The 51,747-nt window shown below is 72.5% G+C and carries 40 protein-coding genes and 2 pseudogenes (1 of these 42 cut by a window edge); 24 read left to right on the top strand and 18 right to left on the bottom strand.

Annotation, left to right across the window (positions count from 1 at the left end; all coding sequences use genetic code 11):
* The first annotated feature begins 658 nt into the window (after positions 1–658).
* The 7 genes from ACFYNS_RS17720 to ACFYNS_RS17690 all read left to right on the top strand — a co-directional run bounded on the left by ACFYNS_RS17720 (position 659) and on the right by ACFYNS_RS17690 (position 7,020).
* A complete protein-coding gene (locus ACFYNS_RS17720; protein WP_360289265.1) occupies positions 659–2,206 on the top strand; it encodes a sodium:solute symporter in 1,548 nt (515 codons plus the stop codon).
* Entirely contained in the window at positions 2,203–2,781 is a 579-nt protein-coding gene (locus ACFYNS_RS17715; protein ID WP_360289267.1) for a sigma-70 family RNA polymerase sigma factor, read from the top strand. Before ACFYNS_RS17720 ends, ACFYNS_RS17715 begins: the two co-directional genes overlap by 4 nt.
* Positions 2,778–3,101 carry a hypothetical protein gene (locus ACFYNS_RS17710; RefSeq protein ID WP_360289269.1) on the top strand — a complete coding sequence of 108 codons (324 nt, stop codon included), beginning with the start codon at positions 2,778–2,780 and terminating at the stop codon, positions 3,099–3,101. Before ACFYNS_RS17715 ends, ACFYNS_RS17710 begins: the two co-directional genes overlap by 4 nt.
* Before the next feature lie 194 nt (positions 3,102–3,295).
* Positions 3,296–3,535: a DUF3311 domain-containing protein gene (locus tag ACFYNS_RS17705; RefSeq protein WP_388603708.1), complete on the top strand. Its 240-nt coding sequence runs from the start codon at positions 3,296–3,298 to the stop codon at positions 3,533–3,535.
* Positions 3,536–4,085: 550 nt separating this feature from the next.
* Positions 4,086–5,786, top strand: coding sequence for a carbon starvation protein A (locus tag ACFYNS_RS17700; protein WP_360289273.1), 1,701 nt, complete (start codon positions 4,086–4,088; stop codon positions 5,784–5,786).
* Complete coding sequence (locus ACFYNS_RS17695; protein WP_019359067.1) at positions 5,783–6,040, top strand: cory-CC-star protein; 258 nt, start codon at positions 5,783–5,785, stop codon at positions 6,038–6,040. Before ACFYNS_RS17700 ends, ACFYNS_RS17695 begins: the two co-directional genes overlap by 4 nt.
* Positions 6,031–7,020: an ArsA family ATPase gene (locus tag ACFYNS_RS17690; protein ID WP_388603706.1), complete on the top strand. Its 990-nt coding sequence runs from the start codon at positions 6,031–6,033 to the stop codon at positions 7,018–7,020. The genes ACFYNS_RS17695 and ACFYNS_RS17690 overlap by 10 nt, the downstream gene beginning before the upstream one ends.
* 553 nt (positions 7,021–7,573) lie before the next feature.
* On the opposite strand, the gene ACFYNS_RS17685 is transcribed toward ACFYNS_RS17690, so the two are convergent.
* On the bottom strand, positions 7,574–9,235 hold the full coding sequence (locus tag ACFYNS_RS17685) for a tetratricopeptide repeat protein (RefSeq protein ID WP_388603704.1): 1,662 nt from the start codon (positions 9,233–9,235) through the stop codon (positions 7,574–7,576).
* 1,079 nt (positions 9,236–10,314) lie between these two features.
* Here ACFYNS_RS17685 and ACFYNS_RS17680 point away from each other — a divergent pair.
* The 5 genes and pseudogenes from ACFYNS_RS17680 to ACFYNS_RS17660 form a co-directional block, all read left to right on the top strand.
* Positions 10,315–12,330 (top strand): ATP-binding cassette domain-containing protein, encoded by a 2,016-nt coding sequence (locus ACFYNS_RS17680; protein ID WP_388603701.1) that lies wholly within the window; start codon positions 10,315–10,317, stop codon positions 12,328–12,330.
* Entirely contained in the window at positions 12,327–12,815 is a 489-nt protein-coding gene (locus ACFYNS_RS17675; protein ID WP_388603698.1) for an NUDIX domain-containing protein, read from the top strand. Before ACFYNS_RS17680 ends, ACFYNS_RS17675 begins: the two co-directional genes overlap by 4 nt.
* 85 nt (positions 12,816–12,900) lie before the next feature.
* Positions 12,901–14,298: a phosphotransferase gene (locus ACFYNS_RS17670; protein WP_360289282.1), complete on the top strand. Its 1,398-nt coding sequence runs from the start codon at positions 12,901–12,903 to the stop codon at positions 14,296–14,298.
* A 35-nt stretch (positions 14,299–14,333) separates the two neighbouring features.
* Positions 14,334–15,683 (top strand): NUDIX domain-containing protein, encoded by a 1,350-nt coding sequence (locus ACFYNS_RS17665; RefSeq protein ID WP_388603695.1) that lies wholly within the window; start codon positions 14,334–14,336, stop codon positions 15,681–15,683.
* Positions 15,650–16,009: pseudogene (locus tag ACFYNS_RS17660) on the top strand (methyltransferase, FxLD system); the annotation flags it as partial. The gene ACFYNS_RS17665 and the pseudogene ACFYNS_RS17660, both read left to right, overlap by 34 nt.
* A 265-nt stretch (positions 16,010–16,274) precedes the next feature.
* Here ACFYNS_RS17660 and ACFYNS_RS17655 read toward each other — a convergent pair.
* The 6 genes and pseudogenes from ACFYNS_RS17655 to ACFYNS_RS17630 all read right to left on the bottom strand — a co-directional run.
* Positions 16,275–16,487 (bottom strand): annotated as a pseudogene (locus ACFYNS_RS17655) (hypothetical protein); the annotation flags it as partial.
* Between the two features lie 270 nt (positions 16,488–16,757).
* Positions 16,758–17,996, bottom strand: coding sequence for a TIGR02679 family protein (locus tag ACFYNS_RS17650; RefSeq protein WP_360289286.1), 1,239 nt, complete (start codon positions 17,994–17,996; stop codon positions 16,758–16,760).
* Positions 17,993–22,105, bottom strand: a complete 4,113-nt coding sequence (locus ACFYNS_RS17645; RefSeq protein ID WP_360289288.1) for a TIGR02680 family protein — start codon at positions 22,103–22,105, stop codon at positions 17,993–17,995. The genes ACFYNS_RS17650 and ACFYNS_RS17645 overlap by 4 nt, the downstream gene beginning before the upstream one ends.
* Before the next feature lie 16 nt (positions 22,106–22,121).
* The gene (locus ACFYNS_RS17640) at positions 22,122–23,366 is read right to left on the bottom strand and encodes a TIGR02678 family protein (protein WP_388603692.1); all 1,245 of its coding nucleotides are present in this window, start codon (positions 23,364–23,366) and stop codon (positions 22,122–22,124) included.
* Positions 23,363–24,958, bottom strand: coding sequence for a TIGR02677 family protein (locus ACFYNS_RS17635; protein WP_360289292.1), 1,596 nt, complete (start codon positions 24,956–24,958; stop codon positions 23,363–23,365). Before ACFYNS_RS17635 ends, ACFYNS_RS17640 begins: the two co-directional genes overlap by 4 nt.
* 169 nt (positions 24,959–25,127) lie before the next feature.
* Entirely contained in the window at positions 25,128–26,177 is a 1,050-nt protein-coding gene (locus ACFYNS_RS17630; protein ID WP_388603689.1) for a hypothetical protein, read from the bottom strand.
* Between the two features lie 404 nt (positions 26,178–26,581).
* On the opposite strand from ACFYNS_RS17630, the gene ACFYNS_RS17625 reads away from it, so the two are divergent.
* Positions 26,582–26,965, top strand: coding sequence for a hypothetical protein (locus ACFYNS_RS17625; protein WP_388603687.1), 384 nt, complete (start codon positions 26,582–26,584; stop codon positions 26,963–26,965).
* Between the two features lie 267 nt (positions 26,966–27,232).
* Here ACFYNS_RS17625 and ACFYNS_RS17620 read toward each other — a convergent pair whose 3' ends face one another.
* Together ACFYNS_RS17620 and ACFYNS_RS17615 are read right to left on the bottom strand one after the other, a co-directional pair.
* Complete coding sequence (locus tag ACFYNS_RS17620; protein ID WP_360289342.1) at positions 27,233–28,033, bottom strand: alpha/beta hydrolase; 801 nt, start codon at positions 28,031–28,033, stop codon at positions 27,233–27,235.
* Between the two features lie 812 nt (positions 28,034–28,845).
* Complete coding sequence (locus ACFYNS_RS17615) at positions 28,846–30,117, bottom strand: APC family permease (protein ID WP_360289346.1); 1,272 nt, start codon at positions 30,115–30,117, stop codon at positions 28,846–28,848.
* Between the two features lie 105 nt (positions 30,118–30,222).
* On the opposite strand from ACFYNS_RS17615, the gene ACFYNS_RS17610 reads away from it, so the two are divergent.
* Positions 30,223–30,711 carry an Lrp/AsnC family transcriptional regulator gene (locus ACFYNS_RS17610; RefSeq protein WP_388603682.1) on the top strand — a complete coding sequence of 163 codons (489 nt, stop codon included), beginning with the start codon at positions 30,223–30,225 and terminating at the stop codon, positions 30,709–30,711.
* A gap of 58 nt (positions 30,712–30,769) precedes the next feature.
* On the opposite strand, the gene ACFYNS_RS17605 is transcribed toward ACFYNS_RS17610, so the two are convergent.
* The gene (locus ACFYNS_RS17605; protein WP_388603680.1) at positions 30,770–31,414 is read right to left on the bottom strand and encodes a dihydrofolate reductase family protein; all 645 of its coding nucleotides are present in this window, start codon (positions 31,412–31,414) and stop codon (positions 30,770–30,772) included.
* A gap of 92 nt (positions 31,415–31,506) precedes the next feature.
* Between ACFYNS_RS17605 and ACFYNS_RS17600 the strand changes: the two genes are divergently transcribed.
* Positions 31,507–32,013 carry a helix-turn-helix domain-containing protein gene (locus ACFYNS_RS17600; RefSeq protein ID WP_360289349.1) on the top strand — a complete coding sequence of 169 codons (507 nt, stop codon included), beginning with the start codon at positions 31,507–31,509 and terminating at the stop codon, positions 32,011–32,013.
* A 115-nt stretch (positions 32,014–32,128) separates the two neighbouring features.
* Here the strand turns inward: ACFYNS_RS17600 and ACFYNS_RS17595 are convergent, their stop codons facing one another.
* Positions 32,129–32,461, bottom strand: coding sequence for a hypothetical protein (locus tag ACFYNS_RS17595; protein ID WP_360289351.1), 333 nt, complete (start codon positions 32,459–32,461; stop codon positions 32,129–32,131).
* Between the two features lie 380 nt (positions 32,462–32,841).
* Between ACFYNS_RS17595 and ACFYNS_RS17590 the strand changes: the two genes are divergently transcribed.
* Together ACFYNS_RS17590 and ACFYNS_RS17585 are read left to right on the top strand one after the other, a co-directional pair.
* Entirely contained in the window at positions 32,842–33,837 is a 996-nt protein-coding gene (locus ACFYNS_RS17590) for an Acg family FMN-binding oxidoreductase (protein ID WP_360289353.1), read from the top strand.
* A gap of 20 nt (positions 33,838–33,857) precedes the next feature.
* Positions 33,858–34,574, top strand: a complete 717-nt coding sequence (locus tag ACFYNS_RS17585; RefSeq protein WP_360289355.1) for a CBS domain-containing protein — start codon at positions 33,858–33,860, stop codon at positions 34,572–34,574.
* A 266-nt stretch (positions 34,575–34,840) separates the two neighbouring features.
* Here ACFYNS_RS17585 and ACFYNS_RS17580 read toward each other — a convergent pair whose 3' ends face one another.
* From ACFYNS_RS17580 to ACFYNS_RS17570, 3 genes are all read right to left on the bottom strand, one after another.
* Positions 34,841–35,710 carry an FAD:protein FMN transferase gene (locus ACFYNS_RS17580; protein ID WP_360289357.1) on the bottom strand — a complete coding sequence of 290 codons (870 nt, stop codon included), beginning with the start codon at positions 35,708–35,710 and terminating at the stop codon, positions 34,841–34,843.
* Complete coding sequence (locus ACFYNS_RS17575) at positions 35,703–36,113, bottom strand: FMN-binding protein (protein WP_360289359.1); 411 nt, start codon at positions 36,111–36,113, stop codon at positions 35,703–35,705. The genes ACFYNS_RS17580 and ACFYNS_RS17575 overlap by 8 nt, the downstream gene beginning before the upstream one ends.
* A gap of 77 nt (positions 36,114–36,190) precedes the next feature.
* Positions 36,191–37,561: a ferric reductase-like transmembrane domain-containing protein gene (locus tag ACFYNS_RS17570; RefSeq protein WP_388603674.1), complete on the bottom strand. Its 1,371-nt coding sequence runs from the start codon at positions 37,559–37,561 to the stop codon at positions 36,191–36,193.
* Between the two features lie 177 nt (positions 37,562–37,738).
* Between ACFYNS_RS17570 and ACFYNS_RS17565 the strand changes: the two genes are divergently transcribed.
* From ACFYNS_RS17565 to ACFYNS_RS17555, 3 genes are all read left to right on the top strand, one after another.
* Positions 37,739–38,482, top strand: coding sequence for a response regulator transcription factor (locus tag ACFYNS_RS17565; RefSeq protein ID WP_360303634.1), 744 nt, complete (start codon positions 37,739–37,741; stop codon positions 38,480–38,482).
* 1 nt (position 38,483) lies between these two features.
* Positions 38,484–39,941, top strand: a complete 1,458-nt coding sequence (locus ACFYNS_RS17560; RefSeq protein WP_388603671.1) for a sensor histidine kinase — start codon at positions 38,484–38,486, stop codon at positions 39,939–39,941.
* A 207-nt stretch (positions 39,942–40,148) separates the two neighbouring features.
* Complete coding sequence (locus ACFYNS_RS17555; protein WP_388603669.1) at positions 40,149–41,111, top strand: universal stress protein; 963 nt, start codon at positions 40,149–40,151, stop codon at positions 41,109–41,111.
* A 91-nt stretch (positions 41,112–41,202) separates the two neighbouring features.
* Here ACFYNS_RS17555 and ACFYNS_RS17550 read toward each other — a convergent pair whose 3' ends face one another.
* On the bottom strand, positions 41,203–42,090 hold the full coding sequence (locus ACFYNS_RS17550) for a universal stress protein (RefSeq protein WP_388603667.1): 888 nt from the start codon (positions 42,088–42,090) through the stop codon (positions 41,203–41,205).
* 523 nt (positions 42,091–42,613) lie between these two features.
* On the opposite strand from ACFYNS_RS17550, the gene ACFYNS_RS17545 reads away from it, so the two are divergent.
* Both ACFYNS_RS17545 and ACFYNS_RS17540 read left to right on the top strand, forming a co-directional pair.
* Positions 42,614–45,079 carry a phosphoketolase gene (locus ACFYNS_RS17545; protein ID WP_388603665.1) on the top strand — a complete coding sequence of 822 codons (2,466 nt, stop codon included), beginning with the start codon at positions 42,614–42,616 and terminating at the stop codon, positions 45,077–45,079.
* A complete protein-coding gene (locus tag ACFYNS_RS17540) occupies positions 45,076–45,924 on the top strand; it encodes a universal stress protein (protein ID WP_388603663.1) in 849 nt (282 codons plus the stop codon). Before ACFYNS_RS17545 ends, ACFYNS_RS17540 begins: the two co-directional genes overlap by 4 nt.
* A gap of 284 nt (positions 45,925–46,208) precedes the next feature.
* Here ACFYNS_RS17540 and ACFYNS_RS17535 read toward each other — a convergent pair whose 3' ends face one another.
* The 3 genes from ACFYNS_RS17535 to ACFYNS_RS17525 all read right to left on the bottom strand — a co-directional run bounded on the left by ACFYNS_RS17535 (position 46,209) and on the right by ACFYNS_RS17525 (position 49,610).
* Positions 46,209–47,000: a class II aldolase/adducin family protein gene (locus tag ACFYNS_RS17535; RefSeq protein ID WP_388603659.1), complete on the bottom strand. Its 792-nt coding sequence runs from the start codon at positions 46,998–47,000 to the stop codon at positions 46,209–46,211.
* A complete protein-coding gene (locus ACFYNS_RS17530) occupies positions 46,997–48,001 on the bottom strand; it encodes a C-terminal binding protein (RefSeq protein ID WP_360298632.1) in 1,005 nt (334 codons plus the stop codon). The genes ACFYNS_RS17535 and ACFYNS_RS17530 overlap by 4 nt, the downstream gene beginning before the upstream one ends.
* A 109-nt stretch (positions 48,002–48,110) precedes the next feature.
* The gene (locus ACFYNS_RS17525) at positions 48,111–49,610 is read right to left on the bottom strand and encodes a sodium:solute symporter (RefSeq protein ID WP_360298663.1); all 1,500 of its coding nucleotides are present in this window, start codon (positions 49,608–49,610) and stop codon (positions 48,111–48,113) included.
* 268 nt (positions 49,611–49,878) lie between these two features.
* Between ACFYNS_RS17525 and ACFYNS_RS17520 the strand changes: the two genes are divergently transcribed.
* Positions 49,879–51,477 carry a PucR family transcriptional regulator gene (locus ACFYNS_RS17520; protein ID WP_388603657.1) on the top strand — a complete coding sequence of 533 codons (1,599 nt, stop codon included), beginning with the start codon at positions 49,879–49,881 and terminating at the stop codon, positions 51,475–51,477.
* A 93-nt stretch (positions 51,478–51,570) separates the two neighbouring features.
* Positions 51,571–51,747, top strand: partial view of a serine hydrolase domain-containing protein gene (locus ACFYNS_RS17515; protein WP_388603654.1) — the beginning only. The gene runs 711 nt beyond the window's last position; only the first 177 of its 888 coding nucleotides appear in the window; the start codon lies at positions 51,571–51,573; the stop codon falls past the right edge of the window.

Here is a 51,747-nt window from a genome sequence, read left to right as displayed (position 1 = left end):
TCAACTGCCTCGACGGACTCGGCCTCGGTCACGTTCTCACTGGTCATCGATGCATCTTCCTTGATCAGGAGTTACACCGAACGTTTTACAGTCCCGCCCCTTGATCTTCTCGGCGTCCTGCAAGAGGATCGCCGGCCTCCGGGCCTGGCATGACTTCTGCCCCCTGTCGAGGGTGATCTGGGGGGGAGGTGTCACCGGGCCCGAGGGGTGCCGTCGGAGATGCTGACATTGGAGGTCTGACCGCCGCCCGGCCGAGCGCAAGGCCCAGCCGCACCGGTCTACCGCGTGTACCCCGCGAGCGGTACAGGCCTGCCACCGGCGCCGGGCGAGCTGGTACCAAAAAGAATGGTGTGCCGGCCGGCCTCGGCTCCGCGCCGCAGTACCACGGGGTTCCACGGCAAGAGCCACGGCAAGACCCACGGCAAGCCCACCGCAGGCGCGAGAAGCGGCACGGTGACCGCGACGCACCGTAGTCGGTGACGCACGGTTCGTGCTATGGCCTACGATCCTCTCCTGGCCGCTGTAGGCCCGTGCAGGAGCTCTCCACCCGTCGGCAGGGTTGACAGTACATTTCCGGCGGATTTCGGTCCCTGTCCTCCGGTCCGGCGGCCCGTGCAACTCTTGCGCAAGGGAACAGGCACACCAAGGACGGTGACCCATGGCCGGTACAGCCATGACTGCGACGTTTCTCGCGGTGCTCGCCGGGGCGTCGCTGCTCGCGGTCACCGCGCGCCGCCTGCGTCCCAACGACCGGCTTCCGTCCCTGGAGGGCTGGGCGCTGGCCGACCGGAGCCTCGGCCCCATGTGGACCTGGGTGCTGCTCGGCGGCACGATCTTCACGGCGTACACCTTCACCGCCGTACCAGGACTGGCGTACGGCAACGGCGCGCCCGCGTTCTTCGCAGTGCCCTACACCGTACTCGTCTGTCCGCTCGTCTTCGTCCTGCTGGCCCGGCTGTGGACGGTGGCCCGCCGGCACGGCTACATCACCGTCGCCGACTTCGTGCGCGGACGGTACGGATCCGCGCCACTGGCCCTGGCGGTCGCGCTGACCGGGATCCTCGCGACGATGCCGTATCTGGCGCTGCAGCTACTGGGTATCCGCGCGGTGCTGACAGCCGGCGGCATGTACCCGCGGGGCGCGACCGGCGATCTGATGATGGTGGCGCTGTTCGCCGGGCTCGCGGTGGCGACCTACCGGCACGGGCTGCGGGCTCCGACCGTCATCTCTGCGTTGAAAGCAGTCGCCGTTTTCGTCTCACTGACCGCCGTGACCTGGCTGGTCCTGGTGCGGCTCGGTGGTCCGGGTGCGGTCTTCGAGGGAGCCGCCCAGCGGCTGGGCTCTCCCGCGCTGCTCCTCAGCCCTGCTCATCAGCCCGCCTACGCCACCCTCGCCCTGGGCTCTGCGCTCGCCCTGCTGATGTACCCGCACGTGCTCACGGCGGGCTTCGCCTCCGACGGTTCGCGCACCCTGCGCAAGACCGCCGTGGCGCTGCCCGCGTGGACCGGGCTGCTCGCACTCTTCGGGTTCCTGGGGATCGCTGCGCTCGCGGTGGGGGTGCGGGCGCCGGAGGGCGCGGCCGAGGCGGCCGTGCCGATGCTGGTGGACCGGCTGATGCCGGGTCCGCTGGCCGGGCTGGTGTTCGGAGCGATCACCGTGGGGGCGCTTGTCCCCGCCTCGGTGATGTCGATCGCGGCCGCGACCAGCTTCGTCCGCAATGTCTATGTCGAGTACGTCCATCCGACGGCCACGCCCAAGCGTCAGGTGCGCGTCGCCAAGTTGGTGTCGCTCACCGCGAAGGTGGGCGCGGTGGCGTTCGTGTTCGGGCTGCGCGATCAGGACGCCGTCAACCTCCAGTTGCTCGGCGGGGTCTGGATCCTGCAGATCTTCCCGGCTGTGGCCGTGGGGCTGTACACCCGATGGCTGCACCCCCGGGCCCTCCTCGCCGGGTGGGGCGTGGGCATGGTGGCCGGGACGTTCCTCGTGGTGCGGGATGGGTTCTCCCCCATCGTGCCACTCGGCACGGATGCCGGACCGCTGGAGATATACGTCGGACTCCTCGCGCTGCTGCTCAATCTGACTGTCGCAGTGGCCGGGAGCGCCGCTCTCGAACGTCTCCACGTCCCGCGCGGCGCCGACCTCACCGACCTGCCCTCGCGTCTGACCGTCAGGCGGCGCCCCGAGACGGGAGCGAACAACCCATGAGACACAGATCCGGCATCCCTGTGCCCGTGCCGCAGCCCGCAGTTCCAGCCGAGGCACTCGCCCCCACGATCGACGACCCCGCCGACGCGGAGAGGGAGGCCGGCGTGGCTCAGCTGTTCGAACTGCACTACACCCCGATGCTGCGACTCGCCGTGCTGCTGGGAGCCGATGATCCGGAGAACGTGGTGGCCGAGGCCTACTACCAGATCTACCGCAGATGGCGACGGCTGCGGGACACTGCGGCGGCTGAGGCTTATCTGCGCTCCACGGTCTGCAACCTGACGCGGATGCGGATACGCCATCTGCAAACGGCACGCAAGCACGCGGTGAGATCGCCCGACGAGATGGTCGCCTCGGCCGAGAGCACCGCGCTGCTGCGCGACGATCAGCGTGTGCTGATCGATACGCTGCGGCAGCTCCCGACCCGGCAGCGTGAGGCGCTGGTGCTGCGGCACTGGCTCGGGCTGAAGGAAAGTGAGATCGCCGCTGCGATGGGAATTTCCTCCGGATCCGTCAAGACTCATACGTCGCGCGGTATCGCAGCGCTGACCCAGGCGATGGAGGCCCGGAAATGAACGACACCAGTCCCGACCGGACGGAGAGGGAACTGGGCGAGGCCCTGGCCGCGTTCGCGGACGGGGTGCAGGGTGCCCCCGACGCCTACAGCACTGCGCGCGGCGACTGGCTGCGCCGCGAGCGTCGGCGCAGACTCGTCCTCGCGGTGCTCATCGCGGTCGTCTTCACACTTGCCACGCTGATCGGCCTGTGGGTGCTGAACCAGACGCCCTCGGACCGGGGGGTCGTCTTTTCCGGCGCGGGGCCCACCAGCGGGGTTCTCGCGTCACTTCCGCGAACCCTTCCCGACTGCCTCGTGCCCTGCGCCCCGACCGTGTAACCGCTCGACCGGTTCCCGCGGCCGGCGACTCCCCCATGACGGACGCCTACGGCGCCGACCACGAACCGTACGGAACGTGCGGGAATGCCTCGTTCACCGAAGGGGTCGCCAGGGCGGAACCATCGCTTCGATGTCCTGTTTTATTCGCGTAGTCGGCGAAGGAATGGAGCCGCCGTATGCCGGAAAGACCTCACATGAGACCAGCGGTGATCACGCCGGCCCGGGTGGTGATCGCCCTGTGTCTCGTCGCCCCGTTCGTCGCGATGCTGTGGGTCAGCTCCTACGCCAGAGCCGACCCCGCCTTGATGGGCATCCCGTTCTTCTACTGGTACCAGCTGCTGTGGGTGCTGCTTTCCACAGTGCTGACGATGATTGCCTACCAAGTGTGGCGGCGTGACCAGCGGGCACGTCGGAGCGGGGGCGCCGCGAAGTGAAACGGGGGCAGTGGCGTCCGGTGTGTGCGTCGCGCTGCTTGAGACCGGGCCCGTCGAGGAGGTTCTCCGGCCCCGGCACAACCGTCGCCGGCCGGGACGGCCGGGCGCGTCCGTGACGTCACGACCCGCCGACTGAAACTCACGGAAATCTCCTGTCAACCGAATCGGAACCCGCGACAACTCCTGAGCAGACCGCCGGGCGGCCCGCTCGCGGCATCCAAGCAGGAGGTCAGGGGGCACCATTGGCAGACAGCGGGTACGGACTCACGCCGAGCCGGGCATTGACCGACGGCTTCGGACGGGTGCGTGTGGCCGTGACGGGAGAGCTCCGCCACCGCCGCGGCACAGTCGCCGCCCAGGCGCAGCACCCCGTGGCCGGATACACCGCCGAGCCATGCAGAGCGGGCGCAGGTGCCCGATTCCCCGTTCCGGTCGCCGGCCTCCCTCGGTCGAGGAGGGCCACGCTCCACCGTCCACGCTGTGTGCCTGCCAGGTGCACATCCCCTGCAGTGCAACGGCTCAATTTCCCAGAACCCAGAGAGCGTCTCGCATGAACGCACTTCCGCTGCTGTTGATCGGCCTTGCGATATTCGCGGGCGGATATGTCCTCTACTCGAAATTCCTGGGCAACCGGGTCTACAAGCTTGACGCGTCCTTCAAGACGCCCGCGCACGAGCTGCAGGACGGCGTGGACTACGTCCCGACCAACAAGTTCGTGCTGTGGGGTCACCACTTCACCTCGGTCGCGGGGGCAGCGCCGATCGTCGGCCCCGCAGTCGCCGTGATCTGGGGCTGGCTGCCCGCGTTCCTGTGGGTCACCCTCGGCACGGTCTTCTTCGCGGGCATGCACGACCTGGGTGCTCTGTGGGCCTCGGCGCGCAACAAGGGCCGCTCGATGGGCACGCTCTCCGGCCGCTACATCGGCGCCCGGGGCGCGAACCTCTTCCTCGTCGTGATCTTCCTGCTGCTCCTGATGGTGATCGCGGCCTTCGCGGTGGTCATCAAGGACCTGCTGATCTCCACTCCCTCGGCGGTGATCCCCGCCTGGGGCGCGGTCGCGGTGGCGCTGCTGGTCGGCCAGGCGGTCTACCGCTACAGGATGAGCCTCGGCCTGGTCACCGTGGTGGGCGTCGCCGCGCTCTACGGCCTGATCCTCCTCGGCGACGCCGTCCCCGTGGAACTGCCCGACCCGATCCTGGGCATGTCCCCGGCGACATTCTGGATCGTCGCCCTCTTCGTCTACGCCGGCATAGCCTCCCTGTTGCCCGTGTGGGTGCTGCTCCAGCCGCGTGACTACATCAACGGCGTCCAGCTCTTCGTCGGGCTCGGCATCCTGTTCGTCGCAGTGCTGCTGAGCGCCCCGACGGTCGTCGCCCCGGCCTTCAACGACGCCGTGCCCGCGGGCACCCCCGACCTCCTGCCCCTGCTCTTCGTGACCATCGCGTGCGGCGCGATCTCCGGCTTCCACGGCATGGTCTCCTCGGGCACCACCTCGAAGCAGTTGGACAAGGAGACCGACGCCCGCTTCGTCGGCTACTTCGGCGCGGTCGGCGAGGGCATGCTCGCGCTCGGCGCGATCATCGCCGCCATCGCGGGCTACCGCACCATGGCCGACTGGAAGGCCGTCTACACCGCCTTCGGCGAGGGCGGTGTCGGGGCGTTCGTCGAGGGCGGCGGCGAGATCATCAACAGCGGTCTGGGCCTGTCGGCTTCGCTGAGCTCGACGGTCCTGGCCACCATGGCGATCCTGTTCGCCGCTACCACCATGGACACCGGCATGCGCCTGCTGCGCTTCGTCGTCCAGGAGGCCGGTGAGGTGGCGAAGTTGAAGATCAGCAACGGCGTCGGCACCCTCATCGCGCTTGCGGCCGGTATGGGACTCACCTTCAGTCAGGGCGCCGACGGCGCCGGCGGTCTCCGTATCTGGCCGCTGTTCGGCACCAGCAACCAGTTGCTGGCCTCCCTGACCCTGTCCATCGTCGCGGTCATGCTGATCCGCAAGCGTCGCAACCCGGCTCCTGCGCTGGTGCCGCTCGCAGTCGTGTTCGTGATGGCGTTCTGGGCCGCGCTCGCCCAGCTCGGCGACTTCTACGACGCCCGGGACTGGCTGCTGCTGACCATCGACGTCGTCATCATCGTCGCCGCTGTGTGGGTCGCCTTCGAGGCAGTCGTCGCGATGCGGCGGGCTTCCCAGGAACCGCCGGAGGCCCCTGACGCCGATATGGCGGAGAAATCCGAGGTGACGGGGTGACATCCCGCTGGGCCTCGTTCCGGGCCGGGCTGGAGGAGTTCTACGCCGGCCCCTACCGGCGCACTTTCGCCCGCGCCCGGCGTGAGGAGGACGACCTCTTCCGGATGGTCGTCCTCGCGGAGGCGCTGGGCGTGCCCGACCCGGCGGCGTACTACACCGTCGAGCTGATGCCCGCCCTCTATGAGGACTTCCACGCCTGGCACCGCCGGATGGGCATGGACCGCTCACCACTGGAGCATGTCGGGTGCTGCTAGACCTCATCACCTCGCGCAGGGTCGTCTTCGTCGGCGGCAAGGGCGGGGTGGGCAAGACGTCCATCGCCGCGGCACTCGCCCTCGGCCGTGCCAGGGCGGGCGCCCGCGTGCTGCTGGTTTCCACCGACCCCGCCCACAACCTCGGCCACCTCTGGGACCGCCTCGTGGGCGACGAGCCCACGCGCCTCGCCGGCCCCGGGGACCTCGCCCCCGGGGCCGGGACGGCGGGTTACGTCGACGGGCTGGAGATCGACCCCGAGCGCACGGTCGAGCAGCACCTGTCCGCGGTCGCCGGGACGATGCGGCGGCTGCTGCCCGAGCGGATGCACGCACCGGCCGCCCGGCACCTTGAGCTGGCCCGGCTGGCACCCGGCACCCACGAGTCGGCGGTGCTGGAGCGGATCGCCGAGGCGGTGGAGCTCGGGGAGGAGGCGTACGACCTGGTCGTCTTCGACACCGCCCCGTCAGGCCACACGCTGCGGCTGCTCGCGCTGCCCGAACAGCTCACCTCCTGGACCGAGACCCTGCTCGCCAACCGTGACCGGTCCGAGCGGTTCGGCGCCGCGGTGCGCGGCCTCGGCGGCGGCGAGCAGTCGGACCGCGACGCCGACCTGCGCCGGATCCTGCTGCGCCGACGCAACCGCTTCTCCCGGCTGCGCAAGGTGGTGACGGACCCGGCGCAGGCAGGGTTCGTGCTCGTGCTGACTGCCGAGCTGCTCCCGATTGCCGAGACCATGGAGGTGCACGAGAAGCTCACCGGCCTCGGTGTCGAGGTGGCCGCACTCGTCGCCAACCGCCGTTCCCCCGCGGACGCCGGTGAGGTGCTCGCCCGGCGCCGGGGGCAGGAGGACCAGCACCTCGTCCGACTGCGGCAGCAGGTGGACGTACCGCTGCTCGACGTACCGCTGCTGCCGGGGGACCTGGTGGGCACTCAGGCGCTTGCCGCGCTGGCCGACCTGCTCGGGCCCTCCTCTTCCTGAGTCTATAAGTCAGCGAGTTCCGCCGCCTCCGGATCAACACCTTCGACAATCTTTCCGCGGCGAACCGCCCGCAGGTGCAGTACCCCCGCCGTGTGAGATCTCCGGATCTGCATCGAGGTGAGTCGGGTCACCACACTGCCTGGCGGCGATCTGCCGCAACTTCGTCGAGGGCACGGTGGGCGTACGCCCTGCCCAACCGAGCACCATGCGGCTGCGAGATCCTGGAGACCGGTTGGCCTGACGCCAAGACCCCACACCCCCGGGTCTGACCTCGCGTCAGGCATCCGTATGTGGCAACGCGCCCCGGGGGACCTGCGATGCACGCCATGACCGGCCGGTGCGTTTCAGAATCGATTCGGGGATGTCGTCGCGGGTCTCCCAGCGAGTGCGCAAGGAGCCGAACCGGTGCAGCAGGTGATCGCCTGCTCGATGACCCATTGCCCAGGCTCTCCACCCGGAGCCGTGGGCGGTACCGCGTCCGGCGAAGGACATGCTCTGCTGCGCGACTGACATATCGAGCGCATCCGCGGAGCAGCCTCCGGACGACCCTTTGTCACAGGGACTCCCCGACAGCCGACAGTCGACAGAAGCAGGAGGCGTCGACCGGGATGTCAGCCCTGGCCTGGGCGAGGCGCAACTGCTGTTCGATGATGGCGGCCTCTCCCGTGCGATCCTGCCGAGCCAGGCACTCGTGGTAGCCATGCAGGCTCCAGACGTTGCCGGGGTGCTGTTGGGACCGTGGGATGGTGCCGTCCAGACCCAAGTCGGCCCGATACACCGCCTCGGCTTCCTCGATGTGGCCCTGCTCCAGCAGCAGCGCCCCGTAGGCGTGCCGGGTCGGCTGCATCCACCCCCAGGGTTCGTCGTAGGGAAGGCTGTCGTCGAGTTCGATCGACCGCCGCAGCGCGGCGAAGGCCTCGTCGGTGTTCCCCTTGCGGTACTCCACCTCGCCCTCCAGTATCGCGGCCGCCACTGCGAGGATGTCCTGGCAGGTGTTGTTGAAGAGCATGCGCGACTCCGGGACACGCTCCACCGCCTCCCTGAAGAGCCCCCGCTGCGTCTCGGCCACCTCCACCTGGCCGGAGGCGGCGTGGGCGATTGCCTTCGCATAGCGCATCATCGCCGTGGTCACGCAGTAGAGCTCGGCGTCCCTCGGCAATTCTGTGTCGATGATTTCCTGCCACATGCCGAAGCGGATCAGCACGTGCATGCGCATGGGAAGGAGGCCCTCGAGCCAGTCCGCCATCGGTGGCACCTCGACGCGGAGGAGTTCCTCAGGAACCGCCGCCTCCAGTTCACTGCACGTCTGCAACGCGACTGCCCGCTGCCCGAGGAACATCGAGCCGTAGATCTTGAAGTGATAGTTGTGGCAGCGGTAGAGCGTGTAGAAGTTGATAGGACCGGAACGTGTCACGAACTTCTCGTCCGCCTCGACAGCACGCGTGTTGGAGGAGACCACGCGCGAGTAATCACCGCACAGGACGTCCAGGTGCGTGGGCATGTGCTGCAGATGACCGGCATCGGGGACGAGATCGCGCAGTCGATCGGCCACTGGCAGGGCCTGCTCCGGCGTGGACGACATCTCCATCAGGTGGATGAACAGGTGCAGCACGCCCGGGTGATCCGGCCCGCCCGGCAGTTCCAGCGCGTGCTCGAGTACGGCACGCGTCTCCACGGCAAAAGATCCCGGAGCCGGCTGACCGGTGCGCTGGTCCCACATCTGCCACGGGGTGAGGTTCATCAGCGCGTCGGCGAACAGCGTGCTCACGTCAAGATCCTCGGAATGTTCCGCGTACACCGTGCGCATCGCCTCGGCGTAACGGTGATTCCATACCGAGGGGTCCGGCACCGGTTCCGGCTGAGGATAGCGATGCCGGAGCGCGCCGATGAGCGCCCGCTCGACAGGCGTTGCCCCGTCCGCGAGACGTTCCGCCTGGGCAGTCGCCTCAAACGCCCGGGAAACGCTCGTCTCGAGATCGGCCGGGTCGAAGCGCTCCCAGGGCTTGTTGTAGTTGGGCCCCAGGGCGTAGGCGATGCCCCAGGAAGCCATAGCACACTCCGGGTCAAGCTCGCGGGCCCGCTCAAAGCAGTCGATCGCTTCCTCGTGGTTGAAGGCATAGCTCCACAACAGGCCGCGGTCGAACCAGGTCTGCGCCTCTCTCATCCCGGTCGACACCGGCCGGGTATAGCGGCCGAGATCGTAGTAGTCCGTCATCGAGAGTCTCCTCGGAACGTCGCCCGACGTCGCGTCACGTCGGGCAGTCGTTGAGATGTCAGGGCCGCATCGAGTGCGAGACCTTTCGGCACATCTCTGCGGCCCACGCCGTGGCCGGGGTATGCGTTGCTCTCTGCCGCGGGACCGCAGCGTTGCTGCGCGGAGGCGTTATCGACCTCCGGCGCTGTCTGCACGGACACTGCCGCCGCCCGTGCCGAGGAGCTTGAGTGCAGCGCCCGGTATGCACCGGACCGCCGGTGCACAGGCTGCGGCCAGGAACGTCGCTGAGGCGATCTCTTCCTTGACCACGCCCGTCATCTTCGCAGGGTGACGTGGTCCTCGATGCAGTACACACGCCGGGTGACGGCGAACAGCCGTGCAGCCAACCGGGTGCATGCACGCACAACACGCGTCCGGCCGCACCTACGGTCACCCGTTCGTGAATCCCGCGCAGTCTGAGAGACAAGGCTTTGTGGGTGAGTGAGCCTCAATTACTCAACTGCCTGTCGCTGAACTTCTTCGCGCTGCACAGCCCTCCCGGCCGCAGCACCTCAACGCACCTGCCGTCGAATTCGCCCTCTCCTCACCTTCCACGTTTCAGTGGCCCCCGGCAGGAGCTCCTGCCGGGGGCCACTGGTCCGACTACGTCGTTCAGGAGCGTCGGGGAAGGACCTGAGAAGGGAGAGGGGCCCACGACGCTGCGTGGCTGGCAAGACCCCGTACGGGGGACCTCACCCCGTTCGAATGACGCTGCGCTCCCACGGGCCCGTCCTGACGCCCCGGCGGCTGCAATTCCGAACATTTGACCACTGGGTACCCGTAACGGCGGCCTCTCCGTGCCCGTTTTTAGAGCACCAGTACCCCTCGTGCGCCCAACCGGAGGATGCCATGACCTTTGTGCTTGTCCCTGTGTACGCTCCGGCAGTATTCGAACGTTGTCGACTTGTGGCCCCTCATGCCGAGTCCTCCGGGCACCGCGTTGACGCGGCTGCACGCAACAGCACTCGCCCCGAGGAGGGGTGGAGGGCATGAGGAAGTCCGCGACCTCAGGCAACCCCAGGCCATCCTGGGCAAAGGTGATGCGTCCGAAGCGACGTGAGAAGTCCGCGCAGACAGCGAGCGGGATCTCCGAGGCGGAGCGGGAACTCTACGGCGGCCGGTTGCGCTGGGACAGGTCCTTCGTGCATCACGAGGGCGCACTGATTCGTATGGGGTTCGGGCAGATGGCCGCGGCCCTGCCCCGTATGGCGGGGACGGTGCTGCGCACCGGGTGGAGCGTGGACCGGCGGGCGCTGACCGGTGTCGTGGCGGCGCAGGTCGGGCAGGGTGTGACGGCTGCCTGGGGTCTGGTGGCGGTCAACGGCATCCTGACTCAGTTGTTCGCCGAGGGTCCGACCGCCGACAAGCTGCGCGACGCTCTCCCCGCCCTGGTGGTGCTGGCGGTGGTGTCGGTGGGGGCAGCTCTGCTGTCGGCATGGTCGACTGCGATGTCCGGCCGGCTGGAGCCGCAGGTCGAGCGGGCTGTCTCCGCCCGCTACTACGAGGCCGTCACCCGTGTCGAGGTGGAGGCGACCGAGCGGCCCGAGGTGCAGCGCACGCTGGAGGCGGGGAAGTTCGGCACCGACTCCGCGCGGAACATGCTCCGGCTGTCGGTGGGCGTGGGCAACGTGCTCATCGGCATGGTCGCCGCCGCTGTCGTCCTGGCGTCCCTGCACTGGGCGCTGCTGCCGATGCTGCTGGCAATCGCCCTTCCGAGAGGGTGGGGTGCGGTGCGCTCGGCCCGCCGTGAGTATGTCTCACGGCTGCACTGGGTCGACCACCGCCGCGCCATCGCTTCCCTGCTGGCCTACCTGACCAGGCCGCATGCCGCCGGTGAGATCCGTGCCCATGGTGCCGGGATGAAGCTGCTGGGCGGCTATGAGGAGATGTCCCGGCAGATGGAGGCCGAGCAGCGGCGGCTGGCACGGGCCCAGGCGCACACCGATCTGGTGGCCGGGGCGGGCTCCGGGCTGGCGTCGCTGGGCTGCTACGGGGTGCTGTGGTGGCTGCTGACCAGCGGCGGGCTCCCGCTGGCGGTCGGCGGCACCGCGGTGGTCGCCATCCGCAACTCCACCGCGCGACTCACCTCCCTCATCCAACAGGTCAACCGGCTTTACGAGGAGATGCTGTTCCTCACCGACACCAAGAACGCCACCGAACTGGCCGCCCAACACGCCATCCCGCAGACCGGCACGCCCCTGCCGTCTCCTGTGCGGACCGTCCACGTGGAGAACGTCTCCTACACCTACCCCGGCGCCACCTCCCCCTCGCTGAAGGACGTGAGTGTGTCGGTGCGGCGGGGGCAGGTGACCGCGTTGGTCGGTGCGAACGGCTCCGGCAAGACGACCTTGACCAAGATCCTCGCCGGTCTGCTGCTGCCCACCGCCGGAGAAGTGTGGTGGGAGGGAGGGCTCGGCGAGCGCGTCGAGGTGCGCGCCGCCGACCGCGCCGAGGTGTTCGCGTCCGTCGGGCTGCTCGCCCAGGACTTCCCGCACTGGGAGATGACCGCCGCCACGAACGTGGCCATCGGTGCCGGCGACCACCCCCGGGACATGGCGCGGGCCGAACAGGCCGCGCAGGCCGCCGACATCCACACACTGATCGAAGGGCTGCCACACGGGTGGGACTCGATCTGCTTCAAAGGGTACGAGCGGGGCGTCCAACTGTCCGGCGGGCAGTGGCAGAAGCTGGGCAACGCCCGCAGCCGGTACCGCAACGCCCCCTTCTTCCTCGTCGACGAACCCACCTCCGCGCTCGATCCGCACGCGGAAATCGAAGCCTTCGAGGGCCTGTGGTCCCTTGCCGACAACGGTCACGCGGTCGTCCTCGTCACACACCGGCTCGCCGCCACCGCGAAGGCCGACCACATCTACGTCCTCGACCAGGGCCTCATCATCGAACAAGGCACGCACGACCAGCTGATGTCCCGCAGCGAGGGCCTCTACCGGGAGATGTTCCAGGCCCAGGCCGCCCAGTACGGACTCACCCCGCCACCCGACGACCGCCTCCCGGCACAACGGGCAAGTGACGCCCCCCAGCACAAGGAGGCCCAGTGAACACCGATACCGAATCCAAGGACGCGCCGGAGAGGGCGCCGAGCGGAACCGTCCTGAACATCATCGGAGTCCATCTCTACCTGGAGGACGCCGAGGGCCGGGTGCTGCTCGGGCTGCGGCACCCCGACTCCGCCTTCGCAGGAGATACCTGGCACTTCCTGGCCGGTCACTGCCAACAGGAAAGCGCACTCGCGTGCCTCGTGCGGGAAGCGCAGGAGGAGGCCGGGCTGCTGATCGATCCCGAGCGGGTCGAACTCGGGCACGTCGTACACCTCGTGGACACCCCGGGCGACACCCCCAGGATGGGACTCGTCTTCCGGACCCGTGCCTGGTCGGGCACCCCCAAGATCCTGGAGCCCGACAAGTGCATCGGCTGGCGCTTCTGGCACCCGGACGAGCTTCCCGAGCAGATCGTGCCCTACACCCGGGCCGCCGTCGACGGCATCCGCGCCGGGCGCCTGTACACGGAGGTGGGCTGGTCATGACCATCGAAGCGACCGGCGAAGCAGCCCGAACGCGCGCACGCGACTGCACACCTCGGCCCCGGGGCGCAGCAGACAGGAGCTGGGTGTGAGCACCGCCCAACAGCGGCACCGTGAGCCGGTCGATGTGCACCTGGTGCTGCGGCGGGACGGGGTGGAGGGCCCGGAAGTGCTGCTGTCGCGGCGGGCTGGCACCGTCTACGCCGCAGGGCTGTGGCACCTGCCCTCCGGCCACTTGGACGGGCCGCACGAAGACGTCGTCGAGGCGCTGGTGCGCGAGGCGCGGGAGGAGACCGGGGTCGACATCGACCCGGCCGATGTCCGCGTAGCCGTGACCGTGCACCACCGAAACCCCGACGGCGATGCCCGAGTGGGATTCTTCTTCGAGGTCCGGCGCTGGCAGGGCACCCCGCACATCTCGGAACCGCAGGTCTGCGACGCCATGAACTGGTTCACGTTGGATGACCTACCCGCCCCCATGGTGGCCTACTGCCGCGCCGGCCTGGACGCCTACCGCAGCGGCTGCCGGATGGCGGTGCACTTCCAGCAGCCCGGGGACACCATCGCCAACACCTCCGGGCAAGGCCGGCTACGCCTCGTCCCGGCCACCGAAGCCCCGACCGATTCGAGCCGCCCGGAAACGGAGCTGCGGCGGTTCGCGGAGCAGGCGGTGGGCCGTATCGCCCGGTGGACGGACACCTCTTGGGCGCGAGAGGGCAGCCGGGTATGGCGGGCGCACGGTGCGACGGGCGGGACGTGGTACGTCAAGGTCCATCTCAACGACCGCTTCCACGACAGGGAAGTCTCCGCCCTTCGCACATGGGTCCCGCACCTGGGCGTGGCCGCGCCCAAGCTGGTGGCCGCCGACACACAGCTGCTGGCCCTCATCGTCACCGCGGTGCCCGGCCGCCCTCTGCACGGCACCGCCCTCTCGCCCAAGGAGCAGCGGCGCTTGTTCCACCGGATCGGCGCCCTTGCCTCGGCCATCCACGGCAGCGCACCCGCGCAGCCCGCCGTGCCCGACCAAGGCCCCGCCCTGGAGAAGCTGGAACGGCACCTGCACCAAGCCCGCCCTCATCTGGCCTCCGGCGACGAGGAATTCCTCCGCACACTCACACGGCGTGCGCAGAGCCTCCCGGGCTTGGATCAGGTCCCGACCCACGGTGACTTCCAGCTCCGCAACCTGCTGCTGGACGGGGACGGCAGCCTCGCGGTCATCGATTTCGAGCGCAGCGAGCCGGGACCTGCCATCCGGGACATCGTCCGACTCTGCGACACCTGGGCCGGACGACCGGACCTGTACGACGCCTTCTTCGCCGGCTACGGCCGCAAGCTCACCCCGGCCGAAGAGGAGCGCCTGGCCGTCGAATCCGCCCTGGATGCCCTCTCGGGCATCCAGTACGGCGCCGCTCACGGTGATCCCGCAGTGCTGGAGCGCGGGCGCCACACGCTGGCCCGTCTGCGCGACCAAGACCGTCTCCAATGAATCAGCGTCCACCACCGCTGATGAGGAGTGCACCTGTGGCATACGACCGCTCGGACTGGTCGAAGCACTACGACGAGGGCCGTGGGTTCCGGCCCTTGCGCGACGTGGAGCGCGACCTGCTCACCCGGCACACACCCGCACCTGACGGGGGCCGTGCGCTGGAGGTGGGCTGTGGGACGGGCGAACTCGCAGCTCATCTCGCCGCGCTCGGCTACGTCGTTGATGCCGTCGATTTCGCCGAAGGCGCCCTGGCCCGCGCCCGCAAGGAACAGGAAGGCGCCGAGGTGCAGGGAGTGCGGTGGTTGTGCATGGACATCGAGCACGACGACCCGTCCGAGCTGAACGGCGATGGCTACGACCTCGTCATCATGCGTCTGGTCCTCGCCTTCGTGGGCGACCGCACCCGGGTGGTGCGCAGCCTGGCAGCACAGCTGAGGCCCGGTGGTGCCCTGGTGGTCATCACTCCGGTAGCGGCGAACACGCCCCAGGAACGGCGGCGCATCGCCCTGGGCGAGGACGAGATCGACCTGCTCACCGAAGGCTGGGAGCAGGTGGAACGGTGCGACGCGGACGGGCTGGCCTTCCTGGTACTCCGTGATCCGTCCGGCTCTTTCGAGACGGTGGAGAAGAGCCGCCCAGAGCCACAAGCGGTCCTCGGCGCGTGCGTCGTAGTCACCGACGGCTGCGGACGGGTTCTGCTCGGGCGCTCCACCCGCGGCATGTGGGAGCTCCCCGGCGGTCGCATCGAGACCGCCGAGAACGCCCCGGCTGCGGCCGTACGGGAACTGGCCGAGGAAGCCGGCCTGAGCGTCGGCATCGACGACGCACACCTGCTGACGATCCTCCAGGACGACCGGGCCGACATCCGTCGCATCTCGGCGGTGGTACACGTCACCGCCTGGTCCGGCACCCCGGAGGTGTGTGAGCCCCACCGGTTCACGCGCTGGGAGTGGCACGATCTGCACACCCTGGCCGGCCTGGGCCGGATCTTTGCCCCGTCCGCGCAGGCCATGGAAGCGGTCTGGCCCGGGGTGCTGCCCGGTCTGCCGCCGGTGCACTCTTATCCGCAAGCCGAGGTTCCCCCTGCCGTCGGCGGCGAGCCGGCCGAGGCAGTCCGGCTGCGCCACAAGATGGCAGACGCTGTGATCACCAAGGGGTGGGCGCCCTCGGCGCGCGTGGAGCAAGCACTCAGGGCAGTGCCCCGGCACCGCTTCACCCCCGAAACGCCGCTGAGCACCGCCTACGACAACGACTTGGCAGCCGTGCCCAGCGCCCACGGCCGGTCGTCACCCGCCGGGATGAGTCCGGGAAGGCGCTCAGTTCCGTCTCCGCCGCCTGGCTCCAAGCCGACATGCTCGAAAAGCTGCGCCTGGAACCGGGCATGACCGTCTTCGAGGTAGGAGCAGGCGGCTACAACGCCGAATTGATGGCCGCCGTCATCGCCCCGACCGGGCGGATAATCACCGTCGACCTCGACCCGTACGTCATCCACCGCACCCGGCGCCTGACCGCCGAGGCAGGCAGCGGACGGATCACAGCCGTACTCGGCGACGGCGGCCTCGGCGCGCCCGACCACGTCCCGCCAGGCGGGTTCGACGGCATGAGCATCACCCACAACGTGTGGGACGTCGCCCCGGCGTGGCGCCAACAACTGTGCGAGGGCCGGTACCTCGTCCTGCCGCTGGAGATCCACGGATTCACCCGTGTGATCGCCTTCGAGCGGCAAGGCGACGTCCTGCACGCGCGCGACTGGACCTACTGCGGGTTCGTACGGGATCGCGACGCCGCCGCCCGCACCACCCCGACGGTCGCGTTCGCCGACGGGCGCGTGCGGCTGCACTTCCACGACGGCGCAGCCCCGGAGACCACCGGGCTGGATGCGGCGTTGCGCGGTGAGCGACTCCCTCGCCGGACCACTGGAGGTAAGCGAAGGACGAGGACTGCACCTGACCGGATGTCACAGCGGAGCGCTACGGCGGTGGCAGGTGGAACGCGTCGGTGGTGTCCAGGACGGTGCGGGACTCGTCGGGCGAGAACGTGCGCAGGCCCATCCGGTACGAGAGATAGGTGTCCAGGCCTTTCAGCTTGCCGCCTTCGATGCGCTGGCTGGAGAGGAGCAGGTGGACGCCGATGCTGCGGCCGATGCGGCCGATGGACAGGAACAGCTCGATGAAGTCCGGTTTGGCGGCACCGCAAGCTCGAAAGGGGCGCCAGATGATGAACCCGCACAGACCGAAGGGCGGCGACAAGAAGCGACTCGACGGTCACGGCCTGCCGCCGTTCGTCGTGCGTGAGGGCCGGGACGGACGATTCCCGGAGCGAGGTGCCATGACGAACCGCCGCCGGCCAGCGCAGCAGAACGCCGTGCAGCAATCGACTGATCAGGGCTCAAGCGGTTCCGGCCCGTCGCGGACCCGTTGCCGGAAGCCGACCGAGCGCGCACGGGGGCTCGGGCACCGCTACGGTGCGAGGTCCGTCAGCAGGTCCTCCAGGACCGACTCCTCCTCGATCCGGACGGACACCTCGGCCAAGGCTGCCGCCAGGTCCGTGTCCCAGGGGGAGTCGGCGGGCGTGCCCGTGAGTGCCGGAGCGCGGGGGCTGCGGGCTGCCGCCTCTCGGTAGTCCGCCGCCGTGTAGCGCCACGGTCTCCAGGGGACCTGGCCCAGAAGCGTGGCGGCGATCCGCAGCCCGCCCCAGTCGAAGTCGCCGTGGTAGCGCAGCGTGGTGCCGTCGGTATGGAATGTGCGGAGCAGGGTGAGGGCAGCCGCGGAAGGCTGACCCTGGAGGCAGACCAAGGGCCGACAGGCCGGACCGTGTCTCTCGGCCGCAGCCGAGACGACGGCCGGATTCTCGCAGACCCGGACGGCATCCGCCGACTGTGCCGGGGTGCGCTGACGCGCCAGTTGCCGCAGCGTCAGAACGGCCGGTTCACCCGCGTCGGCGTGCCAGTCGAGTGCCGGTGTGCCGCGCAGGTTGAGCACGAGCACCGTCGAGGACACGTCGTCCTTGAGCAGTCCCACCGACTGCCACATCTCTCGCCTCCTCTCAGCGCCGCCTTGGCCGTCGGGAATGTCATTCAACGCGCGGGCGCCCGAGAGCACGAGGGTGGCGAGCGGCGTCCCGTCGTCCAACGCGTGGGCGGAGCCGAGGGTTCGGGCGGCGAAGACGGGGAGGGAGACCGGTGGTGCGACGGGAAGGTCCCGCAACGCGGCGACGGCAGCCTCCAGCAGGGCCCGGGCGTGCTCCGGGGACCGGGCGAGCCGCCGTACGGTGCCGGCGGCCCGCAACTGTGCTGCCCAAGCATCGAATTCGGCGGGAAGCCCGGTGAGGGGCGCGTACGCGTGCTGCCAGGCGCGCGCCTCCGCCTCCCGAGTGAGGCTCCTTGGGAGCACGGGGCCGCCCAGCGCGGTCACGGCGGCGACGAGCCCGGACGGGCTCACTCCGGAACGGCGCAGTATCCCGTCCACGGCCTCCAGCCGTACGGACAGCGAGCCACCTCCCCGCGGCGCCCGTCCCAGCAGCCGCTCGGCCGCCTCCCGCTGCTCCGCTGTGGGACCGGACAGCGAGACGACGCCGGTCAGGGGCTCTTCACGGGCGAGGCGCCGCCGGATCCGATCCACGAGCCAGGCGGTCCCCGGCCCGCCCAGGAGCCGTCGCAGCCGGGGCAGGTCGATCCCTTCATCGCCCTCGCCGCTCACGCCCGCAGTCCGTCCTGCGCGTCCTGGCGCGCCTCCCAGGGACGTCCGGGCTCCTCGGCCCGGGCGCGGGCGTGCCCGTCCCACTCCCACCGGGTCACCAGCACCGCGTCCAGCTCCTCGACCCTGGAGAGCTGCGCGATGGCCACTCCCGGCACCTGCGGGTAGCAGGCCCATTCGCGCTCGCTGGTCATCACCACGTCCAGGTCGAAGGCGTGCAACAGCCCGAGGCACTTGGCGCGCGAGTCGTCGTCCACCCCGGCGAACGCCTCGTCCAGGGTGACCAGCCGGGGTGCGTGCGGGTGCCGCGCCGTCGCGTAGTGCGAGGAGGCCGCGGCGAAGAGCGGCACCGAAACCGCCAGCACCCGCTCCCCACCGGAGGCGGGCCCGGTGGCGGACACCCATCGGCCCTGCTGGTGGCGCTCGACGGCGAACTCGTGCCATGCGCGGTAGTCCAGCGCCGCGGTCAAGTGCTCCAGCCAGCTCCCGGTGCCTTCTGCCGCCTCTTCGGCGATCCGCTCCTGGAGGAAGGCGCCCACCCTCGCACGGTCCTCGTCCGACCACGCGTCGGCGGACTGCCGCAGCAGGTCACGGATCCGGACCAGTCCCTCGGGTGCGCCCTGTCTCCTGCCCGTCCTGCGAGCAGGGCGCCAGACCAGGCGCAGGGTCATGCCGGTGGAAGTGGGGCGTTCCTCCAATTCTCCGTTCATGGCACGTACCTGGCGTTCGGCGGCGCCGATCAGGTCCTGGAGGGTGCCCGCTACCTCCGTCAACAGATGGGTCTCCAGGATCTCCCGCTCGTGCGCGGACAGGATGCGCTGGAGTTCGCCCACCTCCCCGGCCAGTGCGGTGGCCAGCTCCGGAACGGCACGCTCTCGGCCCTGGTAGACGATGTCGACGACGATGCCGTCCTCGACCATGCGTGCCGAGGCGGAGTGGCCGTGCCGGGAGAGGGCGTCCTGGAGGGATTTCAGCTCCTCGCTCAGCTTTCGCTGCACGCGTTCCCAGGCCCCGTCCGAGTCGTCCACGGTCTGGAGCGCGGATTCGACCGTACGGGCGAGAGCCACGGCCGGGGTCGCGGCCCACTGTTCGCCTTCCGGCGTGGACGGTGGTTCGACCTCCGGCAGGGCGATCGCCAGCAACCCCGTATCCGCGAACCGCTGGAGCGCGCCGATCGCTTCCTTGCGGGCTGCCACGGCGGCCGTGACGTCCGTCTCCAGTTGTTCGATGCGTCCCTCGGCACGACTGGCTCTCCGGTCGGCTGCGGCTCCCGCTTCGCGTGCCGTTCGTTGCTCACGCTCGCAGACGCGCAGCGCTTCCGCCGTCTCGGCGAGCCGGCGTTCCAGCTCGGCGACGGCCGCGCCGACCGTGGCACGCAGGGTCGCGTGCCGCTCCTCGGCCCCGGCCGCCTCGCGTGCCGCTTCGTCCACCCGCCGGCCGAGTTCAGCGGCCCGCTCCGCAGCCTCCACTGCCTCCGCCCGCTCGTCGCCGACGCTTCGCACCGCGTCGGCGCGTTCGCGCAGCGCGGGCCAGTACGCGGCGAGCGCCACCTCGTGGTCGGCCAGGGCCTGCCGCACTCCGGCCAGTTCCTCCGGGGCGGCGGGCAGACCCAGATCGTGGGCGCTCTCGTGGAGCGCGGCGTGGGCGCTCTCGGCCTCCTCGGCCGCCTCGGTGAGGGCCACGGCGCACTCGTCCCGCTTCGTACGGGCCCGCTGTGCGGCGTCCGCGGCTGCCGCCGCGCGGGCGTGTGTCTGCCGCAGCGGGGCGTCCTCCGGCAACGCCGCCAACTCGGTGTCCAGCGTGGCGCGTCGGGCGGTGACCGCGTCGCGCCGCTCCCGGAGGTCCGCCATCTCTTCTTCCAGGAAGTGGAGTTCGTCGCGCAGTTCCCCGATGCGGATCCGCCGCGCTTCCTCACGGGCACCCTCGCCCACGTAGGCGGGGGCGCGCTTGGCCCATCTGCCGGTCAGGCCGCCGATGCGGAACCGGCCGCCCGTGGTGACCCAGGTCCCGCCGCCCGCCGTCGTCCCCTCCCCCAGGCCGACCGCCGTGAGCAGCCGCGCCACCGCGTGTTCGCCGACCGCTGCCGCGCGGGCATCCCCGTGGTCGACGGCCGGGCGCAGCGCCTGCGACAGTGGCAGGGTGGGCGCCGGGCCGCCTGGCGCGAGCAGAACATCGTGGCCGTCCGCCTCCAGCGCCACTCCCTCGGGGAGTACCCACGCGTCCAGCAGCCCTGATGCCTCCAGGGCAGCCTCCAGTCCGGCCCGTTCGGCCTCGCCCAGCTCGTCGCGGAAGTCGACCAGTCGCCACAGCGGGGCGCCCGGTGTCCGGTCCCGCAGCCCGGCTGTGCGGGTGTGCGGGGGCTCCGGGCCCCGCTGGCCGCCCGCCTCCAGGGCAGCCAGTTCACTCGCCGCCCCGGTCCGGCGCTCCTCCGCCCTGGCCTGCCGTTGGGCGAGAGCCGCTGCCTCGTCGGCGAGTTCCCCGGCCCGGGTGCGGTGTGCTGCCGCGGTCCCGGTCTGCGCCGGATACGGTCCGTCGAGCCGGTCCGTCCAGTCCTGCAACCTGTCCAGCAGGCCCACCACGTCGGGAACCGGCAGTTCGACGCAGCCCGCCAGGTGATCCCGTACCTCTGTGACGAGAGCCCTGCCCGCCTCGGTCACCGCCGTGCGCGCGTCCTCCTGCCGCTGCACGGTGTGCGACAGCTCGCTCGCCGCCTCGTCGGCGCGGCGCGCCGCCGCCCGGCGTTCGGTGTCCGCGTGCCCGGCGGCCTCCGCCAGGGCCGAGACGTGGGCTACGGCGCGCCGCCCACGCTCCAGGGATTCCTCGGCGGCTCGGCGCAGTCCGGGTTCCGGCGACTCCTGCCGCGATTCGTCCACGTACGGGGCTTCCAGCCTGGCTGCCTGGGCGCTTGCGCCGGCCCGTGACCGGGCCGCTGCCAGCCCTTCGTCCGCCGCCACGAGCCTGTTCTCGGCCGCACCGAGCCTGCCGTCCGCGCGGGTCCGCAGCTGTTCGGCGCGCGCTCGGTCGGCCTCGGCCCGCCCGCGCACCTCGCGTGTCCGGTCCTCCTCCTCGGCGGCCCGTACCAGCTCGCGCGCGTCGCGCATCTCGGGGCCCTCGCGCAGCGCCGCGTCCTGGGCGCGCAGCCGGGTCCCGGCCTCCTCCGCTTCGGCCAAGCGCTCGGCCGCGTCCTCCCGCTCGGCCTCGGCCGTACGCTTCTCGCCCTGTGCCGCGGCCAGTTCCCGGCCGAGATGTTCGTAGCGGGTGTGCTCCTGCCGGGGCAGCCTGGCGCGCCGCCGCGCTGCGACACGTGCGTAGCGGCGGTAGTGGTCGAGAAAGGCCGAGGCGGCACGCTCGGCCTCGGTGGCGGCACGCAGCTCCTCCTTCTCCTCGTCCAGGGAGCGGAAGGCGTCTGCTGCGTCCGCGACCACCGCCTGATCCATCGGCGGCAGCGCCTCGGTCAGCGCGCGGGAGAGAGCCGCCTCGTTCGGCCGCTTGGACAGCTGCGGCTGACGAAGCTGGATCAGCAGGTCGACCAGGGCCGCGTACCGCTGCTCGCCCAGCCTGAACAGGGCCTCGTCCACCGCGCGGCGATACGCCCTGGCCTGATCGTAGACCGTGCCTCTGCCCGTCAGCGCGTCGGCCAGCCGGTCCCGGCCCAGTGCCGTGCCCGTGGCGTCGAGGAGACTGAGGTCCGAGCCGATCCGCTGGTCGGTGACCGCGAACCAGTGGCGCGCGATACCGCGTCCGCTCACCGCCTTCAGGCCGCACAGCAGGGTGCGAAAGTGCTCCTCCCCGCTCTCGTCCCGGCGGCCGAACTCGATCCACGTATAGCCGAGCCGCTCGGAGTGCGGGTGCGCGCCGCCGAGCAGCAGGTTCCACTCCATCCGCTTGCCGGGGTCGCCGTCGGGCTCGACTCGGCGCGCGGACAGGTCACCGTCCAGGAGGAAGGGAAGGGTGAGCGCCAGGACCTTGGACTTGCCCGTGCCGTTGTTGCCGCGCAGCAGCAAACGGCCGTCGCGGAACCAGAACTCCTCCGCGTCGTAGTGGAAGAGATCGATCAGACCGATGCGCAGCGGCTGCCAACGGGTGCGTGCCGGGGACGGGAGCGCGGTCAAGGAAGTGTGGCGCCTTTCAGTCGACGGGCAGGTGGCCGACCGGGCCGCGCTGCCGGGGGATGTTCCTGCGGGTGCCCGGTTCCCGGACGACAGCCTCGCCGACGGCATAGCGCGCCAGCGCCGGACGCGCCATGACACCTTCCTCGGTGCGGGTCACCAGGGCGAGGGCTACCAGCTTCGCGAGCGCCTGGCGGACCAACTCCGGCTCGGCCCCCGGTTCGCGGGCGCCCTTGGACCAGAACCCGCCGTGCGCGCCGGCCATCTCCCGTACCCGCCGCTCCAGTGCGGCCAGTGGCACCTGCTCTCCCGCCGCGGCCAGGTGTTCGGCGAGCAGGAGCGTGATGTGCCCGTGCGTGCCTGACTCGGGCATCCGAATGTCCGTCAGCTCGTCGTGCGGATCGACCATCGCGATCCCCTCGGCGCGCACCTCGGGGACGAGTCCGGTCATTTCGGTGATCCTCGCGGTGAGGAAGCCACGCTGGCGCGTCAGATAGCCCAGCTCGGCCTCCGTCAACGTGTCGTAGTACAGGACCGGATCGTCCAGCAGGCGGCGCGTGAGGGACTGGCGGATCGCCCGGAAGCGCAGCTCGTCGCTGTCCAGCTCGGCGGTGGCCGACAGCTCGGCCAGCCGCTCCTCGAAGCCCTCGGCACGAACAGTCGAGGGACCGCGTCGGCCGGCCAGCAGCCCTGCCAGCACTCGGCGCTCCACGTCGTAGAGCACGTCGCCGGTACCGCTGACGTACGCCTCCTCGTCCCCGGCCACCCGGCGCAGCACCCCGGATTCCAGCAGGAGCCGGACGACTGCCGCCAGATCGAGCCGCTCGTCACGGCGCTCCAGGGTGAACGCGATTCCGGCATCGGCCAGCTGCGGGTCGGATGCTTCCAGCACCACCTGCTGGGCGAGACGCCCCAGCGCTACCTGCGCCTCGCCACGCTCCAGCACCGCCAGGGCGAGGCACAGCAGCACATAGCGGCGGCGTGTGAAGGGCGAGGCGGCCCGCGTGGCCTCGCGGGCCGGGTGCGTCGGGTCGGTGTGCGTCGCGGGCGTACGGCCGAGCCGGGCGCTCCCGGCGTCCACCCGCAGCGGCCAGCCGGTGTTGCGGTCGAACCACGCGCGCAGCTCGGACGCGTGCTTGCGTACGAGCCGGAACTCGTCGGACGACGCCCCTGTCGCCAGCAGCAGGGGCTTCTTGAGCAGGGCGCGGGCCGCGCGCCGCGTCTCGGCGGCGTGCTGCCCCTCCAGTACCTCCGCGCCGCTCACGCGTGCTCGCCCCCGGTCAGGTCGGTGATGTCGATGAGGTGGTCGGGGCCGCGGAACACCCCTCCTGGGGTGCGCACTTCGGCGAACGGTGCGCTGTCGGACCCCGGCGCGGTGAGCCGGATCGCCATCGCTCCGTCGTTGCTGGTGGCCGTGGTCGTGACAGTGCCGGGGCGCCAGGTGGCGAGGGCATCCCCGAGCAGCTGCAAGAAGAGCGCGAAGGCGTCCGGGTCCAGCTCGCCCAGGTCCGAGAGCCGGGTCTGCCTTCCGGCGGTGGCGAGGCGGGCGCGCGCCGCCGCCGTCTGCTCCGCCTCCTTCGCGGCACGTTCGGCCAGCTGCCGCCGCGCCTGGGAGCGGTCCTCGACCCTGCGCGCCTTGCCGCGCCGCTCATAGCTGCCCGTGCGCCGCAGCTGGGGGCTGATACGCAGCGGCTCGGCGCGTGCCCACGGGGTGGACGGGGGCACGGGTTCGGCGGCGCGGGCGGCAACGGTGTCGGCGTCCACGGTCAGATGACGGGCCGGATAGAGCCCGAAGGCACTGCGCCACAGCCGGTGCCGCGCCTCGTCGTCGGGGGCCTCGGCGAACCAGCGGGCGAGCGTACGAAAGTCGGCCGAGCGGTCGGAGCGGCCCGCGCGCCGCTCGTTCAGCGTCCTCACGACCGCGAGCAGTTGGGGGATGGCGCCGAGCGCCCGGGTCCGCAACAAGCGGGCCTGCGCGGGGCGCCCGTCCTGGGACAGGAACCACGCCGCCAGTCCCTGCCACCGGTCCGCCCACCGGTCGTACGCCGCGTCGAGAGCCTCCTCCGCCTCCTCGGGCGCAGCATCCGCGGCCTCGCGCCCGGCGGCGATCCGCAGCAGGGGATCCACCCTGCTCGGGGACCCTGCGGAAGGGCCGGCTCCCCGGTCCAGCTCGGTGATGAGCCGGGCGACGGTGCCGCCGAGGGTGATCAGGTCACGGACGAACCTCTCCAGGTAGTGGATCAACTGGTCCTTGTAGGCGAGGAAGACCTCGACCTCGACGTCGTGCAGGTCGATGGTGCGCTGCAACGACCCCATGAACGCGCGCGCGTTCTCGGCAAGTGCCGTGAAGCGGCTGGTCAGTCCGTCCAGCGCGAGATACGTCTTGGCCGGATCGGGCGCATCCTGGCCGACGAGCGAGAGCAGTACCCGAAGCTGCGTGACGATGTCGTGCAGGGCCACGGCCTGGAGCGCACCGCGCCGCCCGAGCGCCTCGTCGTACGCGGCCAGCGCCTCCTCCGCCGCCTCGCCGGCCCGGGTGAGCTGGTAGATGAATCGCTTGCGGTAGAAGTCCTCGACGGCCGTGACCCGCGCCGTGTCCGGGTCCGCCCGCAGGTTGCCCCACTCCGCACCGCTCAGGCTGTCGAGCGCCCGGGTGACGGTGTCGGGGTCGGCGGGCCGGGCCTCCGACGGCAGCGCCGCGTAGACGTCCTCCGGACGCAGATGCACCGCGAACTTCTCCTTGGCCGCGAGGAAGACCCGCATCACCGCGCGGTACAGCGCGGCGTTGGGTGCCGCGAGATGTGCGAACGGCCCATAGCCGTGACCAGGATGCGGCGGGGAGGACGACGTGCTCATCGGTCGGCCATTCTTCCCGACGACAGCCCGCGGGCGGTAGCGGTTTCGGCGGATCCGCGCCTAGCCTCCCGCACCGGGGAAACGGGAGGGAACGGATTCCCCCCTCACTCAGGCGGGGCGGCCGGGCCGCGCCGGTCGGTCCGGCCCGGCCGCCCGAGGGCCGCGGGGATCAGCCCTCCGGCGGGAAGCGGAGCACCGCGCCGACGCCGTCCGGCAGACCCGTGCCCGGCTGTACGACGGCCACCGAGGCGCCGGTCTGCGCGCCGGTCTTCAGCAGGAGTGCCTCGCGCTTGGCGTCCGTGCCCTGTTCGAGGAGCAGGGTGTCGACGGCACCGTTCTCGGCGGCCTTCATCACCTGGGGGTCGCCCTTGGCCGCGAGCCGATTGGCACCGGCTTCCTCCAGACGGGCGGCGTGCCCGGCCGCCGCCTCGGTGGAGTGCTGCGCGGCGATCCGCAGCACCTCGTCGAGGAGGGCGGTCTCGGCACCGGAGTCACCGCGTCCGCCGCGGTCCGTCTCCTCCAGCAGCCCGGCGAAGTCGCCGGAGAGCTGTTCGCGAACGGCTGTGCGCCCTTGCACCTCGCCGGCCAGGACGAGGATGTCCGGGTGGAACTCGGCGACAGCCGCACCGACGGTCGCCGAGATCTCCTTGGCGTTCTGCCGCACGGCCTCATCCGCGCGGCGCTGGATCCGCCGGTGTGCGAGCGCGCCCTCCCGCACGTGGTGCGGGCTCTCGACGGCGCCGCCCCGTACCTCCTCGCGGGCCACCTCGTCCGGCTCGTGTTCGGCCGCGACGACCAGCCGCCGCAACTCGGCATCCTCCTGACCGGTGACGACCAGCAGCACCCGCACGGCCTGCGCCGCTTCCCGCACATGCGCGCCGAGCTCCGGAAGCACGCCCGCGTACGCCGTGTCGCCGCCCCCGAGGGCCGCGTCCCACGGCTGGTCGAGGACGACGCCCTCGCCCGCCGCGGCCACCAGGACCCGGCCGTTCGTCTGGGCTTCGCCGAACTGGGCCGACTCCAGCGCCGCCTCCAGGGCGTCCAGAGCCGAGGCGTCGGCGTGCTCGCTCTCCAGCCGCTCGCGGAGGTTCTGCCAGCGGAGACGCACCTGCTTCTCCGCATCCTCACCCGGAGCACGGCCCTCCAGGTAGACCGTCACGAACGGCCCTTCGTGCGCGTATACGGACTTCAGCTCGTCGAGTTCCATGACGTGCCCCACAACAGTCTCCGTCGGTCGGTCGGTGTGTCTCGCGGGACGGGTGTTCCCCGTCTGACGTCGGCAGCTTCATGAGCTGCCGCCCGGCCTCCCTGTGTACCCTGCGGGCGCTGGGTAAACGTGCTGGTGAGGAGCGAGCTTTCTGGGCTCCTCCACGCTTCGGGTTCGGAGGGCGACCTGGCGGGCCGCGGAGTCCGCCACGTGGCTGGAGGGCAGATGCGTCTGACTTCCGGTCCGCCCGGAGAGAGCGAGCCGCGCCTGCGTCCGTCGACCGGTGATCTCCTCTTGCCGCATCGGAGCGGCCTTCTGCGACAGCCCCGACCGAGCAGCCCGACTGCGTGGGCAGCAGCCATCGGACCACGCGTTGTCAGCTGCCGGCCGACGGCGGATTCTGCCAGCATGAGCCTGTGACCATTGAGAACAGCTCCGACGACCCGCTCCGGCTGCTGATGGGTTCGGAGGTCAGCGCCGTGTCGTTCACACGCGGCTACGTCGAGCTGCAATTCGACGGGCCGGTTCTGCGGGCTCTGAGCGACCCCTCGGGGGTGTACGGAGGCCGTGAGTGGCGTTTTCCCGCACCGGGGTCGCCGGAACTCATGCTCCGCTACATCGGCGAGACCGTCGACGGCTGTGAACTGGATCCGGATCGGATCCTCGCCCTGGACTTCGGCGAGCACCGCCTCGTCGTTCCGCTGGACCCCGATTCGAGCGGTGGCCCCGAGGCGGCCCACATGGTCGGCGTCGACGAGAGCGGCCGGACCTCCGTCCTCGGCGGGATGTGGATCTGGTAACGAGGGCGGCCGGCCCCCGACCCGGGCGGCGGCGAAACAGGACGCCTCCGGGGACACGTCGTCGGCGACGAGCCGGTGGATGCCGAAGGTGAGGCGGTCGCGCCCACCTCCAGGGCCCGGCCGATGGCCGCTCCGGCGGGCTCCCTCAGCTCCTCGGGAGCGGGCGGGCCGAGTGGCGCTGCCGTTCCCGCCCGCTTCGGCAGCCGTCGGCCAATGGGGTCAGTGCGGCGCCGGGTTGGTGCGCCGGGCCGGTTCGGCGAGCTCGTCCTACCGGGTCGCGGTCTCGGTGAGGAGCCCGGCGGTGGCTTCGGGGGACTCGGCGGGGAAGTGGTGGGTTCCCAGGTCGACGAGGACGAACTCGAGGCGGTCCTGGTAGCGGTCGATGGCTTCCTGGCTGGTGAGGGCGCGTATCGCGAACACGGTGATCGGCTGACTTGTCTCGCGCAGCGCCGCGTCCATGTCCCAGGACACCAGACCCTCGATGGAGCGCAGCCCCGCCGGCTGCCGCACGCGCGACATCTTCGCCGTGTAGATCTCGGTCAGTGCGGGGTCGGTGCCCTGCGGCGTCCCTCCCTCGACCAGGCCCCGTACCGCCGCGGGGAAGTCCTCCCGGAACGCTCGCAGCACCTTCCGCGCCCGGGCCTCTTCCTGGGCGGGGAACAGCGCCAGGTAGTGCAGCGCGTCCAGGGCGACCACGCGCGAGACCCGCTCCGGGAGCATCCGCCCGACCTCGACGGCGACGGCTCCGCCCATCGAGTGCCCGGCGACCACGGCCGAGCCGACCGACTCGGCCTCCAGCACGGCCACCACGTCGCGGGCGAACTCCTCCATCGTCCAAACCGTCCGGGTGGACCGCGACTCGCCGTGCTCGGCCAGGTCCACGGCCAGGACCCGGCAGTCCTCGGGCAGATGCCGGGTGAGCGCGTCGAAGTCGCCCCGGTCGCACGCCCAGCCATGGACGAGAACCAGCGTCGGCCCGTCGGCGGGGCCGCTCACCGTGTAGCGGATCGTCGTGTCGCCGCCACGCCGGGCCTCACGGTGCGCGGCGGCCCTGTCCATATCCGTCATCTCAGAACGTCTCCTTCGTCGCTGTCGCTGTCGTCTCTGCGGTTGGCGTGCTGCGATGTCACAGCGCACCGCGTCGGTACTGGGCCGGCCGGGCAGCCGGGCCGATGGCCGGGGCACGCCCACGTGCCCGCCGCTCTCAGCCGGGCCGCCCCCGCCGCAGGGCTACGCCGAAACCGGCTGCCCCGCCCCGTCGGGACCGACTACAAGTGTCCAGGCCCCGTCGCACCGCACCCCCGGCCATGCCGGCTTCGGCGGCAGAGGCAGGGAAGCACCGCCGGGGACCGGCCTATGGGCGTGGAGGAGTCGTTGCGCCGCGTGGAACCGGTGGTCCAGCCGATCCACGACGCTCTCTCCCTTCCGGCCGCCGTGGGTGATGCGGGCGGTGGCCCTGCCGCCCGTGTAGCGGATGACGTCCCAGCCGTCGCCACTGATCGAGGTGCTGAACTCCCGGCAGCCCCTGACGGGTTCCAGCCAGGTCTCCCAGAAGGGGATGCGGTCCACGTCGAAATCGGGGGCACGGCATGGGGTTCGGAGAAGCCGGTGCCTCTTCGTACGCGTCGAGCGCCGCAGCGCAGTCGCTCAGCCGCTCAGCCGCTCAGCCGCTCAGCCGCTCCTCAACATGCACGGGCGGCATGTGGGCGTGCCCGGCCGGCGTCTCGCCGAAATCGGTTGTCTCTGCGTCCGGCTCGACTCGTGTGGCCGGCGGCATGCTCGACATGGTCGAAGAATATGCCGCCCTACGGGCCGGCTTGTGTCGACAGGAACGATGACCGTCGTCTGCCGGGGACACGCGGGTCGGTTCGCCGGTGGCGTCAGACCGGCGCCGGCATGGAGAGGGGAGTCCGCGATCCCGCCACCAGGGCCACGGCGAGTGCGACGAGTACGGGCCGGCCCGCGAGCGCCAGGAGGAGGAGCACCACCACGCAGGCTGTTCCCGCCGCGAGGCGTAGGGCGCCGGTCAGGAGGCGCGCGGCGGAGGCCATGCAGCCCAGATACACGGCCAGGAAGAGGGTGGTGGGCAGACCGACGAGCTGTGCGGTCGTCACGGCTCCGGCACCGACCAGGCCGAGCAGGAGGGCGCTGACGGCGGCGATGGCCACCACGATGCGCACCGATCCGTGCCGCTCGCGCCGGTCTGCGGGGCTCTTCCCGAACAGCGTGCTGGGCCCTCTCGCCGCGTCGCGTACCAGGGCCGCGGCCATGGCGGCGGCTCCTGTCAGGTAGGCGTTGGTCGCGGCCAGGGTCAGTGCGATCGCGCACGCGGCGGCCAGTTGCGGGCCCAGGCGTCCGATGGCGACGCGCAACAGGTCCGCCAGCGGCACCGCCCCGTCCGTGGCGGGCCCCAGGACCGCGACGGTGGCGCCGGCCATCGCGAGGTAGAGGACCGCGGTGACGGCGAAGGCGACCGCGACAACCCGCGGCAGCTGCCTGCCCGGGTCGCGCAGCCGGACGGTGAGCGGCGCTGCCGCCTCCCACCCCACGAAGGCGAGCATCAGCGGGGAGGCCGCCCCCGCGATTCCGGACCACCCGTGGGGGGTGAACGGCGTCCAGTGGCCGGCGTGCGCCTCGGGGGCCGCACCGGCCACAGCGAGCACCACCAAGGCGACGAGCACGGCCACCAGCGCCAACTGGAGTGAGGTGCCCGTCCGCACGCCGACCAGTCTGATCGCCAGGACCAGCGCCAGCAGGCACACCGCCGCCGCGAACGCCGCCCGGGTGCCGCCTCCGAGCAGCTCGGCGACATACGCGCCGCCGATGAGGCAGACCACAGGTGCCCCGGTGACGACCCCGGCGAGGAAGCACCAGGCGGCGGCATGCCCGGCACGGGGGCCGAGGCCGGCGGCGGTGTAGCCGGCGGCGCCGACCGTCGAGCCCATCCGGATGCCGAGCCGGCTGAACACGGCGGCGATGAGGCCGGAGAGCACGAGCAGCGCCAGCCAGACCAGCAGGGAAGCGGGCCCGGCCTTCCGGACGGCGAGGCCGGGCAGCAGCAGCATGCTCGGGCCGAGCAGGGCTCCGATGTACAGAGCCGCGGCTCCGGCTGTGGACAGGTGCGCGGGCGGTGCGGACGGCGAGTCAGACATGGAGCGAGCATGGCCCGGTCCACGCGGCACCCGATGGCGAGTTGCGGCGCCCACAGCCGGTTCTGCGCAATACCGTGCGTCTCGACGCCCCCTATTCTGCACATCATGCCGAGCTCTCCTTACGACCGCATCGATCGTTCGATCCTTGAGCACCTGCAGCGCAACGGACGGATGGCGAACGTCGATCTCGCCGAAGCCGTGCGCCTCTCCCCCTCGTCCTGTCTGCGGCGCACCAAGACGCTGGAGGCCGACGGCATCATCTCCGGCTACCGCGCCGAACTGGACCGCGACCGCGTCGGCTTGGGCCTGACGGCGTTCGTGGCGCTCACAGTCGAGCAGCACTCCCGGGCAACCTCCCGCTTGATCGAGGAGGCGCTGATCGCGATTCCCGCGGTCGTCGCCTGCCATGTGGTGTCGGGAGAGGCCGACTTCCTCGTCGAGGTGGCCGTCCCGGACCTGGCCGCCTACGAGGTGGTGCTGCTCGATGAGATCCTCGCGATCGGCCCGGTTCGTGACGCGCGGAGCACCTTCGCCATCCGCACGGTGGTCAACCGCGGCCCGCTGCCGGTGGACCACTGGCCGTCCCGGCGTTGAACTGTCCCTCGGAGGTTGAGCCGTCCGGAGACCGACCGGGCGGCTCGGATCCGTCCGCTCAGTCGGCGCCGATGCGATTCCAGAACTGGTGCGTGAGCCCGCTTGCCGAGGTCGCCGATTCGACGGTGAAGCGGTCCTGGACTCCGGTGAGCCCGTCCCACATCGACACCCCGGCGCCGAGGACGACGGGCACGGTGACCAGGTGCAGGAAGTCGACGAGGTCGGCTGCCAGGAACTGCCGGACGGTGGTGGGGCCGCCGCCGATCCGGATGTCCCGGTCACCGGCCAGGTCCTGGGCGTAGGCGAGAGCGTCCTCGGGTGTGGCGTCGAGGAAGTGGAAACTCGTCCCGTTGTCGAAGGAGATGGGGGCCCGCCGGTGGTGGGTGAGCACCACCACGGGTGTGTGGAAGGGGGGTGCGTCGCCCCACCAGCCTCGCCAGTCCTCGTCGGTCCACTCGCCGGTCTGCGGGCCGAACTTGCCCCGGCCCATGATCTCCGCCCCGATGCCCTGGCCCCAGGTGCTCGTGAGAGCACGGTCGAGGGTGATCGGGGCGTCCACGGCGTCCACGCCGTGGATGAACCGTCCGTCGAAGCGCGCGAACAGCGCTCCGGCCTCCCCGATGGGCTTGTCGAGCGTGACCGTCTCGCCTGCGCTGTAGCCGTCGAGCGAGACGTTGAAGTTGTGCACGCGGACCCTGGCCATGCGACCCTCCGAACAGTGCTTGCGAAATGCAACTGGATGAGGGAAGCCTATGATGCAGGAGTTGCATATCGCAATCGCTCAGGAGGTACGTGTTGCGCGAGAAGCCGCGTTCGGGGTGCGCGATCAACGCCGCACTGGAGGTCCTGGGAGACCCCTGGACGCTGATCGTGCTGCGTGACGTGATCTTCGGTGGCCGGCGGCACTTCCGGGATCTGCAACTCCGGAACGAGGAGGGGATCGCCTCCAACATCCTCGCCGGCCGGCTGCGGAAGCTCGTCGAGACAGGGCTGCTCACCCGTGACGACGCCACGCGTGGCCAGAAGGCGACCTACACCCTCACCGAAGCCGGCATCCAGACCCTCCCGGTGATGGCCGCGCTCGGGGCGTGGGGGGTACGGCACCGGCCCACCACCCCGGAGCTCGCGGTGCGCGCCCGCATTCTCGCGGAAGGTTCCCCGGAACTCGTGGAGGACCTCATGGACGAACTGCGCGAGACCCACCTCGGCATCGCCCGCGAGAACCCGAAGAGCCCCAGCGTCTCCGAACGCATGCAACAGGCCTACGAAGCCGTGCGGTCGCAGGAGTCACAGGCCCGCTGACCGCCGCCGTCCCGGACCTCCTCGCGGGAGCCCGCGAAGATCCCCTCCCGGGCACCCACCGATATCGGCACAACTGGCGCCTCGACGGGACCAAAGACTGGGGTGCGGCAGGGAGTCAGTCCGCCTCCGCGGCACCTCCGTCGGGTCGTGGCGGGCGCCGCTCGATGCGGAGGAGGAAGCTGACGACCCCGCAACCGAGCCCTGCGGCCAAGAGGAGACCGGCGTACCCGATCTGGCGTATGTGGCGGGTATTGCACTCCACGGTGTTCAAGCGACGGGCTTCCGGAGCGATGGTCGGCCCGCAGGAGGAGCCACCCTCTTCCTTGAGTGGAACGCACAGCATGATCGTCACGGTCACCACCGCGGCGAGGGCCAGCCCGGCCAGGAACCGGGACCACAGCCTGACCTCGTCCAACGCCTCCTCAAGGGTCTCGGTCTCCCCAGACATCACCCAACGCCTCCCGATTCGCACTCAGTTTCCTCCCTGCGCAGGCTATGCCGGACCGTTCGACGCCCGGCACCACCGCCCCTCCCCGGTCCGCCCTCTCCCCCGGCGCTACGAGACCGGGCCGAGGACGTGGGGAAGAGGACGTGGGGAGAAGCGGTCGGCTCGGGGTCGCTGCGGCTGCCCGGGGCGTCGCACGTCCCACAGCATGCAGCCGGCGGGCAGCCAGCGGTCATCGCAGGCGAAGCACCTGCGTGGTACGGCAAGGGAAGAAGCGGCGGGGTCGGTGCGTGGCGCCGTGCTGGGAAGCCGCTGGAGCGCGCCGGGTGACCGCTGGCCCTGCGGCGCCATCGGGTTCACGCTGGAGGTGAAGGGAGGCTGTCATGTCGGCAACTCCGCAACTCGACGACGCGCTCGTCAGGGAACTGGTCGGCGACGCGGTCGCAGCGCCCTCCATGCACAATGCCCAGCCGTGGCGCTTCGTCCACCACCGCACGGCGCACGTGGTCGACCTCTACGCGGACAGGCTGCGCGCCATGCCGACGGCGGATCCGGAAGGCCGGGCACTGCACATCGGATGCGGTGCGGCACTGCTCAACCTCCGGGTGTCGGCATGGCATGCGGGTCTGCGGCCGGTGGCGACCGTGCACAGCGCGGCCGACACCGCCGAGCCGCTGGCCACCGTGCGCCTGGAACGTGCCGCTCCGCACGAGATCGACTACGACCTGGCCGGACTCCACGGGGCCGTCTCCGCACGTCACACCAGCCGCTACCCCTATGCCGAGACCCCTCTCCCGGGCCCGCTGCGGCAGCGCCTGGCCGACCAGGCGCGGAGCGAGGGTGCGATGCTCAGTTTCCCCTCCGGCTGGCATCTGGAACTGATCCTCGACGTGATCGAGGACGCGGAGTCGGAGTCGCGCCTCACGGGTGATCCCGACGAGCAGAAGTGGGTGCGCACCGGCGCCGCCGCCTCGGACACCACGCGGGACGGGATCCCCGAGTACAGCCTCGGCACGCGCAAGCGGGAGGGCAGGGCGCCGGTCCGGGACTTCGCCCGCGGCCACGCCGAGACCGACCGTGGGTCGGCGGCCTTCGAGCGGATGCCACAGCTCGCGGTCGTCTCCACCCGCGAGGACCGGCCGCTGGACTGGGTGGCCGCCGGGCAGGCCATGGAGCGCGTGCTGCTGCTGGCCACGCGGGAAGGCGTGGCCGGCTCGTTCGCCACCCAGGCCCTGGAGCGGCAGGAACTGCGCTGGCTGCTGCGGGATCCGGTGGCGGGTGCGGGGCCGGTCCAGATGATCATGCGGCTGGGGTACGGGCCGATGGGGGCGCGCACTCCCCGCCGTTCCGTCCAGGACGTCCTGGACACAGCTCCCTGAGGGATCCGAGGGAGGCAGTCATGAGCACCATGAGGGCCCCGGCCGACCGGGCGTCGCATACCGGGGGCGCCGCGCAGCCGTCCTCACCGCGCACCGTCGGTGACGTGATGACGCACACGGTCGTCGCCGTGGGAAGCACCGCGGGCTTCAAGCAGATCGTCAGGACGCTGCGCGAGTGGCGGGTCGGTGCCGTGCCCGTACTCGAAGGCGACGGCCGGGTGATCGGTGTGGTCTCCGAGGGTGATCTGCTTCCCGCGCCCGACGACGCGGAAGGTGTCCGCCGCGCTCCGGGAGCGGACGCCGCGGTGCACGGCGGGCCCGGCCGGCAGCGCGGCTCGGCGGCGGATCTGATGACGAGCCCCGCGGTGACGGTGCGGAGCGGTACCCGGGTGAGCGAGGCCGCCCGGATCCTGGCGGCCAAGAAGCTGAAGAGCCTCCCGGTGATCGACGGGGACGGCCGGTTGATCGGCATCGTGAGCCGCGCGGACGTGCTCAGCGTCTATCTGCGTTCCGACGAGGAGATCGCGCGGGCGGTGCGTGCGGAGATCCTCGCACCGCTGTCCGGAGCCGTCGGCGAGCTGCGGGCCGAAGTGCACGACGGTGTCGTCACCCTGTCGGGCCGGGCGTCGGATCCCGAACTGGTTCCGCTGGTGGTCCGCACGGTGCTGGCCCTCGAAGGGGTGGTGGACGTGCGGGTCGGACTCGGCGGGCCGGGGCAGGCATCTGCGGCGGCCTGAGCTGCCCGATCGGTCTGCTCGGCCGGTGTGACCGGTCGGCCGGTGCTCGGCCGGTGTGACCGGTCGGCCGGGTGACCGGCCCGCCGCCCTGACCTGCCCGGCCGGTCTGCTCGGACCGGCGCACCCTCGCCCGGGTTCCGTCGGCCCGGCCCCCGCCTCCGGTCGGCACGCGCACGCGGCGCCGCTGCCGGGTGCCGGGTGCCGCGCTGCCGCGAGGAAGAGTCCGGAGGTTCGGCTGCTCCACCGAGGAGCGTCGGACCTCGCAATCACGACGGGGCCGCTCCCCCGGGGAAGGGCCCACCCGGCTCCCGGAGGTCCGCTGCTCCACAGGGGAAGTCCGGCCCGGCTCGTACGGTTCCGTCGTCGGCGACGGTGAGGAGGGCGTAGCCGGGGTGCGCGCGGATCCACGTATGGGCCGCCGCCGGGCCGAGGACCATTGACGCCGTCGCGAACACGTCCGCCCACGCCGCGTCGGGTCCGGTCACGGTGGCCGACAGCAGTCCGGTGGCGGGCTCTCCCGTGCGCGGGTCGGTGATGTGTCGGCCGCGCTCGCCGGGGCCGGACGTGGCGACCGCGCAGTCGGCGCCCTCGACGACCGTCAGCAGCCGGTCCGGGCGGCGCGGGTCGACGATCCCGGTACGCCGGACCGCGCCGGGTCGGGCGGCGGGGCCCAGGCGCACGTCGCCGCCGCCGTTCACGCAGGAGCGGGGCGCTCCGGCGCGGCGCAGTGTCCGGTAGGCCTCCTCGACGGCCCACCCCTTCACCACGCCGCTGGGGTCGAGGCGGCCGGTGGCCCAGGCGTCGAAGGCGCCGCGGGTGGCGCTGTGGGCGCGGTCCGCGAGTTCCAGCATCCGTACGGCCTCGCGCGGCGCCCGGGCCCGACCGAGTTCGCCCCGGTTCATCCTGCTCACGACGCTGTCCGGGCGGAAGGGCGAGTAGAGCCGGTCGAGATGGTGCAGCAGCGCCACCGCCTGGTCCAGGGCGCGGCGGACGCGGGGCTCGGGCGGATGGTCGAGTGCGAAGGAGAAGACGGTGCCCATGACCGGCTCGCTGTGCCGGAACGGAGCGGCGTGGTCGACGGGAGCGGAGGGAGCGGCCGGCGCCGCGGAAACGGTCCGGGCCGCGGAGTCAGCCATGGGAGCGGTCCAGCGCGCTCTGCAGGGAGCGGATGTATCCGTCGCTGGTGTAGGTCGCGCCGGACACCGCGTCGATCCGGGCGCTCTGCGCGGTGAGCGCCTCGCGGGTGAGCTGTGGAACGGCCGAGGCGGCGATCTCCCGGTCGCGGGCGTTGCCGTCGGGCAGTCGTACGGCCTCGACCCGGGTGAGATGGCCCTTGGCGAGCGTGATCCGCAGCTGCACGGGCCCGTACTCGGTCGGGACGACGTCCCCGGTGAAGACGCCGGTGCGGCCGGCGGCCGGAGCGGTGCCGCCGCCCGCGGCCCGGGTGCCGGGACCGTCCGGCGGCCGGTGGGGCTTGCCGGCCAGGACGGTGACCAGGGCGACGAGGGTGACGGCGGAGGTGATGACGACGCGTCGCACGGTTCTCTCCCCTTTGCGGAGTGCGGGCACTGCCTGTGGAGTGAAGGCCCGGCGGCACGCGGAGCGAGGGCTCCGCGTCACAGGGCGAAGGCTTCTTGATGGATGCGGCGGGACGGGACTCCGGCGGCCACGAGAGCGGACCGGGCGGCCTCGGCCATCCCCGGCGGCCCGCAGACGAAGCAGTCCCGCTCCGCGACGTCCGGCACCAGTGCGCGCAGCGCGCCCGGTTCCATGGGCAGCCGCAGGCCGGGCGGTTCACTGACCGAGTAGTGCACCCGGGCTCCGCGCGCCGCGGCGATGGCGTCGAGTTCCTCGCGCAGCACCAGGTCGTTCGGGGTGCGGGCCCGGAAGAGCAGTACGGGATCGCCCGGCAGTGTCTCGAACAGGGCACGCAGCGGGGCGATTCCGACCCCGCCCGCCAGCAGCAGGCTCTTCGAGGAGCGGGCGCGCGCCGCGGTCATCGCCCCGTAGGGGCCCTCGGCCCACACCCGGGTGCCGGGCCGCAGCCGGGCGAGGGCGGCGCTGTGCCCGCCCGCCGCCTTGACCGTGATCCGCATCCCGTGCGGTCCGACGGGGGCGGACAGCGAGTAGGGGGTCGCGGTCCACCACAGGCGCCGGTCGAGGAACCGCCAGCGGAAGAACTGCCCCTCCCGGGCCGCCATCTCGCCCAGCCGGCGTCCCGTGAGCCGGACGGAGACGACGCCGGGGCCCTCGGGGCGCACCTCGGCGACCCGGAGGCGGTGCCGCAGGCCGAACCGCAGGGGGGCCAGCAGCCGGAAGACCACCAGCAGCCCCGCGGCCGTCGCGTAGAGCGCGTACCAGGCGGCCCGCGCGGCCGGGTCGCCGGTGAACTCGGCGCCGTTGCTCAACTGGTGGCCGAAGGCGAGGAAGATCGCCGCGTAGGTCAGCAGGTGCAGGAAGTACCACGTCTCGTAGCTGAGCCTGCGCCGGGCCGCTCGGGCCGAGACGACGGCGGTGGCCAGGAACAGCCCGCAGGCGGCGGTGGCCTTGAGCATGTCCGGGTAGTCCAGGACCAACCGGGCGGTCTGCCGCACCGGCCCGGTTCCCCCGGTGAGCGCGTACCCCTCGATGATCAGCACGGCGTGCGCCAGGATCAGGGAGATCGTGTAGCGGCCCGCGGCGGCGTGCCAGCGGGCGAGCCGGTCGGTGCCCAGGGTGCGGTCGAGCATCGGTATCCGCGCCATCAGGACGACCAGGACCGCGCACAGGTATCCCGCCAGCAGCCCGGTCAGCCGCCCGGCGCCGGTCAGCCAGCCCGCCGCGCCGACCACCGACCCGGTGTCGGCCCACCACAGGGCCACCACACCGGCGGCCCCCAGCCAGCCCGCGACGGACGTGAGGAGAACGGCCCAGGTGTCGCGGCCGGGCAGGGGCAGCCCGGCCCGGCCGCGGCGCGGCGGGGTGCTACGTGCGGCGTGGGCTGCCATGCGGGGCCTCCTTGCGGCCGGGACGGCGCACCGGGCACGGTGCCCGGCGACGACGCCCACGGTGGCCCCGCTTCTTCAGAGAAGCCTCTGAGGAAGCGTCCCGCTGTGCGGTTCAGAGGGAATTCATAGGCGAGGCGGCCCCGCACGGGCGGAAGGATCGGCGACCCTGGAAGCACCATGGACCACTCCGCCTGTACCCCGACCGGACCGCTGCGGCCGGACGGCAGCCCGGCCCGCGTCCTCGTCGTGGACGACGAGGAGGACCTGACGGAGGTCCTGGCCGTCGCCCTGCGCGAGGAGGGCTGGCGGGTGCGCACGGCCCGGACCGGGGCCGCCGCCCTCAGCCGCGCGGCCGAGTTCGAGCCCGACGCCGTCGTGCTGGACTGGATGCTGCCCGACCAGGACGGGCTGGCCGTGCTGCGCACCCTGCGGGCCGCCCGGCCGGAGGTGTGCGTGCTGTTCCTCACGGCGCGGGACGCCGTCGAGGACCGGGTGACGGGCATCACGGCGGGCGGGGACGACTACGTCACCAAGCCGTTCAGCCTGGAGGAGGTGCTGGCGCGGCTGCGGGGGCTGCTGCGCAGGGCCGGACCGGCCGCCGCCGCGGAGCCGACGGGCCCCCGGCTGATCGTGGCCGACCTGGTGCTGGACGAGGAGGCGCGCGAGGTGACGCGCGGTGGCACCCCTGTGGACCTCTCCCGCACCGAGTTCGAGCTGCTGCGCTATCTGATGAGCAATCCCCGCCGGGTGCTGTCGAAGGCGCAGATCCTCGACCACGTCTGGTCCTACGACTTCGGCGGGCGCTCCCATGTGGTGGAGCTGTACATCAGCTATCTGCGCAAGAAGATCGACGCGGGCCGGCCGCCGCTGATCCACACGGTGCGCGGCGTCGGCTACGTGCTGCGGCCCGAGGGGAACTGAGGTGCGCCGCCCACGCGCGCCCCGCTCGCTGCGCGGCCGCCTCATCCTCGGCCTGGTGGTCCTGCTGGCGGTGGTCTGCACCTCCGTGGGGGCCGCCACCGTGCTGGCGCTGCGGGGTTTCCTCACGGACCGGCTGGACGAGCAGCTCACCGCCGGGCGCGGCCGGTTCGCCGCCAGCCTGGAGCACGAGCACGCACCCGACGCGGACAACGACGGGGACACCCGGGGGCAGGCGGAGGACACGCTGGGGGCGCGGATCGTCGGCGGCCGGGTCGTGGGGGCCGCCGTCGTCAAGGACACCGATGACGACCGCCTCGAGTTGACCCCGGCCGACAGGCGCGCCCTGGTCGCCGTGCCGCGGGACGGCCGGGGGCACACCGTCTCGTTGACCGGGGCCGGTGACTACCGGGTGGCGGCCTGGTCCGGGGACGAGCACGACACCCTGCTGACAGGGCTGCCCCTGCACCCGGTCGAGGAGACCCTGCACCGTCTGGAAGCCGTGGAGGCGGGGGTGTTCGGGCTCGCCCTGGCGGCCACCGGGGCCGTGGGCGCGCTGTGGGTGCGCAGGTCCCTGCTGCCGCTGGAGCGGGTGGCGGACACGGCGGACCGGGTCGCCGAACTGCCGCTGGCCTCGGGGCAGGTGGACATGCCACCGCCGGTGCCCCGGGCGGATCCGGCGACGGAGGTCGGGCGGGTGGCGACGGCGATCAACCGGATGCTCGGGCACGTGGGGGACGCGCTGGACCGGCGGCACGCCGTCGAGGAGCGGCTGCGGACCTTCGCCGCCGACGCGGGCCACGAGTTGCGCACCCCCGTGGCGAACGTGCGGGCGCGTGCCGAACTCGCGCTGCGGCACCCCGGTCCCGTGCCCGGCGACGTCCGCCGTGCGCTGGAGCGGGTGGCTGCCGAGTCCCGCCGGATGAGCGTCCTGGTGGACGAACTGCTGCTGCTGGCACGGCTGGACGCGGGGCGCTCGCTGGAGCGGGAGCCGGTCGACCTGACGCGGCTGCTGCTGGACGCGGCGGAGGACTGCCGGACGCTGTATCCGGAACACCGCTGGACCCTCGACCTGCCCGCGGCGCCGGTCGTCGTCGCCGGTGACGGATTCCGCCTGCAGCAGGTGGTGAGCAACCTGCTCACCAATGCCGGCCGGCACACTCCGCCCGGTACCCGGGTGGAGGTGGTCCTCGGCCGCGAGGCGCGGGAGGCCGTCCTGACCATCACCGACGACGGGCCCGGAATCCCCCGTGAACTCCTCGACCAGGTCTTCCACCGGTTCACCCGGGGCGAGGCGGGACGCTCGCGGGAGCAGGGGTCCACGGGCCTGGGGCTCGCCATCGTCGATGCCGTCGTCTCCGCACACGGCGGCACGACCGGCGTCGAGAGCCGCCCGGGGCACACCTGCTTCCGCATCACGCTGCTCGCGGAGTCCCCGGGGCGCCCGGTCGAGGACGACTGACCGCCGGACACCGGGCCCGTCGGCCGGGACGGCCCGGCCTGGACCGGGTCGCACCGGCCCGTCCCGGTGACGGGCACCGGCGCGGCGCCCGGTACGGCTTCCCGCGGAACGGCACCGGTGGACAGCGCCCGGACCGAGCGCGACGCTGACGATGTACCCGATGCCCGGCACAGCGGGCATATCGGTCCTGGTGAAAGAGGGTGCGAGATGGGCCCGAGCTTCACGGTGGGTCTCGACGGCTCGCCCGAGAGCACGGCGGCTGCGCGGTGGGCAGCCGGTACCGCGCAGCGCTGGGAGTCGGCCCTGCGCCTGGTGGCGGTCCGGACGGGGCCGGAGGGTGCCGCTGCGGGGCGGGAGCCGGAGGGGCGAGCGGAGGCGGCACGGGAACCGGAGGGGCAGGCGGAGGCGGCACCCGAGCCGGGCGGGCAGGCGGAGGCGTCCGATGTGCTGCCGACGGTCTCGGCCCAGTTGCGCGCCGCGCACCCGGCCCTGCCGATCAGCACCTCGGTGCTGGAGGGGGCCGCTGCGGGGGTCCTGACGGAGCTGTCGGGCGACGCCGAGCTGCTGGTTCTCGGCTCGCGCGGACTGGGCGCCGTGCACGGCTTCCTGGTCGGCTCCGTCGCCCTCCCGGTGGTCGCCCACACCCGGTGCCCCCTCGTCCTCGTGCGGGACTCCTCCCGCACGGAGCAGAGCGCCGCACGGCGGACCGGCGACCCCGCGGAGCGGGTCTCCGCGCACCCGGCACCCGGCGTGGTCGCGGGCTTCGACGTGCGGGAACCGGCCGCGGAGCTGCTGGAGTTCGCCTTCGCGGCAGCTCGGAGGTGGGGCGCGCCGCTGACGGTCCTGCACGGGTGGGAGCCGCCGCCCGTCTACGGGGCGCGACCGCTGCCGCTGGCCGCGACGGCGCTGGAGGACGTGCTGGGCGAACGCGCGGCGCTGCTGAAGCAGGCGGTGGAGCCGTGGGCCGAGCGCTACCCCGAGGTGGCGGTGGACGCGCGCGCCGTCCTGGAACAGCCGGCGGTACTGCTGACGCGGGCCGCCGCCGAGGCCCGGCTGCTGGTCGTGGGGCGGCGCGCCCGCGCCGCCCGGCTGGGCACGCACATCGGCCCCGTGACACACGGGGTCATGCACCACGCTTCCGCACCGGTGGCCGTGGTGCCGCACCCCTGAGGCCACTGTCCTCGACGTCCGCGGGCGCCCCGCCGGCGCGGGCGGGGAGGCGGGAGCTGGGCGGGTCGCCGGGCGGCGGTGCCCGCGCGTGTCAGGGCTCCCGGTCCGCGCCGGGGACCACGGCGACCGGGCAGGGGGCGTGCTGCAGCATCGCGCTGCTGACCGATCCCAGCCGCAGTCCGGGGAAGCCACCTCTCCCCCGCGAGCCCACGACCAGGAGTCCCGCACCGGCGGCCGCGTCGAGCACGGTCTGCCGGATGCGTCCGTTCACGCTCCGCCGCTCGACGGGCACCTCCGGACAGCGCTCGGCCCACCCGGCCACCGCCTCGGCGAGCAGGCGCTCCTCGCCGTCCCGCAGCTCCTCCACGACCTCCTCGATGGATCTGGTGGGGTCGGTGTGCGGGAGCGTGGGCACGCTCCACTCCGTCCACGCGTGCAGCGCGAGCAGATCCGCCTCGTGTACGGCCGCCTCCTGGAAGGCGAAGGCGGTCGCCGCTTCGGCGGCGGGCGAGCCGTCCACGCCGAGCACCACCGGGCCGGCCGGCGGCCGCGCGGAGCGGGCCACCAGCACCGGGGTCCGGGCGACGGCGGTCAGCTGGCGGGTGACCGAGCCGAGGAGTCCGCTCGCGACCCGGCCGTGTCCGCGGCTCCCGACCACCGTCAGGAACGCCTCCGCCGCGAGTGCCACCAGCTGGGAGCGGGCGTCGTCCATCGAGAGCGCGGTCTCGACCGTGATGCCCGGTGCGAGGTCCTCGGCCCGGGTACGTGCGTCGCGCAGAATGCTCTCGCCCCGCTCGCGCAGTGCGTGCGTACCGGTCTCGTGGAGCACCGCGGCCAGGCCCGGTGGCGGCGTCCGGTCCACGGCGTGGGCGATCACCAGCCGCCGGCCGTGTGCCGCGGCCTCCCCGGCGGCCAGCACCAGCGCCGCTCCGGCCGGCCCGGAACCGTCCGTGCCGACGACGACCGGGGTGCCGTTCACCGCGACGCTCCGCGGCGCGCGTACGGGGTCGGACTGGACATGCTGGCTCCCTGCTGACGTGGGGCCGGACGTGCGGCCGGGGCGCGCGGCCGGGACGCCGGGCGCGCGGCACGGAGAGCGGACTCCCGCCCCAGGCCCGGCCCCTGCGTCGGGGTCCGGGAGCACGGCCGCCGCCCGCCGTGCCCGGGAACGGCCCAGGTCCGGAGTGCCGGGCTCCCGCGTGGGAGGGCCCGGCCGGGAACGTCCGGCTCCTGCACGGAACGCTCCCGTCTCGGGCGGCCGGCGGCAACCGGACCGGTGCCCCTCTGCCCCGCCCTCACTCGTACGGGTTAACACCGGGTGATCCGTCAGCGCCCGGATCCGGCGGTCCGCGCCTGCCGGAGGCCGGCTCCCCGTGTCTTCCCGCGCCTTCCCGCGTGCCGTCTCCGCGGGACGGGGCGACGATGGCGGGGCGGAGGGGAATCGCAGGAACCGCCACCCGCGCGCTTCACGGCGCCGGCCGTTCGTCGTCACGGAGGTCTCCGTGCCCGCAGAGTCCGCAGCCGGCCAGGCAGGCCCGGCCACCGCGCCCGCGCTCGGCGCCGCCGAGCTGGACGCGCTGGTGGCCCACTGGCGTGCCGCCTGCTATCTGTCCGTCGGACAGCTCTACCTGCGGGCGAATCCGCTGCTGCGCACGCCGCTCGAACCGGCGCACATCAAGCCCCGGCTGCTCGGGCACTGGGGGACGTGCCCCGGTCTGAACCTGGTTCACACCCATCTCAACCGGATCATCAGGGCCTGGCGACGGCCGACGGTCTGCATCTGGGGGCCGGGCCACGGCGCCCCCGCGGTGCTGGCGAACTCCTGGCTGGAGGGCAGCTGCAGCGAGATCTATCCCGACGTCAGCCGGGACGAGGCGGGCATGGAACGGCTGTTCGCGCAGTTCTCCTCGCCCGGCGGCGTACCCAGCCATGTGGCACCGCAGACGCCGGGTTCCCTGCACGAGGGGGGCGAGCTGGGCTACTCGCTGGCGCACGCCTACGGCGCCGCGCTGGACAATCCGGATCTGCTGGTGGCCTGCGTGATCGGGGACGGTGAGGCCGAGACCGGCCCGCTGGCGGCGTCCTGGCACGGCAACAAGTTCCTCGATCCGCTCCATGACGGCGCCGTGCTGCCGATCCTCCACCTGAACGGGTACAAGATCGCCAATCCGACGGTGTCCGCGCGGATGCCCCGGGAGGAGCTGGACCAGCTGCTGCGCGGCTACGGGCACGACCCGCTGCACGTCCGCGGGACGGAACCGCGCAGCGTGCACGAGGCGATGGCCCGGGCCATGGACACCGCCATGGAGCGCATCGCCGGCATCCGGAACGCCGCGCGGGACGCCGGGATCGGCGAGCGGCCCCGCTGGCCGGTCATCGTGCTGGAGACGCCCAAAGGCTGGACGGGGCCGGCCACCGTGGACGGCGTACCGGTCGAGGGGACCTGGCGCTCCCACCAGATCCCCCTGGCGGAGGTGCGGGAGGATCCGGCGCGGCTGCGGGAGCTCGCGGAGTGGCTGCTCTCCTACCGGCCCGAGGAACTGTTCGACGAGCGCGGCGCTCCCCGGGACCAGGTGCTGGCGTGCGTGCCACACGGGGAGTTGCGGCTGGGCGCCTCGCCCTACGCCAACGGCGGTCTGCACACCCGCGAGCTGCCGCTGCCCCGCCTGGAGCGGTTCGCCGTGCCCGTGCCGGACCCCGGCCGCAGCCGGCACAGTCCGACCGAGGTGCTCGCCGGGCTGCTCGCCGACCTCGTGGAGGCGACCGCCGAGCGCCGCGACTTCCGCGTCGTCGGACCGGACGAGACGGCGTCCAACCGGCTTCAGGAGCTCTACCGGGCGACGGGCAAGGCCTGGCAGGAGGCGGTCCTTCCGGTGGACGAGCATCTGGACCGGCACGGGCGGGTGATGGAAGTCCTCTCCGAGCACCTGTGCCAGGGCTGGCTGGAGGCCTACGTCCTGACGGGCCGTCACGGGGTGTTCTCCTGCTACGAGGCTTTCGTCCACATCGTCGACTCCATGGCGGCGCAGCACATCAAGTGGCTGAAGACCGCCGCCGCGCTGCCCTGGCGGCGCCCCGTGCCCTCGCTCAACTACCTGCTCACGTCGCATGTGTGGCGGCAGGACCACAACGGCTTCTCGCACCAGGACCCCGGGTTCGTCGACCACATCCTCAACAAGAGCCCCGACGTGGTGCGGGTCTATCTGCCGCCGGACGCGAACACGCTGCTGTCCGTCTGCGACCACGTGCTGCGCAGCCGCGACTACGTGAACGTCGTCGTGGCCGGGAAGCACCCCTGCTTCGACTGGCTGTCCCTGGAGGAGGCCCGCGCCCACTGCGCCCGCGGCGCGGGCATCTGGACCTGGGCCGGGTCCGGGGAGAGCGACCGGGAGCCCGACGTGGTGCTGGCCTGCGCGGGCGACGTGCCGACCATGGAGATCCTGGCCGCCGCCGCGCTGCTGCGGGAGCAGTTGCCCGAACTCGCGGTGCGGGTCGTCAACGTCGTCGACATGACCCGCCTGCTGCCCCGCGAGGAGCACCCGCACGGGATGCCGGACCACGAGTTCGACGCGCTCTTCACCCGGGACCGGCCCGTCGTCTTCGCCTACCACGGCTACCCCTGGCTGGTGCACCGGGTGGCCTACCGGCGGGCGGTCCACGACCAGCTGCACGTGCGCGGCTACAAGGAGATGGGCAGCACCACCACGCCCTTCGACATGGTCGTCCGCAACGACATGGACCGCTTCCGGCTCGTCATGGACGTCATCGACCGCGTCCCGGGGCTGGCACCGCGGGCCGCCGCGGTGCGCCAGCGGATGGCGGACGCGCGCAGCCGCCACCACGACTGGATCCGGGAGCACGGCGAGGACCTGCCGGAAGTCGCCGACTGGGAGTGGCAGCCGTCGTCTCCGGCACCGTCCGGGGAATCCGGACGGCCGCGGACCGATGCGGCGGGAGGCTCCGCATGAACGAGGTCGTGGTCGGGGTGGACGGCTCGGAGGAGAGCACGCGGGCCGCCCGGTGGGCGGGGCGCGAGGCCGGGGCACGCGGGGCGGTGCTGCGCATCGTGGCGGCAGCCGGGCCCTGGGCGACGCCGGCGCCCGAAGGCGGCCCGGCGCCGGGTTCGTCGTGGCCGCGGGAGAACACCCGCGTGGCCGCGCAGGCGGCGCAGGACGCGGCCGCCGGGGTCGCCATACGGGAGGAGGTGGTCGGCGAGCGGCCGGTGAAGGCGCTGCTGACCGCCGCCCGGGAAGCGGACATGCTGGTGCTCGGCTCCCGGGCGCTCGGACCCGTGACCGGGTTCGTCCTGGGGTCGGTCGGACTGTCGGTGGTGGCCCACGCGACACTGCCGGTGGTGGCGGTCCGCGACGGCGGGGCCGACGCCCCGGCCCCCGTGCTGGTCGGGGTGGATGTCACCCACGACTGCGACCCGGTGCTCGACTTCGCCTACGAGACGGCCCGGCAGCACGGTGTGGGGGTGCGGGTGCTGCACGCCTGGAGCATCCAGCACCAGTACGCCTATCCGTCGGCGCTGCCGGACCCGGCCGCTGTCGACCGGGCCGAAGCCGCGGCGGGGCGGGCGGTGGAGGAGGTGCTGGAGCCGTGGCGGCAGCGGCACCCGGACGTCGAGACACGTACCGTCCTGGCCCTCGGGGCGGCCGCGCCGTTCCTCCTGGACGAGAGCAGCAGCGCCGCGCTCCTGGTGACCGGACGGCGGACCCGGGGGCACCCGTTCCCCACCCGGATCGGGCCCGTCACGCACGCGGCCCTGCACCACGCGGCCTGCCCGGTGGCAGTCGTACCGCACCGCTGATCCCCGCCCGCGCTTGCACCGCTGCGCGGGCACGTGGCCCGGCACGCCGGGCCGGCGCGGTATGCGCCGCCGCGTGCGCTCGCGGTGGCCGCCGCCCACGGCTGCTCTGTTCATCCGGAACCGGGCCGGGGGCGCGGAACGGGACGCGCCACCCGGCTCCGGCAAGGCCACCATCAGCCTGACGGAACCTGCACGCCCCTGGCCAGCGTGCGAGCGAGGGGCCCCGGCCGGGCGGCCGTTCGGGGCCGGTGGGTGGGGGCGCGGGGTGGTCCGGGCCGGGCGTGTCAGTCCCGGTGGTCGGGGGCGATGCGCTCGACCAGCCGGAGCAGCGCGGACCAGGCGAGGGCGTAGCCCTGCTCGTCCTGGAGGTCGGACTCGTCGTCCTCGCCGGAGAGTTGGCGCGCGGTACGTTCGCAGACGCCGGAGGGCGGCAGGGTGAGCCGGGCTCCGCCGGACTGGGCCGAGAGCTGGATCTCGCACGCCTTGTCCAGGTAGTACATGCGCAGGAACGCCTGGGCCGGCGTCTCACCGACGGTCAGCAGGCCGTGGTTGCGCAGGATCAGGGCCGGGTGGCCGCCGAGGTCGGCGACCAGGCGCTGCTGCTCGGCGAGGTTGAGGGCGACGCCTTCGTAGTCGTGGTAGCCGATCCTGCCGTGGAACTCCATGGAGATCTGGTTCACCGGGAGCAGGCCCTGCTCCTGGGCGGCGACGGCGCACCCTGCCCTGGTGTGGGTGTGCAGCACGCAGTGCGCGTCCGGGCGGGCGGCGTGCACGGCGCTGTGGATGACGAAACCGGCCGGGTTGACCGGGTGGAGGGTCTCCTCGACGGCGCGGCCGGACAGGTCGATCTTGACGAGGTTCGAGGCGGTGATCTCCTCGAAGAGCAGGCCGTAGGGGTTGATCAGGAAGTGCTGCTCGGGTCCGGGGAGGCGCACCGATATGTGCGTGAAGATCAGGTCGGTCATCCGGAAGTGCGCCACCAGCCGGTAGACGGCGGCGAGTTCGCGGCGCAGCCGCAGCTCCTCGTCCGAGACGGTCCGAACGGCCTGGTCGGCGCGGGCTGTCGGGGCGGTCACAGGGTGCCTCCTTCGGGGGCGGGGTGGTTGACGGGGGTGGCGGGCGTGACGACGGGGGTGAGGGGCTGCCCCGTGCGGTGCCAGGCGACGACGTTCTCGGCCGGGCGCTCGACGTAGGTGCGGCGCGCGGCGTCGGAGAGGAAGGCCATGTGCGGGGAGAGCAGCAGCCGGGGGTGGGTGCGCAGCGGGTCGTCCGGGGCGGGGGGTTCGGTGGGGAGGACGTCGAGGGCGGCCCCGGCGAGTCGTCCGCCGTCGAGGGCGGCCAGCAGCGCGGTGTGGTCGAGCAGGCCGCCGCGTGCGACGTTGACCAGGAAGCCGCCCTCCGGCAGCCGGTCGAGCTCGGCACGGCCGATGAGGCCGCGGGTGGCGTCGTTGAGCGGGGCGTGCAGGGACAGCACGTCGCTGGAGGCCAGCAGGGTGTCCAGGGCGGTCCGCCGGAAGGCGGCGGGCCCGCGCGCGGGGCGGTCCAGCGGATCGTGGGCCAGGACGCGGCCGAAGAGCGGCGCGGCCAGCTCGGCGAGACGGGTGGCGATACGGCCGGTGCCCACCAGGCCGAGGGTCAGCTCGCCGGGTTGCCGGGGCAGCCGCGGCAGGTCGCCGGTCCAGCCGCCGCTCCGCACCGCGGCGTCGGCCTGCGGAAGCTCCCGGATCAGCGACAGGGCGGCGGCGAGCGCGTGGACGGCGACCTCCTCGGTGGCCGCGCCGGGGAGGTTGCACACCCACACGCCGCGGGCGCGGGCCGCCTCGGTGTCGACCATGTCGTAGCCGGCCGAGCAGGTGGCCACGATGCGCAGCGCCGGGAGCCGGTCGAGGAGGTCGGCGTCGATGCGGGCGTATCCGACGAGCAGGGCGACCGCGTCCGCCGCCGCCCGGGCGATGGAGTCCGGGGTGGGACTGTCGGCGATCCGCACCTCGAACCCCGCCTCGGTCAGCTTCGCCACCCCGGGTGCCGGGTCCAGGTCGTCGGGGTCGGTGAAGACGGCGAGCGGCGGGCCGGTCATGTGGTGCTCCTGGTCGGTGTGTCGGTCGAGTGCGGTCGGCGATGGCGGTCGGCTGTCGGTCGGTCGAGAGCGGTCGAGGCCGGCCGGCGGCTCGGGCCGTGGCGCGGTCTCAGACGCCGACGGTCGCCGGGCTGTCGGCGGCAGGGCTGTCCGCGGTCGCCGGGCCGTCCGCGTGCTCGCCCGCCAGGCGCCGGCGCCACGCCTCGACGACGGCTTCCTCGGTCGGCCTGGTGGCCAGGCTGACGACCACGTAGGCGACCAGGCCGGCGAGCAGGCCGTAGTAGATCGGCTCGTTGGCGAGGAGCCCGTCGGTCACCATAAAGGTGACCACCGTGGTGCCGCCCGCGACCATCGAGGCGAGGGCGCCCTGGAGGTTGCCGCGCCTCCAGACCAGGCCGCCGAGTACGGGTATCAGAAGGCCGCCGACGAGCAGGTCGTAGGCCACGGTGAGGGCCGCGATGACGTCGCCGAGCAGGCAGGCGAGGGCCATGGAGACCACGCCGAGGACGGCGACGGCGGCCCGGTCGGAGGCGACACCGTCGGACTCCTGCGGTGCGGGGTCGCCGCTCCTGCGGCCCGCCAGGCGGCGCAGCCGGACCCAGACGTCGTTGTGCGCGACTGTGGCGGAGGCGATCAGCGCGCCGCTGGCCGTGGACATCATCGCGGAGAGGGCGGCGGCCAGGACCAGTCCCTTGACCCCGGCGGGCAGGGCGTGCTGGACGACGGCGGCGAACGCCTGGTCGGCGTCGGCGAGCCGCGGGTGGAGCGTCTTGGTGGCCATGCCGATGACGGCGCCGGCCACGGCGTAGACGAGGCAGTAGGCGCCGGCGGCGGTGCCTCCCCAGGCGGCCACCCGGTCGCTGCGCGCGGTGAAGACCCGCTGCCAGATGTCCTGGCCGATGAGCATGCCGAAGCTGTAGATCAGCACGTAGGTGAGGATGGTCTGCCCGCCGATGGAGGTCGGGGAGAGGTAGCCGTGCGGCAGCCGGTCGGCCATGGCCGCGAAGCCGCCGGCCTTGACGACGGCGATGGGCAGCAGCAGGAGGAGCACGCCCACGCTCTGGACGACGAACTGCACCATGTCGGTGAGCGTGATGGACCACATGCCGCCGAGGACGGAGTAGCCGACGACGATCGTGCCGCCGATGACGATCGCGGCCCACCGCGGTACGTCGAACAGCACGTCGAAGACGCTGGCGTAGGCGATGGTGGAGGTCACGACCAGCATGAGCGTGTACATCCACATCACGACGCCCGAGATGACGCTGGCGGCGTCCCCGTACCGCAGCGAGAGCATCTCGGCGACGGTGTACACGCGCAGCCGGGCGATCCGGGCGGAGAAGAAGATGCTCAGCGCCAGCAGCCCCAGCCCGATGGCCAGCACCATGGCGGCGCCGGAGATGCCGTAGCTGTAGCCGAGGGCGACCCCGCCGACGGTGGAGGCGCCGCCGAGGACGATGGCCGCCATCGTGCCGGTGTACATCAGCGGTCCGAGCCGCCGCCCGGCCACCAGGAACTCGCTCCTGGACGCTGCGCGCCTCCTGCCCCACCAGCCGGCGCCGACCAGGCCCAGCAGGTATGCGGTCATGACGAGGTAGTCGACGGCCATCAGGTCCTCCGATTCGCTGCGGCGCACGCCGGGGAGCGGCGCCGAGTGGCTGCTGTGCGGGGGCAGCGGCTGCGCGCCGGGCCACGGAGCGGGCGGACACGGCAGTGCTGAGCGGGGATGCCGGGGCGGGGGTGGTGCCCTGCTGGTGGGAGAACCTATCGACGGTCCGCACCCGAGCTGAAGTGTAGGATCTGTCCAAGATGGGATCGCCCGTTGGAGGAATCCCGCACTTTCGGGCGGCGCTGCGGGGCCGGGAGGATCACTGCTCATGGCCGGGACCGAGCAGTTCGCCGTTCCTCTCAGCATGCTGCTCGGCAACCCCGCACTGGGCCTGACCCGGATCGCCGGTCCGGCCGAGGACCGTCTCATCAGCACGGTCGGCACCACCGAGGTCGAGGACCCGGTGCCCTACCTCGTCGGCGGTGAACTCCTCCTCACCGCGGGGGTGCGCCTGCCGTCCGGGCCGAACGGCATCGAGGACTACGTGTCCCGGGTCGTCGCCGCCGGGGTCGCCGCGCTGGGCTTCGGTGTGGCACCGGTCCACCAGGAGGTTCCCGCCGAGCTCGCCGCCGCCTGCGACCGCCACGGGCTGCCGCTGCTGCGGCTGCCGCCCGGCACTCCCTTCGTGGCCGTCGGCCAGGCCGTGTACGACGCCATCGCCGAGGTGCGCAACAGCACGCTGCGGCGCATCTCCACGGCGCAATCGGCGCTCGCCTCGGCCGCCGCCCGCCCCGACGCGCTCCGCGCCGTACTGCAGCAGCTCAGCGCACACACCGAGGCCGCCTCGGTGCTCTTCGACGCCCACGGGAACGAGTTGTTCGACGCGGGCCGCCGCCCGCCCGACCCCGGCCCGCGGCTCCTGCGCGAGCTCGCCGTAAGCACTCTCGCCCGCTCCGCGGCCACTTCGGCGCGGGGCAGACCGGCGCCCCCCGCCGCGGCGGCCCACCACCACGACGGTGTCCATCTCACCGTGCACACCCTGCCCGGCGCGGACGGCGCCGCCGCGCTGGCTCTCGGCCAGGCCGCCCGCACGGCCCCCACGCCGGTCGACCGCCAGGTGACCGGCACCGCGACCGTGCTGCTGTCCCTGCTCACCAGCCCCAGCCATGCCCTCGGCGCCGACGCCGGTGGTGTCGGCGCCCTGGTGCGGCTCATGCTCGGGGCCGCACCGGCCGACGTCGCGCACGCGCTGCTCCCCGACGACGAGCCGGGCGCAGCCGACCACTGGGTCGTCGTCCACGGCCGACGGCTGCGGTCCCGGCCGGGTCCCGCCGGCCGGTCGTCCACCGACCCGGCCCAACTCGCCGCGCTGGGCACCGCGCTCGGCACCCCCTATGTGCACCTCGACCGGGCGCGGCTGCGGGCCCTGGTCCCGAGTGCGCCGGATACCCGGCCGACCCCTCCCGCGCAGGCCGCCGCCCTCGGGTGGACCCTCGGCTTCAGCTCGCCGGTACCGGCGGCCGAACTGCCCGACGCCGACGCCCAGGCCGAGCGGGCGCTGGAGCGCGCCGTCGCCGGCGAGGCTCCCGCGGTGGTCCACAGCGCGGCACACAGCCTCCACTCACTGGTCTCCGCCCACGAGGCGCGCGAGCACGCCCGGGCCCGGTTCGCGCCGCTCTCCCGGGCCCCGGCCCCCGGTGCCGCCGTCCTGCTGGGCACCTTGCGCACCTGGCTGGCCTTCCACGGCACCTGGGACCGCACCGCGGCCGAGCTGCGGGTCCACCGCAACACCGTGCGGCACCGCCTGGCGCGCGTCGCCGAGCTCCTCGACGTCGACCTGCAGGATCCGGAGGTCCGGATGGAGCTCTGGTTCGCTCTGCGCTGGCTGCCGGACGACCCGGCGGCGGGCGGGCAGGGCTCCGGCTGACGCGGACCCGGCCGGACGAGGAATTCGGCCGACCAAACTGGTGGGGAGCGGGGCCCGGAGCGGTCCGCCGGCAGCGCCGGATACGGTTCGACCGTGGGCGAGATATCCGTTCGGCTGACCCGGCTGCTGTCCCGGCATCCCCTTCCCGAGTGCGTCCTGCTTCCCGGGCGGGAGCCCCGGGTGCGGGACGGTCACGATTCCGGAGCCTTCGTGGAGTTGGGCTCGCTGACCAAGGTGCTCACCGGAACCGCGCTGGTCCGGATGGCCCGG

This window comes from Streptomyces sp. NPDC006925 (genome assembly GCF_042869575.1).
Classification (GTDB): domain Bacteria; phylum Actinomycetota; class Actinomycetes; order Streptomycetales; family Streptomycetaceae; genus Streptomyces.
The sequence above is the reverse complement of the archived record's forward strand: the minus strand, read 5'-3'. Positions and strand labels throughout refer to the sequence as shown.

Bases quoted from the DNA above. Each gene is read 5' to 3' on its own strand.
- ACFYNS_RS17680 (WP_388603701.1), top strand. From the start codon at position 10,315: ATGCGTCCGAAGCGACGTGAGAAGTCCGCGCAGACAGCGAGCGGGATC.
- ACFYNS_RS17705 (WP_388603708.1), top strand. From the start codon at position 3,296: ATGAGACCAGCGGTGATCACGCCGGCCCGGGTGGTGATCGCCCTGTGT.
- ACFYNS_RS17605 (WP_388603680.1), bottom strand. From the start codon at position 31,414: ATGGCCAGGGTCCGCGTGCACAACTTCAACGTCTCGCTCGACGGCTAC.
- ACFYNS_RS17530 (WP_360298632.1), bottom strand. From the start codon at position 48,001: ATGACCGGCCCGCCGCTCGCCGTCTTCACCGACCCCGACGACCTGGAC.
- ACFYNS_RS17615 (WP_360289346.1), bottom strand. From the start codon at position 30,117: ATGTCTGACTCGCCGTCCGCACCGCCCGCGCACCTGTCCACAGCCGGA.
- ACFYNS_RS17710 (WP_360289269.1), top strand. From the start codon at position 2,778: ATGAACGACACCAGTCCCGACCGGACGGAGAGGGAACTGGGCGAGGCC.
- ACFYNS_RS17610 (WP_388603682.1), top strand. From the start codon at position 30,223: ATGCCGAGCTCTCCTTACGACCGCATCGATCGTTCGATCCTTGAGCAC.
- ACFYNS_RS17565 (WP_360303634.1), top strand. From the start codon at position 37,739: ATGGACCACTCCGCCTGTACCCCGACCGGACCGCTGCGGCCGGACGGC.
- ACFYNS_RS17685 (WP_388603704.1), bottom strand. From the start codon at position 9,235: ATGACGGACTACTACGATCTCGGCCGCTATACCCGGCCGGTGTCGACC.
- ACFYNS_RS17595 (WP_360289351.1), bottom strand. From the start codon at position 32,461: ATGTCTGGGGAGACCGAGACCCTTGAGGAGGCGTTGGACGAGGTCAGG.
- ACFYNS_RS17700 (WP_360289273.1), top strand. From the start codon at position 4,086: ATGAACGCACTTCCGCTGCTGTTGATCGGCCTTGCGATATTCGCGGGC.
- ACFYNS_RS17540 (WP_388603663.1), top strand. From the start codon at position 45,076: ATGAACGAGGTCGTGGTCGGGGTGGACGGCTCGGAGGAGAGCACGCGG.
- ACFYNS_RS17520 (WP_388603657.1), top strand. From the start codon at position 49,879: ATGGCCGGGACCGAGCAGTTCGCCGTTCCTCTCAGCATGCTGCTCGGC.
- ACFYNS_RS17525 (WP_360298663.1), bottom strand. From the start codon at position 49,610: ATGGCCGTCGACTACCTCGTCATGACCGCATACCTGCTGGGCCTGGTC.
- ACFYNS_RS17585 (WP_360289355.1), top strand. From the start codon at position 33,858: ATGAGCACCATGAGGGCCCCGGCCGACCGGGCGTCGCATACCGGGGGC.
- ACFYNS_RS17720 (WP_360289265.1), top strand. From the start codon at position 659: ATGGCCGGTACAGCCATGACTGCGACGTTTCTCGCGGTGCTCGCCGGG.
- ACFYNS_RS17620 (WP_360289342.1), bottom strand. From the start codon at position 28,033: ATGACGGATATGGACAGGGCCGCCGCGCACCGTGAGGCCCGGCGTGGC.
- ACFYNS_RS17570 (WP_388603674.1), bottom strand. From the start codon at position 37,561: ATGGCAGCCCACGCCGCACGTAGCACCCCGCCGCGCCGCGGCCGGGCC.
- ACFYNS_RS17715 (WP_360289267.1), top strand. From the start codon at position 2,203: ATGAGACACAGATCCGGCATCCCTGTGCCCGTGCCGCAGCCCGCAGTT.
- ACFYNS_RS17580 (WP_360289357.1), bottom strand. From the start codon at position 35,710: ATGGCTGACTCCGCGGCCCGGACCGTTTCCGCGGCGCCGGCCGCTCCC.
- ACFYNS_RS17635 (WP_360289292.1), bottom strand. From the start codon at position 24,958: ATGAGCACGTCGTCCTCCCCGCCGCATCCTGGTCACGGCTATGGGCCG.
- ACFYNS_RS17590 (WP_360289353.1), top strand. From the start codon at position 32,842: ATGTCGGCAACTCCGCAACTCGACGACGCGCTCGTCAGGGAACTGGTC.
- ACFYNS_RS17555 (WP_388603669.1), top strand. From the start codon at position 40,149: ATGGGCCCGAGCTTCACGGTGGGTCTCGACGGCTCGCCCGAGAGCACG.